Here is a 55411-nt window from a genome sequence, read left to right on the forward strand (position 1 = left end):
CGACCCGTTGCACCTGCTCGACATCTGCGCGACCTCCGACGGCGGTGCGGCCGTCGTCCTCGTGAGTGAGGACTACGCCAAGAAGCACGGTCTCGGCGGCGCCGTTCGGGTGCGGGCGATCTCGACCGTCACGCCGTCGTTCCCGAACATGCACCTCGATCTCCCCGAGTTCTCGACCGACTCGGCGGTGGCCGTCCCCGCGCCGGAGATCGGCTTCAAGGACTCGATTGCCCACGCGGCCTACGAGGAGGCGGGCATCAGCCCCGACGACGTGTCGCTCGCCGAGGTGTACGACCTGTCGACCGCGCTCGAACTCGACTGGTACGAGAACATCGGTCTCTGCCAGCCGGGAGAGGCCGAGAAGCTGCTGCGCGACGGCGACACCGCGCTCGGCGGTCGCGTGCCCGTGAACCCGTCTGGTGGCCTCGGCTGCTTCGGCGAGGCCGTGCCCGCCCAGGCGCTGGCCCAGGTGTGTGAGGTCACGTGGCAGCTCCGTGGCGAGGCGACCGGCAGACAGGTCGAGGGAGCGACCGTGGGCGTGACCGCCAACCAGGGTCTCTTCGGCCACGGCTCGTCGGTCCTCCTCTCGACGTGAGTTCTGGAGTGGCAGGGTGACGGTCGATGACCGTCGCCGGCCTCGCCGCACTCCGCGCCGAACGTGATGCGCTCCTCGTCCACGGAGACGAGTCCGTCTGGAACGACGTGTGTCGTCATCTCGGTGACGTCGTCGACCTCGGCACGCTCGACTCGCTCCAGGTCCCGGTCGCGGGCGACCTCCTGCGCGACTTCGGCCCACTGGGCAAACATCCGTCGCACCTCTGGGCCGATGGTCTCGTCTACGCCAGCGTGGTCCATCGGTGCTTCGACGCTGGCGGCCCGGTGTTCTCCGCGTCGGTTGGTCCCGCCATCGCCTGGTTCGAATCGGCGCTGCCACAGGTCGCTCGCGATGGGCTGCACCGCGTGCTCGATGCACCGGTGGCGTTGGTCCTCGACGCCCCACGAACACTGTGGCGTGTCGGCGACGGCATCGGATTGGGCGAAGCGCCCGAAGGCGTCGCTGCCGCCGCGGCGCGCATCGCCGTCGGACCGGTCGCCTTGTTGCGGTTCGGGTCGGGACGGAGCCGTTGGCAGGACGAGGACGTGCGGATCGAGGGCGACGACCAGCTCGCTCGACGGACGCTCGACGAAGTGAGGATCTGAGATGGCACGTGTCGTTCTGGTGACCGGGGGGACCCGGGGGATCGGGCGGGGGATCGCCCAGCGGTTCGCCGACGGTGGAGACACCGTCGTCGTGTGCGGCCGCCGCGAACCCGAGGACGGTGCTGTCGGCGAGTTCCGATCGTGCGATGTCCGTGACCCCGAGTCGGTCGAGGCGTTGTGCGACGGCGTCGCCGCCGACCACGGGCGTCTCGATGTCGTGGTCAACAACGCCGGTGGTGCCCCGATGATGGACGCCGCCACCGACTCGCCGAACTTCACCCGAAAGGTCGTAGAGCTGAACCTGCTGGCGCCGATCTACGTGAGCCGGTACGCCCATCGCCACCTCGCCGCGGCCGACGACGGCTGCATCGTGAACGTGGCCAGCGTCTCGGCCACCCGCCCGTCGCCGTCGAACTCGGCCTACGGCGCGGCCAAGGCCGGCCTGCTCGGGTGGAACCGTTCGCTCGCCGCCGAGTGGGGTGGCGACGTGCGGGTCAACGCCGTCGTCGTCGGCCTGATCCGGACCGAGCAGGCGCACCTGCACTACGGCGACGACGCCGCCATCGCTCGGGTCGAGAAGACGATCCCCGCCGGTCGGATGGGAACTCCCGTCGACGTGGCCGAAGCGTGCTGGTGGCTCACGTCGCCTGCGTCCGGCTGGATCAGCGGCGCCGAACTCGAGGTCCACGGCGGCGGCGAGCCGCCGGTGTTCATCGGGGCGGTCGAAGGCGACTAGCGGCGGTAGTCCGCTGCGCTCGGCGGCACACCGATGCCGGGGGTCAGGCGCTCGTCGTCGATCGGCGTCCCGAAGTGCGTCGTCATGGGGATGACTCCGGCCCAGACGTCGGGCAGGTCGTAGTCCTCCTCGTCGTCGAGCGGTCCGCCGGAACGGGTCTTGACCGAGGCCTCCTGGAGCGGCACCTTCACCACGAGCGTCTTCGTGACCTCCTCGTCGTGCATGGGGCGGACCTCGGCCGTTCGACCGGGCACGAGCTGCTCGACGATCGCGTCGAGAGCGGCCGCCTTCTCGTCGTCGCCCTTGATCGGCACCGCGGTCCCGAAGACGACGACCGACCGGTAGTTCATCGAGTGGTGGAAGGCGCTGCGCGCCAGGACCAGTCCGTCGACGTGGGTCACCGTCACGCACACCGGCGTTCCCTTGCCGGCGGATCGCAGCCAGGTGGCGGCCGGCGAGCCGTGGATCAGCAGATCATCGCCCCGGCGGGCGTAGGTGGTGGGGATGACGACCGGACCGTGGTCGGTGGCGATGCCGACATGGCACAGCACGCCCTCGTCGAGGATGGCGTTCGCCGTCGCCCGATCGCGGGTGCCCCGGTCGGGGCTGCGGCCGATGGTGGTGCGGTCGGTCTCGGGGAATCTGTCGGACGACGTGGTGCTCACGTCAGGCAAGCCAACGGGAGATGGCCTCCACGATGCACGCGGGTTTCGCGGATCCCTCCAGCTCGACGGTGATCACCATCGTCGTCTGGAGTCCACCGGGGACGTCTTCTGCAGCGTCGAGTCGGACGTTGCCCCGCACCCGCGAACCGACCGGCACCGCGGCAGGGAAGCGGACCTTGTTGACGCCGTAGTTCACGCCGGACGAGATGCCGGTGACCTCGAGCACCTGCGGCAGGAACAGGTTGGTCAGCGAGAGCGTCAGGTAGCCGTGGGCGATCGGGCCGCCGAAGGGGCTCTCCGCCTTCGCCCGTTCGACGTCGACGTGAATCCACTGATGGTCGCCCGTGGCGTCGGCGAACGTGTCGACCCGCTCCTGCGTGATCTCGAGCCAGTCGCTGGTACCGAGGTCGCTGCCCACGGCCGCTCGCAGTTCGTCGAGTCCGTCGATGGTGGTGATCGCCATCGGCCCACGCTAGGAGATCGCCCGGATCGCGGCGGTGGCCGCGACCGCGGCGAGGACGACGACCACGAACGGCGCACGGAGTCGCAGCGCGACGCCGGCCACGATCACGCCGCCGAGGCGAGCGTCGACGACGACCCGTTGACCGTCGGCAATCGTGCTCACGACCACGAGCGCAGCGAGCAGCGCGGCCGGGATGCGGTTGGACAGCGCATCGACCATCGGAGGGAGTCGACGGCCCCCGAGCAGGAGCGGTCCCGCGGACTTGAGGGCGTAGGTGCCCAGCGTCAGCCCGACGAGCACGGTCATGGTGGTGCTCATCGCGGTCGTCCGATGGCGAGCACGCCGAGGGTCGCGGCGAGGATCGGGACGCCCGGTGGGGCGAACGGGATCGTCACGGCGGCGATCAGCGCGCCGGCGGCGGCGATACGTCGGCCGTGCCCACCGGCGGCCCCGATGAGCCTCGGCCACAGCAGCGCGAGGAAGGCCGCCGGCCCGGCGGCGTCGAGTCCGAAGTCGGTGACGAAGTCGTCGCCGATGGAGGCGAGCGCGACGCCGAGCAGCGTGCAGATGTTCCAGAGGACGAACACGGCCAGTCCGCCGGCCAGGAACCCGTACCTCCGCCATCGGAGATCGTCGTGTGCGGTCGCCACGGCGGTCGACTCGTCGATGACGAGTTGGGACATCGCCGCTCGCTTCCACCACGGACCGTCGAGCGCGGGGGCGAGGATCACCCCGAAGGCCAGGGATCGCAGGTTGAGCAGCAGGCCGGCGCCGATGGCCGCAGCTGCGGTGCCGCCGTCGCCGAGCACGTCGACGGCGGCGAACTGTGATGATCCCGCGAAGGTGAGCGTGGAGAATCCGGCAGCATCGAGCCACGAGAGGCCGGCGTCGGCGCAGGCGACGCCGAAGACGATGCCGAACGGGGCGACGGCGAATGCGACCGACAGCGCCTGCCGCAGGATCTGCCCTCGCTCCGGTGCCATCCGTTGACGATATGACCTGACCACTACCGTGGCCCGATGCGATCGCTCCTCGCTCGGCTCATCCTCAAGATCGGTCGGTATCGACTCGTCAACAAGGCCCCGGACGAACCGGTCATGGTCCTGGTTGCCGCGCCGCACACCTCGAACTGGGACTTTCCGCTGATGCTCGCCATGGCGTGGGCCGCTGGCCTGTCACCGAAGTGGTTGGGCAAGAAGCAGATGTTCGCCGGACCGATGGCACCCATCTTCCGAGCCCTCGGTGGCATCGCCGTCGACCGTGACGCCCCTGGCGACCTCGTCGCCGACATGGCAGCCGATGCCCGCTCGACGGCGTCACTGGCACTGGTCGTACCGGCCGAGGGCACACGCTCGAAGGGCGAGTACTGGAAGTCGGGGTTCTATCGGATCGCCCGCGACGCCGAGATCCCCATCGTCCTCTCGTATCTCGACGGTCCGAGCCGCACGGGTGGCTTCGGCCCCTCGATCGACTCGTCGCAGAGCGTCTCGGCCGTGATGGACGAGGTCCGAGCGTTCTACGCCGACAAGGGCGGCGTGAAGCCGGCCAACAAGACCGAGCCGCGTCTCCGCGAGGAAGACGCGGGCTGACCCTTCGTCAGACTGTTCGGCCGAGGAACGCTGCGAGGCGGTCGGCAGCAGTGGCGTCGGCGGGAGCTTCTGCTTCCGGACCGAACGGTGCGCCCTCGGGGCCGCGGAACGCGTCCTGGATCGCCGCCTTCGACTGCTCGAGGAGCGCGGCGGCCAGGGCCGGGTCGAGGTCCGTGGACTGCCCCGTGGCCTTCGCGAGATCCCAACCGTGGACGAAGGTGTCGGTGGACGCCATGCCCATGAACGCGGCGCCGGGCATCGTGCCGAATGGGAGGTCGTACATCTTCTCGAGGGCGCCGTCGGCACCGAAGGCGGCCAGGCACTCGGTCGACGCGGCGTCGAAGTCGGCGACGAAGTCGTCGGACACCTTCTCGTCGGACGGCGCGGCGCCGGTGATGCCGGACGCGAAGAACCGCTGGCCGCCCACGATGTGATCGATGAGCTCGCGGACCGTCCACGAGCTGCACGGGGTCGGACCGTCGAGTTGATCGGCGCCGACGCCGGCGAGCACGGCTCGGGTCGCGGTGACGGCTTGTTCGAGGGGTTGCGTGCTCATGGCGGTTGCTCCTGATCGAGGATGTCTGCTGCGACCGTATCCGCCTCGTCGGCGGGATGCCCCGGGTCTGGCGGTGCAGCTGGTGCAGCGTCGGAGCGACAAGGGAAAAGGGGTGGGCTTCACTCCTCGCCGCTCGGAACCGGTTGTCGCTCTGACACTGCACGAGGTGGGGTCGGTGATCCCCGTGGGGCGTTTCTGTCACCCGTGCTCGGGATGCTGGAACGATGCTCACCGACGACGAACGGATCGACATCGAACTCCGACTCGCACGAATGCTCTCCGGCACCGCGCTCCGCCACCACCTGACCGTGCTGCTCATGGAAGCGGGCGGCGCGGTGCGGACGGTCGCCGATCTCGTCGGAGCGATTCACCGGGAGGGGTTCACGCTCCCGGGCCGGGACCGTCGACGGCGTCTCGCCTCAGCCGAATCCGCTGCTCAGGCCCGCTGGCTCGAGACGCTGACGATCTCGCCGGTCATGTACGTCGACAGGTCGGAGGCGAGGAACACGATCACGTTGGCGACCTCCCACGGTTCGGCGGCACGCCCGTAGGCCTCTCGGGCGGTGAGGTCGTCGAGGAGTTCGTCGGTGGTCACCTTCGCGAGGAACGGGTGCATCGCGATGCTCGGCGCCACGGCGTTCACCCGCACGCCCTGTTCCGCACCTTCGACCGCGGCGCAACGGGTCAGCGCCATGACCCCGGCCTTCGCCGCGGCGTAGTGCGCCTGACCCTTCTGGGCCCGCCAGCCGAGGACCGAGGCGTTGTTGACGATCACACCGCCGCCCGATGCGTACAGGCGGGTCATCGCGGCACGCATGCAGCGCATCGTCCCGGTGAGCGTGACGTCGAGCACGACGTTCCACTGCTCGTCGGTCATGTCGACCAGGTCGACCTCGCCGCCGAGTCCGGCGTTGTTGACGACGGTGTCGAAGCCGCCGAGTGCCTCGGTCGCGGTGTCGAAGAGCGCCTGGACCTGTGCCTCGTCGGTCACGTCGCACACCGCAGTCGGCGGGCGGTCGACACCGAGGTCCTCGGCCAGTCGGTCGGCAGCCTCGCCGAGGCGCCGTTCGTGATGATCGGACAGCAGGACCGATGCGCCCTCGAGCAGGCAGCGACGTGCGGTGGTGTACCCGATTCCCGTCCCGGCGGCCGCGGTGACGACCACGCGGCGACCGGTCAGCAGGCCACGGGGTTCGGGCTCGGCGGGGGGCGTTGCGAAGGGTCCGGACACCTCGGCAACGCTATCTGACACCCCGTCAGATCCCGTGATCCGCCCAGAGCGATACGGTCGGGACATGACCGATCTCCCGCTCCTCGGAAGCCATGTCAGCCCGGACGACCCGCTCGGTGTCGCCGCCTCCGAAGGGGCCGACGTCGTACAGATCTTCCTCGGCAACCCGCAGTCGTGGAAGAAGCCGCAGCCGCGAGAGGACGCCGCCGAACTCAAGGCGTCGGACATCCCGATCTACGTCCACGCTCCGTACCTCATCAACGTCGCATCGCCGAACAACCGGGTCCGGATCCCGAGCCGGAAGATCCTCCAGCAGACCTGCGACGCGGCGACCGAGATCGGTGCCGCCGGTGTGGTGGTGCACGGCGGTCACGTGACCGAGGGTGAGGACGAGACCGAGGGCTTCATCCGCTGGCGCAAGGCCATGGACAGCCTCGAGACCGACATGCCGGTGCTGCTCGAGAACACCGCCGGCGGCGACCACGCCATGTCTCGGCACTTCGACACCATCGGTCGGCTGTGGGACCACATCGGCGACACCGGCATCGGGTTCTGCCTCGACACGTGCCACGCCTGGGCGGCGGGGGAGGAACTGGTCGACTCGGTCGAGCGGATCATCGGCATCACCGGCCGGGTCGATCTCGTGCACTGCAACGACTCGAAGGACGGCCACGGCTCCGGACGTGACCGCCACGAGAACCTCACGCACGGCCAGATCGATCCCGAGGCGATCCTCGCCGTCGTCCGGGCGGCCAACGCTCCGGTGATCTGCGAGACGGCCGAAGAAGGCCGCAAGGACGATCTGGCGTTCCTCCGCACCAACCTGTAGCTCACGCCGGCGCGGCGTCACCTCGGACGAGGGTCTGGTAGAGGTCGGCGTAGAGGCCGGCTTCGCGACGGAGTTCGTCGTGGGTGCCGCTCTCGACGATCCGGCCGTCGTCGACCACGAGGATCTGATCAGCGTCGATGATGGTCGAGAGTCGGTGGGCGACGACGAGCGACGTGCGCCCCTCGAGCGCGTGCGCCAGCGCGGCCTGGACCGCGGCCTCGTTCTCGCTGTCGAGGTGCGACGTGGCCTCGTCCAGGATCACGAGCGCGGGGTCCTTCAACAGCATGCGGGCGATGGAGAGGCGCTGCTTCTCGCCGCCGGAGAGGCGGTAGCCGCGGTCGCCGACCACGGTGTCGTAGCCCTCTGGCAGGGCGGCGATCACGTCGTGGATACGCGCCGCGCCACACACCCGCTCGAGGTCGGCGAGGGTCGCACTGGGGTCGGCGTAGCGCAGGTTCCCCGCGATCGTGTCGTGGAACAGGTGGGGGTCTTGCGAGACGACGCCGATCGCTCGGCGCACCGTCGACTGCGTGAGGTCGCGCAGGTCGTGGCCGTCGATGCGGACGGCGCCGGAGTCGACGTCGTAGAGGCGGGGGACGAGGGACGTGAGCGTCGTCTTGCCCGCGCCCGACGGACCGACGATGGCGACGAGCTGGCCGGGTTCGATCGTGGCCGTCACACCCCGCAGCACCGGACCGGCCGAGGTGTCGTGATCGGGCACGGCGCCGTCGAGCGACGGGAGCGACACCTGGTCGGCGGTGGGATAGGTGAACCAGACGTCGTCGAAGTCGATGCGGCCCTCGACGCCGACGAGGTCGACGGCGCCCGGACGATCCTGGATCGGGTTCTCGATGTCGAGGACCTCGAAGACCCGCTCGAAGCTGACGAAGGCAGTGAGCACGTCGATGCGAGCGTTGGTGAGCGCCGTGAGCGGTTGGTAGATGCGCTGGACGAGCGCGGCGAGTGCCACCAGGTCGCCGGTGCTGAGCGACCCGTCGATCACCAGCGAGCCACCCCACCAGTAGACGACGGCGATGCCGAGTGCCCCGACGAAGCCGAGGGTCGAGAAGAAGATGCGGCCGAGGACCGCCGACTTGATGCCGGCGTCGCGCACGCCTGCGGCGTCGTCGGAGAACTTGTCGGTCTCGCTGTCGTGACGACCGAAGAGCTTGACCAACATGGCACCGGCCACGCCGAAGCGCTCGGTCATGGTCGAGTTCATCCGGGCGTTACGTTCCATCTGCTGACGGCTGATGTCGGCGAGACGGTTGCCGACCTTCTTGGCCGGGATGAGGAATGCAGGTAGGAGTGCGACGGCGAGGATCGTGAGTCGCCATTCGAGGGCGATCATCGCGATCAGCGTGGTCACCAGGACGACGACATTGGAGACGACCGAGCCGAGTGTCCCGGTCAGCGCCCGCTGCGCGCCGATCACGTCGTTGTTGAGGCGAGAGACGAGGGCGCCGGTCTGGGCGCGGGTGAAGAACGCGACCGGGAGTCGTTGGACGTGGTCGAAGAGTCGGACCCGCAGGTCGTAGATCAGTCCTTCGCCGATGACCGACGAGAGCCAGCGTTCGACGAGGCCGAGCACGCTCTCCGCCAGGGCAGCGAGGATCGCCAGGACGGCCAGCATCGTGAGCAGCCCACGGTCACCATCGGCGATTGCGCCGTCGATGATCTGTCCGAAGATCAACGGGGGAGCGAGGCCCAACAACGCGGCGAGCACGATCGCCGTCAGGAAGCCGAAGATCTGTGCCCGGTAGGGGCGAGCGAAGCTCCACACCCGCCGCACGATGTGGCGGTCGACCGTCGCGCCGGTCACGTCCTCGCCATGGCGAGGAAGCATCGAGTGGGGAGGCTGGCGCATGGAGCGAGCCTACGAGTCCTCGACCGACGCGCCTCAAGAGGTCAAGTCCCGGCGGTACCGTGCCGAAGAGCGTCGGAAGAACCGGAACGGAAAGAGACTCATGAGGACGAGGTCGATCGTGGCGGCGTTCGGTGGTGTGGCGATGTTCGTCGCGCTCCTGCCCAACGCTGCGGGTGCACAGGTGGACGGGGCACGGCCAGACCGCGCGCCACGTGCGTCCGAGACGCCGGTCGCACCGCCCTCCGAGCGCGACGGACGCCCGACAGCACCGCCGGCCGATGCGCGACAGTCCGTCCCGGACGACGCGTCGCGCCAGGCAGAGCCCGATCCGGAGAACGTGGTCGTGAAGTTCCGCGACGACGTCGTCCGGCCCAGCTCGGTCGACGGTGAACCCGTTCGCGATGTCCCCGAGTCGGGCTACTCACTCGTCGAGGTGCCCGAGGACAAGAGCGCCGACGAGGTGGCCGCCGAACTCGAGGAACGCTCGGACGTCGAGTTCGCCGAGCCCGACCGACAGGTCACGGCCTTCGAGTCCCCGGGCCAGACCGGCGAGTTCGACCGCATCGGCGTGAAGGACGCGTGGAAGCGAGCCAAGGGCTCCTCCGACGTCGTCGTGGCCGTCGTCGACTCCGGCATCGACCAGGACCACCCGGACTTCACCGGTCGCCTGGTCACCGGATACGACTTCGTCGACCCCGGGACCTACCCGCACGACAGCGACGGTCACGGCACGTCGACGGCAGGAGTCATCGCCGCCCGTCACGGTGCCGGCACCACGATCGACGGCGTCGCCGGCGGCGGGACCAAGATCATGCCGCTGCGTGTCCTCAACGGGGGGAGCGGCCCGCTGAGTTCGGTGGCCGCTGCGATCCGTTACGCCGCCGACCACGGCGCCGACATCGTCAACCTGTCGCTCGGCGCCGAAGGTCGGAGCATCGCGGTCGACAACGCTGTCGCCTATGCCGCGGACCGTGGTCTCCTGGTGATCGCGTCGACGGGCAACGACGAGGCGTTCCTCAGCAACACACCAGCGAACTCGCCGAGGGTGATCGGCGTCTCGGCCACCGACGACAACGGCGACACCGCCGCCTTCACGACGTACGGCCCCGACGTCGACCTCGCCGCTCCCGGCGTCGCCATCAACACCACGGCCAACGGCGGCGGGAGCACCACGGTCAACGGCACGAGCTTCTCGGCACCGATGGTCGCCGGGGTCGCTGCCCTCCTGAAGGATCGTCACCCCGGGTGGAGCGGCGATCGCATCGCCACCGAACTCCTGCTCACGGCGGAGGATCGCGGACCGGTCGGTATCGACGACTTCTACGGCTACGGCATCGTCGACGCAGCCGCCGCCCTCGGTGTCTCCGGGCGGGCACCCTTCGTCGGCGTCGCACCTGCGGCCGTGGATTCCGAGCCCAACGACGTCAGCAGCCGGGCCACGGCGACGACGACGAACAACACCGGGTCGATCACCCCCGAGGGTGACGTCGACTGGTGGAAGTTCGACTCCGCGGGCGGCGAGGACGTCACGATCACCGTCACGCCATCGGGCAGCGCACCCGGCCCCGAGTTCGATCCCGTCGTCCGGATCCACGGTCCCGACGAGGAGTTGGTGATCCACCTCGACGAGTGGATCGGCGACACGCCGGAGTCGACGACGATCACGACGGTGGAGGGCGAGTACAAGCTCTCGATCGAGAACTACTTCGGCACGGTCAGCCCCGGCGGCTACCAGCTGTCGGTCGTCAAGACGCCGTCGGTCGCGAGCCCGACCGAGACGGAGGGTGGCAAGCCGTGGCTCGAGGCGACGACGCCGACGGCGCGTCGCTCGGGCGTGTCGAGGACCGCGAACCTGACAGTCCGGACCGGTCGGACCATGAAGGGCTCGTCGGTCAACGGCAACACCGTCGTGCTCATCGACGGGATCTACGGCGGAGCGGTCCAGGCTTCGGTGACCTTCAACGGGAACGACACGATCACGGTCAACCCGACGGGGTCACTGGATCCGGGTCGCCCGTATGCGCTGATCCTCGCCGGTGTGCAGGATGTCGCGAGCAACTACGCGCCGTGGACGATGATCCCGTTCTCCACGACCGGCTCGTTCGTGCAGCCGAACATCAGTGGCGTGTACGAGCCGATCGTCGGCGACTTCTCGGGTGACGGGGCGAGCGACGTCTTGTTCTACGGGCCGGGTACGGCAGCCGACTTCCTGCAGTTGGGTGACTGGTCCGGGCTGTTCGACCTGGGAGCGTTCCCGATCAACGGGCAGTACGAACCGTTCACGCTCGACCTCGACGGCAACGGCCACGACGACATCATCTTCTACGCCCCGGGTACGACGCAGGACTACATCTGGCTCTTCGACGAGGCCGGGTACTACTCCGTGCCCACGAAGGCCTCGGGGATCTACGAGCCGTTCACGCTCGACCTCAACGGCGACGGGTTCGACGACATCCTCTGGTACGCCCCGGGTCCGGCCCAGGACTACATCTGGTACGGCAAGGCCGGCGGCGGTCACACGAGCGTGCCGACCAAGGCCAGTGGCGACTACGAGCCGTTCGTCGGCGACTTCAACGACGATGGGTTCGACGACATCTTCTGGTACGCACCCGGCACGGCGAACGACTATCGCTGGTACGGCAAGGCGAACGGGTTCACGAGCGTCCCGACGACGGTGAACGGCACCTACCGGCCGATCGCCGGCGACTTCGACGGTGACGGGTACGGCGACGTGCTCTTCTACGCCCCGGGCGCAGCGCCCGACTTCCAGTGGCTGTTCCGAGCCGGCGGATACGACAGCGTCCAGGTCTCGATCAGCGGGACCTACACCCCGCTCGGTGGCGACTTCAACGGCGACCGCTTCGACGACGTGTTCTTCTACGGCGTCGGCACTCGGAGCGACTCACTTCTGCTGGGCGGCACGGACGGTCTGTTCGGCTGACGCCCGGGCTGCGAACATGAACACGATCGGGCCTTGACGCCTGGGTGGCGCGAGTCCAGAATTGGACACGTGTCCACCACAGGTGTCCAAGCAACGTCGCCCCGACGGCACCTGAGCGACAAGCGGGCCCGCACGGTCGAACGGCTCACCGAGGCGGCGGTCGACGAGCTGCGAGAGAACGGATACCAGGGCTTGTCGGTCCGAGCCGTCGCGGCTCGGTCGGGTGTCGCACCGGCCACGGCGTACAACTACTTCTCGTCCAAGGAGCATCTCGTCGCCGAGGTCTTCTGGCGGCGGATCAGTCAGCAGGAGGAGCGGTCGCTCGATCGCCGACGGTCTGCGGCGACGCGCGCTGCCGATGTTCTCTCGGACTTCGCGTTGGTCGTGGCCAACGAGACCGAGCTCGCCGCGGCGTGCACAGTCGCGCTCCTGGCCGACGATCCCGAGGTCCACGAGCTGCGGACCAAGATCGGTCGTCTGCTCCACACCCGACTGGTTGCCGCGCTGGACGGAGCAGCGTCGCCGGCGGCGATCCGCACGCTCGAGTTCGCGGTGTCGGGTGCGCTGATCGAGGTCGGCACCGGCCACCTCGCCTATGACGACGTGCGCTCGCTGCTCGCCGAGTCGGCCGCCCTCATCCTCGGAGGATCTGCATGAGCGTCGCCATCGACCCGCTGGTCTACGACCCCTACGCCTACGAGATCCACGAGGACCCGTATCCGACCTACGCCCGGATGCGTGAGGAAGCGCCCGTCTACCGCAACGACGAGCGTGACTTCTGGGCGCTGTCGCGCCACGAGGACGTCATGGCGGCGTTCCGGGACACCGAGCGATTCTCCAACGCGCACGGCGTGTCGATCGATCCCGCTGCGTCGGGCCCACACGCCCACAAGACCATGTCGTTCCTGGCCATGGACCCGCCCGAACACGGCCGCATGCGCGGGCTCGTGTCGCGGGGCTTCACCCCTCGGCGGGTCATGGAGATGGAGGACGACATCCGGGCGCTGACCATCGGCCACCTCGATGCCTGCCTCGAGAAGGGGTCGTTCGACTTCGTCGCCGACCTGGCGGGCAAGCTCCCGATGGACGTGATCTCCCAGATGCTCGGCGTCCCCGTCGAGGATCGGGCGCGGCTGCGGCGAGCCTCGGACCTCCTGGTCCACCGCGAGGAGGGGGTCACCGACGTGCCGCAGGCTGGCGTCGAGGCCGCGTTCGAGTTGGCCGTCTACTACGCCGGGATGATCGCCGATCGTCGTACGAACCCCCGCGACGACCTCGTCTCGGCACTGTGCGCGGTCGAGACCGAGTCGCCGACGGGCTCTGGGGTCGATCGGCTCACCGACGACGAGATCACCGCCTTCCTCTTCCTCATGGTCGTCGCCGGCAACGAGACGACGACGAAGCTCCTGGCCCATGCCTGGTACTGGGGTTGGGCGAATCCCGACGAGGTCGCCAAGCCGTTCGTCGATCCCGGTCGCATCCCCGACTGGGCGGAGGAGACGTTGCGTTACGACACGTCGAGTCAGATGCTCGCCCGCGTCACCACCACCGACGTCCGGTTGCACGGCGTGACCATCCCCGCAGGCGATCGGGTCCTCCTGCTCGCCGGGTCGGCCAACCGGGATCCCCGTCACTTCCCGGACGCCGACCGATACGACCTCGACCGCGACACCACCGGGATCGCCAGCTTCGGCGTCGGTCGCCACTTCTGCCTCGGCGCGTCGCTGGCACGGCTCGAGGCCCGTGTCGTGCTCGAGGAACTCGTCAAGCGCGTGGCGTCGTACGAGATCGATCCGGACGGTGCCCGCCGGGTCCACTCGGTCAACGTCCGGGGCTTCGAGACCCTGCCCACCACCGTGAAGGTCCGCTGATGCCACGCTTCGCCCCCCACCCCGACCGACGCGTCGCCGTGGTCACCGGTGCCTCCTCCGGGATCGGCGCGGCGACCGCTCGGGCGTTGGCCGCTGCCGGTCATCCGGTCGTGCTCGGCGCCCGTCGCACCGATCGACTCGACGACCTCGCAGCAGCGATCGCCGCCGACGGAGGCGAGGCGGTCGCCATCGCACTCGACCTGACCGACGACGCATCGATCGATGACTTCGCGGCGAAAGCGGCCGACGCGCTCGGCCCGATCGACATCGTCGTGAGCAACGCCGGCGACGTCCATCCGGAGACCGCGCTGGGGATCGACCCCGAGGACTTCGTCCGGGCGGTGCAGATCAACCTCACGGGGGCGCACCGACTGGTGAACCGGCTCGGCCGCCCGATGGTCGAGCGCGGTCATGGCGACATCGTCTTCGTCACGTCGGACGTGGTCGTCCGCCAGCGCACCCACATGTCGGGCTACGTGGCGGCAAAGTCCGGCCTCGAGGGACTCGCCCGTGCCATGCAGATGGAGTTGGAGGGGACCGGCGTGCGAGCGACCATGATCCGCCCCGGCCCGTCGACCACCGAACAGGGGACCACGTGGAGTGAGGAGAAGATCCTCCACGTCATGCCGCACTGGTCGGCGTGGGGTCACCTGCGTCACAACGGCGGTCTTCGCCCGAGCGAGATCGCCGACACCATCGCCTTCGTGGTGTCCGTGCCGAAGGGGACGCACCTGACGCTGGTGGAGATCCAGCCCGAGGCGCCGGTGCACGATGAACGGAGCCACGAATGACCGACACGAAGAAGACACCGCCGTCGGTGTCGGGTGGGGACGAGCCGAACGGCCACCTCGAGGAGCTCCGACGTGACCCGATCGGGTTGATGCAGCGTGTGCGCGACGAGTGCGGCGATGTCGGTGAGTTCCGCATGGCCGACAAGGAGGTCGTCCTCCTCACGGGGGCCGAAGCCAACGAGATCTTCTTCCGGGCCAAGGACGAGGACCTCGACCAGGCGGCGGCCTACCCGTTCATGACGCCGATCTTCGGCGAGGGGGTCGTGTTCGACGCACCGCCCGAACGGCGGCGCGAGATGCTCCACAACCAGGCGCTGCGCGACTCGTTCATGCGGGGGCATGCGGAGACGATCCAGCGCGAGGTCGACGAGATGGTCGCTCGGTGGGACGATGTCGGCGAGATCGACCTGCTCGACTGGTTCGCCGAGCTGACGATCTACACCTCGTCGTCGTGTCTGATCGGTCGGCGGTTCCGCGAGCAACTCGACCACCGCTTCGCCGAGCTCTACCACGATCTCGAACAGGGCACCGACGCCCTGGCCTACGTCGACGCGTATGCCGACATCCCGTCGTTCCGGGCACGCGATGCCGCTCGAGTGGCCTTGGTCGAGCTGGTGCAGGGGATCATGGACCGACGTGCCGCAGGTGGCCCGCCGGCGGATGGCGAGTCCGACCTGCTCGACGTCCTCATGTCGATCAGCGACGACGACGGCGATCCCCGGTTCGACGCCGACATGGTCACCGGCATGTTCATCTCGATGATGTTCGCCGGGCACCACACGGCGTCGGGGACCGCGGCGTGGACACTCATCGAACTGCTTCGTCACCCCGACGAGATGGCGGCCGTGGTCGCGGAGCTCGACGAGCTCTATGCCGACGGCGCCGAGGTGAGTTTCCAGGCGTTGCGCGAGATGCCGCGGCTGGAGGGCGCCATCAAGGAGGCGCTCCGTCTCCACCCGCCGCTCATCCTCCTGTTGCGGGTGTCCAACGTCGACCTCGAGGTCGGTGGCTTCCACATCGCGCCAGGGAAGATGGTGGCGGCCAGCCCCGCGATCTCGAACCGGATCCCCGAGGCGTTCGACGACCCGGATGCGTTCCGCCCCGGCCGCTATCTCGACGACCCGGCCGCCGACGTGGCCAACCCGTGGAACTGGATCCCCTTCGGCGCCGGACGCCACCGGTGCGTCGGCGCCAACTTCGCCATGATGCAGCTCAAGGCGATCTTCAGCGTGCTGCTGAAGGACTGGAGCTTCGAGGCCGCCCAACCGCTCGACAGCTACCGGAACGACCACTCGAAGATGGTCGTCCAACTGGCCCAACCCTGCGCCGCCACCTACACCCGCCGCACCCCCACCGACCTGACCCCCACCCCCACCGACCTGACCCCCACCCCCACCACCGGTTCTGGTGAACGAACGACACCATCAGATGACGCATCCGTTCACCAGAACGAGGGGGAGGGGTGGCGGATCGTGGTGGACCGCGATCTGTGTCAGGGGCACGCCACGTGTCAGGGCGAGGCGCCCGGACTGTTCGAGGTGTCGAAGAAGGGTGACCTGACCATCCTCGACGAACGTCCGCCCGAGGATGCACGCGCCGCCGCCGAAGCCGCCGTGAAGTACTGCCCGACCCACGCCCTCTCCATCGACGAAGGAACAAGCTGATGCCCGCATATCCCCGTGCCGAGCTCGAGCAGATGGTCGAGACCTGGCTCCAGGCGAACCGTGACGCCGAGCGCCTCGGCGACTGGACGACGATGGCCTCCTGCTACACCGAGGACGCGACCTACGGCTGGAACTACGGGCCCAAGGAGCACTTCATGGCCGTGGGCCGAGACGAGATCCGCGACATCGCCCTCGGACAGGAGATGGGCGGCCTCGACGGGTGGCAGTACCCGTACGAAGAGGTCGTCATCGACGACCGCAAGGGGCACGTGATCGGCTTCTGGCGTCAGGTCGCCGACGCCACCCGCGAGGACGGCTCGCACTACGAGGTGGCTGGCATCGGTGGCAGTTGGTTCATCTACGGCGGCAACCAGCAGTGGGCCTGGCAGCGTGACTGGTTCGACTACGGCAACGCGGCGTCGCTGTTCATCGAGATGATCACCGACGGGACCCTCTCCGATGGCATGCAGGCGAGGATGGATCGATCGCTGAAGCCGGGTCAGTTGCCCGGGCACTACCCGATCGGCGATGTGCCCGTGGGGCTGTGGGACCGTCCGTCGTGAGGCTCGGCTTCATCGGTCTGGGCCAGATCGGGGCGCCCATGGCGTCGCGCTGGCTCGACTGGGACGGTGGGCTCACGGTCCACGACGTGGTCGACGCGGCCACGACGTCGTTCGCCGCCAAGGGTGCGTCGGTGGCGGCGTCGCCGGCCGAGCTCGCTCGGACGTGCCAGGTCATCTCGCTCATGGTCCGCGACGACGCGCAGGTGCACGAGGTCGTGTCCGGGATCCTCGAGACGGCCACACCCGGCACCGTCGTGGTCGTGCACTCGACGGTCGAGGCCGACACGCCGGCGGCGATCGCCGAGCGCTGCGAGCCCCACGGCGTGCACGTCCTCGATGCCCCGGTGAGCGGCGGGATGATGGGCGCCCACGACGGCACCCTGGCCCTGATGGTGGGCGGGAGCGACGAAGCGTTGGCCATCGCACGGCCGGCACTCGAACGGCTGGGCACGCTGGTGGCGCACCTCGGCCCCATCGGAGCGGGGACGCGGGCGAAGCTGGCTCGGAACCTGATCACGTTCGCGTCGTTCGCCGCCGTCGGTGAGGCGATGCGGCTCGCCGAGGCCGCTGGCGTGGACCTGGCCGCGCTCGGCGACGTCGTGCGCCATTCCGACCGGGTCACCGGTGGCGCCGGGTCGATCATGCTGCGACCCACGGCCGAGGCGATGGGCGCCGACGACGGACTCCGGCCGATCTTCGAACACACGCGGTCGCTGGGCGAGAAGGACCTGCAGCTGGCGATCGGCCTCGGCACGGCGTTGGGTGTCGACACTTCGATCGCCGCCCTCGCACACGAACAACTGGGCGCTGCACTCGGCGTCCCCCACGGAGCAGGAGCGTCATGAGCACGGACGACGATCGCCGGGAACGCGGCAAGGCCCAGATGAAGGAGGTCTACGGCTGGGACATCGACCAGGTCGAAGGGGCCTTCGTCGAGACGACCGTCGACCATCTCTTCGGTGAGGTCTGGGCCAACGGCACGCTCAGCGTCAAGGAGCGCAGGCTCATGCTCATCGGCATGGCTGTCGCCGGCGGGATGGAGGACGTCGCCGGCCTCCAACTCGATGCCGCGGTGCGGCTCGGCGAGCTCGACGCCGACGACCTGCGGGGCATCGTCGTGTTCGTCGCCCACTACGCGGGCTGGCCTCACGCAGCGAAGCTCAACACCGGGGTCGAGAAGATCATCGCCAGGATGGACCCGGCTGGCGGAGCCGGAGGTTGAGCGTCTGGTCGGGTCGATCGCACGGCGAGCTGGCCGAACTCGTTCGTGAGCTCCTCCTCGCCGGGCACCTGATCGACCGTGCTGGGATGCCGGCCGTCATCGCCCACCTCGGTCGAGACGCCATGCTCGACGTGGCGATCGGCGAGTGGATGGCGGCGAGCCCGATCTACACCAAGCGCATGCAGCGGTTGCTCGGGTACGAGGGCGACACGGTCGAGACGATCCTGAAGGGCATCCAGCTCGACGTCGGCGCGCCGCCGGAGTTCATGGACTTCCGTCTCTCGGTCGACGACGACCACCACGGAGGCTTCCATCTCGACCACTGCGGCGCGCTGATGGACGTCGAGCCGATGGGCGACGAGTACGTGCGCGGGATGTGTCACGACATCGAGGACCCCACCTTCGACGCCACCGCGATCGCAACGAACCCGAGGGCGCGGGTGCGTCCGGTTCATCGCCCGCCGCGGACCCCGGCCGACCGGAGCCCGCACTGCGAGTGGACCGTCGTGATCGACGAGACGAACGATCCGCTGCCGATCCCCCCAGGGTCGATCGCCCTGGCCGAGAGCGAGGCCGCGCTCCTGCCGCTGGCCGAGCCGGACCCCGACCTGCCCGACGACGACGGTTGGAACGACTACACCGGACCGCTCGATCCCGATCTCGTGATGGAGCAGTTCTCGTCGGCCACGCTGGCGGCGATCGCCGACGAGGTCGCGCTCCAGGGCCAACTGCTCGCCCGGGCCTACCTCGTCGAGATGGCCGAGCGCGTCGACGCCGCCGACCTCACGACGATCGGCACCGCCCAAGCGTCGGGCATCGCCGGCCTCACCACCAAGCGACTGGCGGCGGCGATGGGGCAGCCGGCCACGATCGAGGGATTGCGGGAGGTTCTCGCCGTCCACCCGTTGTTCCTCCCACGTGCCTACGTCGACGTGGTGCTCAGCGACGACGAGGGTGGCCTCCGGGTCGACCTGCGGCCGTGTGCATCGCTCGACGAGGACGACGGATTGACCTGGGCGGGGCTGCTCGCGGGTCCCGGTGGCGACGAGATCCTGCACGCCGCAATCGTGTGTCTCGTGCCGACGGCGACCGTGGTCAGATCCGGCGATGGGCTCGCTACGTGGACGATCACCGACGACCCATCGGCCGCCCCCACCCCACAGCCCGACTCGGTGACGCTCACGGAGTTCTCGACCGGCGCCGACTTCGCCTTCGCTCGGCGAGGCTGACGCGATGTCTTCGACGGTCACGTCCCATGCACCGGACACCAGCGACGACACGCCGGCCGAGGCCGCCGTGCGTGCCGAGGTCCGTCCCTGGATGGAGGAACACGCCGGCCGCTTCGGCCCTGGCTCGGGACACCTGCAGCTCGGCGACAGCGACGAGTACATCGCGGCGGCCCGGGCGTGGCAGGCCGAGCTGGACTCCGGCGGTTGGGGTGCGCCGTCGTGGGCGCCTGAGCTCGGCGGCCGTGGCTACGACCCGAGCCAGGTCCGCGTCGTCAAGGAGGAAGAGCTGCGCTTCGCCGTTCCCGCGGGTGCATTCCACGTCGCGTTGAGCATGGTCGGCCCGACGATCATGCAGTTCGGCACGCCGGCCCAGCGGGGTCGGTTCCTCGGGGCCATGCGCCGGGGCGAGCACCTCTGGTGCCAACTCTTCTCCGAGCCCGACGCCGGCTCCGACCTCGCATCGCTGCGGACGAAGGCGGTGCGTGACGGCGACGAGTGGATCGTCGACGGCCAGAAGGTCTGGACCAGCGGAGCTCGCTACGCCGACTGGGGCATCCTCCTCGCACGGACCGACCCCGACTCGAACCGGCACACCGGCATCACCTACTTCCTCGTCGACATGCGCACGCCCGGCATCGAGGTTCGTCCGCTGGTGCAGATCAACCGCGGGGCGCACTTCAACGAGGTCTTCCTGCGCGAGGTGCGCATCCCCGCCGCCAACGTCCTCGGCGAGGTCGGCGAGGGTTGGGCCGTGGCACGAGCGACGCTCGGCGCCGAGCGGATGATGATCGGGTCGATTTCGATGAGCGACAGGCTCCAGCGCATCATCGACCAGGCGCGGTCGTCCGGTCGGCTCGAGTCGCCGGTCACACGGGACCGGTTGGTCGACGCATGGATCCGCTCGACGTTGGTGACGCTCACCGGTGACCGTGTCGCGCATGCCATGCGCCACGGCGGCGAGATCGGCCCGGAGGCCAGCGTGCTCAAGCTGGCGCTGTCGAATCTGATGGAGCAGTTGGGTTCGCTGGCGATCGAGGTCCTCGGCGCCGACGGGATGCTCGAGGGCGTCGGTCCGGAGGGGTACGGCGACCTCCAGGACCAGTTCCTCGGGCAGTGGTCGTCACGCATCGGGGGAGGCACCGAGCAGATCCAGCGCAACCTCATCGGCGAACGGGCCCTCGGCCTCTCACGCGACCCCGGTCGCTGACGGTTTGGCGAAGGCCTTGGATTCGAGGTGTTCCTCGAATCCGGCCACGCCCATCTCGCGCCCGATGCCCGACTGCTTGTAGCCGCCGAAGGGGACGTCGGGGCCGTACCAGACGCCACCGTTGATCGACATCGTCCCGGTCCGGATGCGACGGGCGACGGCGATGGCGTGCTCGTCGGTGCCGGCGTAGACCGCCCCCGACAGCCCGTAGACCGAGTCGTTCGCGATCGCCACCGCGTCGTCGTCGCCGTCGTGGGCGATCGCCACGAGCACCGGACCGAAGACCTCCTCCTGGGCGACGGCCATGTCGTTGGTGACGTCGGCCAACAGCGTGAGCGCGTAGTAGTTGCCGGTCTCGAGACTGTCGGGACGTCCGCCGCCGCACACCACGCGGGCGCCAGCAGCCACCGCGTCCCGCACGTAGCCGTCGACCCGGTCCCACTGGACAGGGCTGATGAGCGGGCCCATCATCGAGCCGCTGTCGTCCGGATCGCCCACCGGAACAGCGGCCATCATGTCGGCGATGGCGGCGACGCCTTCGTCGTATCGGGCCCGGGGGAGCAGCACCCTGGTCGTGAGCGCGCAGCCCTGACCGGCGACGACGCCCGTTCCGAACGCCGCGGCGGCAGCCATCGCCCCCATGTCGTCGACGTCGTCGAGCACGATCGCCGCAGACTTGCCGCCGAGTTCGAGGAAGACCTTGGTGACGTTGGCCGACGCTGCTTCCATCACCCGACGACCGGTGGCGGTCGACCCGGTGAACGAGATCATGTCGACCCGGGCGTCGGTGGTGAGATGCTCGCCGATCGCCTTGTCGGACGACGTGATCACGTTGAAGACCCCCGCCGGGATGTCGGTGTGGTCGGCGACGAGACGCCCGAGCGCCAGACCGGTCCACGGCGTCTCCGGCGCAGGTTTGAGCACCACTGTGCACCCGGCGGCGAGGGCGGGGATCACCTTGGCGAGGTTGATCTGGTTGGGGACGTTCCATGGAGTGATGGCGGCGACGACACCGATCGCCTCCTTCTCGACCCAACGTTCCGCAGGGCCACCGAGGGTGTCGGCGCTGCCGAGTGACTCCGACCACTCGTAGGCCTCGGCCAGGTCGGCGTAGTAGGGCACGAACGCCAGCGGCGTCTGCACCTGCACCGAACCGCAGGCCGAGCGCGTCGCTCCGACCTCGGCGACGGTGATGTCGGTGAGGTGCTCGGTGTGGTCGACCAGCGCCTCGTGGAGTTGCCGCAGACAGCGCACCCGCAACGCCACGTCGGTCGACCAGGTGGTCTCGTCGAATGCCCGTCGCGCCGCGGTGATCGCCGCGTCGACGTCGGCGGGCGACGCATCGGAAGCGACGCCGATGACCGAGCCGTCGGCCGGTGAGACGTTGTCGTAGGTCGCGCCACCCTCGGCGTCGCGCAGGACGCCGTCGATCAGCAGCCGGTGTTCGTGCCAGATGGTCATGTCAGAGCCTCGTGATCTGGCCGCCGTCGACGGCGATGATCTGACCGGTCATCCACCGGGCTTCGTCCGACAGCAGGAACAGGACCGGGCCCACGTGGTCGTCGGGCGTGCCGAGGCGCTTCAGGGCCAGCGAACTCACGAGCGGGTCCTGGAACTCCTTGGGCACCTGCTTGTTCATGGCCGCGGTGTCGGTGGGTCCTGGGGCGATGGCGTTCACGCGGATGTTGCGGAACCCGAGCTCCTGGGCCAGTGACGAGGTGAGGAAGTTGAGCCCCGACTTGGCGAGTCCGTAGAAGCCGCTGATGGCCATCCACGCGGCGGTCGAGGTCTGGTTCACGATGGAACCGCCGCCGCCCTTGCCCATGGGGCGCATCACCGAACGGGTGCAGTGCAGCGCGCCCATGAGGTTCACCCGCATGAAGCGGTCGAGGTAGTCGTAGTCGACCGTCGTGAGGCCTGCGAGCTCCATGTCGCCGAAGATGGCGGCGTTGTTCACGAGGTGGTCGATGCCGCCGAAGGTCTCGACCGTGGCCGCGGCCATGGCGTCGGTGCTCTCCGGATCGCCGACGTCGGTCTTCACGAACACCGCACGGTCGCCGAGCGACTCGGCCACCGCGGCGCCCGCTTCCTCGTTCAGTTCGGCGACGACGACGTTGGCGCCCTCGGCGTGCAGCGCGCGGACGTAGGCCTCGCCGATGCCGCCTCCTGCTCCGGTGACGATGGCGGTGCGGTTCTCGAATCTCACGGTGTCTCCGTCTCTTGCCCGGTACGGGCCTCGGTTCCGATGGGGTCGAGCGAGGCGAACGCGCGCTCGAGGTGGGTGATCTGCCGGGTGGCGGGCCAGGCGTCGGGGTCGGCGATGGCACGCACGGCCACGCCGTCGAGGGCCACGAGGAGATGATCCGCGGCTTCGTCGGCGTCGACGGCGACCAGCCCCGCGAGCCGGGCCGGCAGGTAGCCCGCCCAGTACTCGGCGACCTGGCGGTCGAAGCGGAGCAGTTCGGGGTCGAAGAGTCCTGCGGCCCGGACGCTCATCGAGAACCGCCAGTTCTCGATCGACTCGTCGTCGGTGGGGAGCACCGCGGTCAGGACGTCGACGGGGTGGGCGTCGGGTCCTCCGCGGCCGACGAGCCGGGTGACCATCACCGACGCGGCGTGATCGAGCGCGGCGGTGATCAGCTCGGCACGGTCGAGGAAGTGATGGCTGACGAGACCGGTCGTGGCGCCGAACCGGCGGGCGAGCGCACGCAGCGACAGCGCCTCGACGCCGTGCTCGGCGATGAGGACATAGGCGGCGGCTGCGAGTTCGGCGCGGCGATCCGTGCGTGCCGCCGGGTCTCCGGGGTCTGGGTCGCTGGAGTCCGCGTCGATGGCCCGACCCTAGACCACACAACAGCTGTCATGTCATGCCGATCGCCGGACCTGAAGGTCCGAGTAGACAGGCGGCGTGCCCGCCACCGACGACGTCCTCGATCCGCAGGTCGCCGCCCGCTTCGCCCACCTCCGCGGGGTCTCGGTCGAGCAGTACTTCACCGTCGGCGTGGAGGAACCTCCGGTGCCGGAGATCGCCCCGCTTCCCGGCGTGGTGTGGACCGACATCACGGTCGACGGCGACGTCCCGGTGCCGATCCGGCGCTACGTGCGCCGAGACGCGTCCGACGACGCCAAGCCCTGCCTCGTGTGGTGCCACGGTGGCGGATGGGGCCTCGGCCACCTCGACATGGTCGAGGCACACGTCGTGGCACAGCGAGTCGCCGACGCGCTCGACGCCGTCGTCTACTCGGTCGACTACGGCCTCGCTCCAGCCCACCCGTACCCGGTGCCGCAGGACCAGATCGTCGACGCCTTCGCGCATGCGCTCGGCGACCCCGACGTCGACCCGACCCGTGTCGCCCTCGGTGGAGCATCGGCCGGAGGCCATCTCGCGGCGTGCGCTGCCCACCGCCTCACGGTCGCCGAGGCTCCGATGGCGGCGTTGTTCCTCGCCTACCCGGCCACCGATCCGGTCGACGGGCCGTTCCCGGACGACAAGCCCGACGCGTGTCCGGAACTGCTGTGGTTCGACGGCGGAAAGATCGCCTCGCTGTTCGCCAAGCACGCCGGCGCCGTGCCGCCGACCGGGGCGATCCCGACGCGTCTCGACCCGGCAGGACTTCCGCCCACGCTGGTGACCAGCGTCCCCCTCGACGGACTGGGCCCGCAGGCCGAGGCCTATGTCGCGCACCTGGAGGCCGCAGGCGTCGAGGTCGAGCATCACGAGGTCCGCCACGTGCTCCACGGCTATCTCGACCTCTGCGGGTCGGTCGCCGTCGCTGACGGGGCCCTCGAACGTCATCTGAGGTGGCTCGCCGCAGCGTTGGGTTGATCTACCCCTGTTCGACGATCGAGGGGTGTACTAGGCATTGGGCCCAGTGTTGTTCCATCCGTTCGACTCGCCGCCCCCGGGCGACGACGACGTGCGTCGCCGATTGCTGGGGGGCAAGGGTGCCGGCCTCGCTGCCATGACGGCTGCGGGGCTCCCGGTCCCACCTGGCTTCACCCTCACCACCGACGCGTGCCGTCTGCACCTCGAGTCCGGCTGGGACCAGACCCTCGACGCGGCCGTCCGTGAAGGTGTGGCCGGGTTGGAGGAGCAGATCGGTCGTCGGCTCGGTGACCCGGCGACGCCGTTGCTCGTCAGCGTGCGTTCCGGCGCCGAGGTGTCGATGCCGGGGATGATGGACACCGTCCTCGACGTCGGCATGAATGCGGGGGTGGCAGCGGCACTCGCCGCGGCGACCGGTGACTCCCGGTTCGCGTCCGACACCCGTTGTCGGTCGCTGCGTTCCTTCGCGCAGATCGTCCTCGGCGCCCCGGCCGAGGTGCTGGCCGACCTCCACGACGAGGTCGACCCCGACGTCGTCGCCCGTTCGCTGGCCGCCGCCGGGTTCACGGTGCCCGACGACCCGATCGAGCAGGTCGTGGCATCGGTCCGGTCGGTGTTCGACAGTTGGCGATCGCCACGCGCGCAGCGCTACCGGGAGATCGAGGGGATCGACGAGTCGCTCGGCACGGCCGCCACCGTCCAGGCAATGGTGTTCGGCAACCTCGATGCTCGTTCGGGGACCGGCGTCGCCTTCACCCGCGATCCCGCCACCGGTGCTGCCGGACTCGTCGGCGACTTCCTCCCCGGCGCCCAGGGCGAGGACGTCGTCGCCGGCGACCACGTCACGCTCCCGCTCGCCGAGATGGCGACGTCGTGGCCGGAGCAGCACGCAGAACTCGAACGGATCGCACACCAGCTCGAGCGGTCGATGGCCGACATGGCCGACATCGAGTTCACCGTCGAGCGAGGGGTCGTCTGGATCCTGCAGGTGCGGCGAGGGAAGCGGAGCCCGATCGCGACGTTCCGCTGTGCGATCGACATGGCCGACGACCCGAGGTTCCCGGTCGACCGAGCCGAGGCCGTCGCTCGGTGTCGTGGTCACCTCGTCGACCCACCGACGATCGACGCTGCAGAGAGCGCCCCTGACGAGTCGACCGTCATCGCCTCCGGCATGCCGGCGTCGCCCGGGGTGGCGACCGGCGTGCTGTGCATCGACCCGGACCGAGCGGTGGAGCTGCAGGCCGAGGGCCACGCGGTGATCCTCGTCCGACGGGAGACCTCACCCGCCGACGTCCACGGCATGGCGGCGTCGGCCGGCCTGTTCACGCTGCTCGGCGGATTGGTGAGCCACGCGGCCGTCGTCGCCCGTGACTGGGGGCTGCCGGCGGTCGTCGGCGCATCCGACGCGAACCTCACCGATGCCGGCCTCGAGGGGCCCGGCGGCTTCGCTCCGGTCGGGGCAACCGTCACCGTCGACGGGTCGGTCGGGTCGATCGCGCTCGGTGCAGTGACGGCGGATCGCCGTGAAGCGCCGGAGGTCGCGACCATCCGGGAGTGGGCACGAGCACTCGCCGAGGAAACGGCCGACGGGGCAACGAGCGGCGATGGCGCCGGGACGGCGGACGTCGTCGCGTTCGAGATCCTCCACGCTCTGCGCATCCGGGGCATGGCCGGCACGGACGCGGTGGTCTCGATGACCGGACTCGAACCGGACGACGGTGGAGGATGGTCTCGCCGCGATGGTACGAGCAGGCTCCGCTGCCTTCCTCGAGAAGCGCAGCCTGTGGCGACTCACGGACGCCGGCCGCGACGAACACGCAGCGCGCCTCGCCGAGACGGTCGTCGGGGTCGACGTCGCAGCCCTTCCGTACGAGCGGTTCCTCTCCTCGAACGCCACGTTCAAGGAGTTGTGCACCGACTGGCAGGTCCGAGACGGCGAGCCGAACGACCACACCGACGCTGCCTACGACGACGCGGTCATCGCTCGGCTGGAGTCGCTCGACGCCGAAGCGCAGAGCGTGCTCCGCGAGATCTCGGCCGTGCTCCCGTGGACCGAGCACTACGGGCAGCGGCTGCGTGCGGCGCTGGGGCGCCTTCGTGCCGGCGACACGAAGGCGTTCACCGGGGTGCTGTCCGACAGCTACCACGACATCTGGATGGAACTGCACGAGGACCTGATCATCACGCAGGGCATCGACCGGGCGGCCGAGGGCTCGACCTGACCCACCTGCGGAGCCCGTGCCGGCTCAGCGCAGCGCGTCGACCATCGAGGCGTGGGCCTCGACGAAGGGCATGGTGGTGGCCGGGTCGTCCCAACCGGTGCGGTTGGCGCCGACGACCACGCGCTCGACGCCGAGGTCCCGGTAGCCGCGCAGCGTGGCGAGGTCCGGGTCGCCGAAGGTGAACAGCGTGATCGGCACGTTCCGCCCGGCTTCGGCGGTCCGGTCCCGGAACTGTGCGATCCGCTTGGCGACGTCGCCGAGGGCGACGTCCATGGGCGCCCATCCGTCGCCCCACTCCGCAGCCTGCGCCGTGCCGATGCGACCGCCGGCGCCGCAGTACACGGGGGGATGCGGGCGCTGCACGGGCTTGGGGAACGCGAGCGCGCCGTCGAAGTCGAACCACCGTCCGTGGAACGTCGCTTCGTCGTCGGTCCACAGCGAGCGGAGCGCAGCCACGGCCTCGGCCAGCGCTCGATAGCGCGAGCGCCAGGCGATGTCCGGGCGGTGGTCGGCGAGCTCCTCCTCGTTCCACCCGACGCCGACGCCGAAGACGACGCGCCCGCCGGAGAGGTGGTCGAGCGTGGTGACGGCCTTGGCGAGGGCGAACAGATCGTGTTCGAGCGGGAGCGCGACACCGGTGGCGAGAAGCAGCGTCTCGGTGGTCTGCGCCGCCGCCACGAGGCTGAGGAGCGGATCCATCATCCGTGTGTACTGCTCGGGCATGTCGCCGCCGGCGGGGTACGGCGTGCGGCGTACGGCCGGGATGTGTGAGTGCTCGCCGATCCAGAGCGAGTCGTAGCCGTGGGCTTCGAGCGCGGCGGCGAGCTCACCGGGGGGTGGATCGTCCGGCGTGTTCATGGTCGTGAAGCCGAGTTGCATCGACCCGAAGCGTCGCACATCGTCACGCGGTTCGTGACGATCTGCGTGAGGCGTCATGATGGCGGTCACCTCCACGAAAGCGAGCAGACATGGCCCTCGAAGAGACGACCCTCAACGACCCGCACGACGTCGAGATCTTCTACCGACGATGGATGCCGGACGCCGAACCGCGCGGCATCGTGTTGGTCCTCCACGGCATGTCGGAGCACTCCGGCCGCTACGCCCGGCTGGCCGAGGCGCTCCTCGAGGACGACCTGGCTGTCTACGCGTTGGACCATCGTGGGTTCGGGCGGACCTCGGCGGTCACGGGCATGGGCAAGACCGGGCCCGGCGGCTTCGACGGCGTGCTCGACTCGATCCGTTCGCTCCAGGAGCAGGCCCGCTCCGATCTGGGCGACCTGCCACTGGTGATCTTCGGACACTCGATGGGCTCGATGTTCGCCCAGTCGTACGTCCAGCGGTATCAGGACCACGACGGCCTCATCCTCTCCGGAACCACCGGACCCAACGAGGAACTCGCCGCGATGGTCGACGGCATGAACGCGCTGGTGGAGGCCGGCGCCGGCGATGAACCCCTCGATGCGCTCGGTGCGTTCAACGAACCGTTCGCCCCCGCTCGCACCGACTACGACTGGCTCAGCCGCGACGAGGCCGAGGTCGACGCCTACATCGCCGACCCCATGTGCGGCGACGGCAACCCGGTGACCGCAGCGTTCGTGGCGGGCCTGTTGGCACAGTCGCACGAGGCCGTGCAGCCCGAGGCCGTGGCGAAGATGAACACCGACGTGCCGGTCCTGCTGCTCACCGGTGAGGCCGACCCGGTCTCCAGCGGTGCCACGACGGTGCGCGCGCTCGAGCAGATGTACACCGACGCCGGGCTGACCGTCACGTCGCACTACTACCCCGAGGCGCGGCACGAGATCCTCAACGAGACCAACCGTGACGAGGTCACCGCCGACCTGCGTCGTTGGGTCGCCGAGGTCGTCGGGTCGGCCGAATGAGCGACCTCTACGACGACTTCCCCGGCCTGACCGTCGACCGCCCGTCGGACGGAGTCCTGCGGGTCACGCTCGACGCACCCGGACTCAACGCGGTCAGCCCCGCGGTCCATCGTGAACTCGCCGACATCTGGCTGGCCGTCGACCGTGACCCCGACACCCGCGTCGCGCTCCTACGCGGCGCCGGCAAGGGCTTCTCGGCCGGGGGGTCGTTCGACCTCCTCGACGAGATGATGGACGACTACGCCTCCCGCCTCCGGGTGATGCGCGAGGCGCGCGATCTCGTGTTCAACGTCATCAACTGCTCGAAGCCGATCGTGTCGGCGATCCACGGTCCCGCCGTGGGTGCCGGCCTCGTCGCGGGGATCCTCGCCGACGTGTCGATCGTCGGCAAGACCGCGCGCATCATCGACGGCCACACCCGACTCGGCGTCACCGCCGGCGACCATGCCGCGATCTGCTGGCCGTTGCTGTGCGGCATGGCCAAGGCCAAGTACCTGCTCCTCACCTGCGACACGCTCACTGGCGAGGAGGCCGAGCGGATCGGCCTGGTCTCGATCTGTGTCGAGGACGACGAGGTCCAGGACCGGGCGCTCGCCATGGCCGTGCAGTTGGCCAACGGGGCGCAGCAGGCCATCCGGTGGACGAAGCACACGCTCAACCACTGGTACCGCCAGCAGGCCGCGATCCTCGATGCCAGCCTGGCCTACGAGTTCCTCGGTTTCGGCGGACCGGACCCCGTCGAGGGTCGTGCGTCGCTCATGGAGAAGCGCGAACCCGACTTCACCGGCCCGACCAGCGAGTAGGGGTTACCGGCAGGAACCTCGAGGTCGCCCGCCGAATCGAGGAGGATGCGCACGCGCCTCTTCCTCCTGTTCCTCGCGGTGACCGCGCTCCTCGGTTCGCTCGCGTTGCCGATCGCCCGCGCCGAGGACTCGCCCACGGTCGCCCCGGTTCCCGAGCCCACGGTGACCGGCCCGGTCGCCGACGAGGTCGGGCTGAAGGGCGAGCCGTGGTTCGACCCGCCCTTCGTCCTCGAGGAGGCGCAGCCGTTCCCCTACGTGTCCGAGGAGTTCTTCGTCGAGGGCGTCGCCCGCGACCTGGTGGGCAGCGCCGCAGATGCGCCGTACAAGACGCGGATCCTGGTGGTTCGTCCGCAGAACGCAACCGACTTCTCGGGGACCGTCGTCGTCGAGTGGGACAACGTCACCGCGCAGGCCGCGCTCAACCCGCTCTTCATGTGGGATCACCCGTACCTGCTCCGTGAGGGCCACGCGTTCGTGTCGGTCTCTGCGCAGGCTGCCGGTGTCTGTTGCACGCCGGTGTCCCACGCCGGCTGGGATCCGCCCCGCTACGGCGACCTGAGCCACCCCGGCGACGTCTACAGCTACGACATCTACGCCCAGGCGATCGAGTCGCTTCGACGCAACACGGTCTCGACCGATGGCGTTGCCGGAGGTGTCCCGATCGTCGGGGGGCTCACCGCGGTCCTCGGCAACCCGCTGCAGACACCGATCCCCGGTGGGTATCCCGTGATGGGCGACCTGGCGGTCACCAACGTCCTCGCGACCGGCACCTCGCAGTCCGCGGGCCGGCTCCACACCTACCTCGACCAGATCCAGGGCATCCACGCCGACAACATCGACGGCGTGCTGCTCGACGCGGGTGGGTCTCGGACCTTCACCCGTCCGCCGGTCATCCCCACGATCCACTTCCTGAGCGAGGACGGACTGAACGCCACGGAGCCGAACGTCGGCGGCGCCTCGCTCATGGGCACGGACAACAACTACCGACTGTGGGAGGTGCCTGGCGCATCCCACGCCGACGCCGAGTTCAGCCGCTACATCGAGGACGGGCTCTACGGCACGCACATCCTGGAGACCCCGCCGCTTCCCTGGAAGCAGTGGGACGACCGCCGGTTCTCCTTCCGCTACGGCGACGACGGGCTCAGCCTGCGGGCGGGCTGTCAGCCCCTCGGCTACGGCGACAACACCTATCCCCGTCGCTACGCCGCCCGTGCGGCCATGGACCAACTCGTCCGCTGGACCACGAGCGACGACACGGTCGCCCCGCCGTCGAAGCCCGGCAAGGGGAAGGGTCGGGACAAGAAGCAGCCCCCGGCACCGGTCGAGTTCGAGGCCGTCCAGCCGCCGAGGGTCGAGTTCGACGCCACGGGAACCGAGGTCCGCGACGCCAACCGGCAGGTGGTCGGTGGCGTGCGCCTGCCACAGATCGACGTGCCCATCGCCGACTACCTGGCCACCACGTGCGGCCTCTTCGGTCACACCATCGGGTACGACCCGATCACGTTGTCGACGCTCTACCCGACCACCGACGTGTACGTCGCACAGATGCAGGCGGCCGTCGACCGGGCGCTCGAGGCCGGCTTCATGCTGGAGCCCGAAGCGGATGAGCTCCGTTTCCAGTTGGAGAGTGCCGTCGTCCCGTCGTATCGCGCGCCGAAGCTCCCTGGCGCCACCCAGGAGGGTGCGGCCCACCTGCTCGCCACCCTCGTCGGGGGCTGACGGGTTCGAGGCTCCCCAAAACGAAATCTGCCGGTCAGCGGGCGTGTTGCGAACACCCGATCTGACCAGCAGTTTCGATGGCGGAGGGAGTGGGATTTGAACCCACGGAGACCCGAAAGCCTCAACGGTTTTCGAGACCGTCCCATTCGTCCGCTCTGGCATCCCTCCAGGGGCGCATGACACTAGCGAAGCGGACTCCGACCGTCCCAGAGCGATGCGCTCACCGCGGCGTCATGCGGGCAGGCGCAGGCTCGACTCGTCGTGGCTCCACCGGTCGAGGAGCAACTCGCTGAAACGGCCCTCGATCGCCATCGTGACCTCCGCTCCCCAGACCGCGAGCCCGCCGTCGTCGCGGTGCTCGGCGACGTGTGCGTCGACGAGGCCGACGCGGGCCAGCGGGCCGTGGTGCTCGTCGGCGACGACGTGGACGTCGTAGAACTCGCACGCTTCCTCAGGCGCGCCGATCGAGCGCATCGCCTCGGCGTAACGACGCATCGGCCCCACCGAGGTCATCTCGAAGAGTGCGAGGTGGCCGAGCAGCGCACCGAGCAGACGACGATGCAGCGCGAGGTGGGTGATGAGGTTGACCGTCGCCAGCGTCACCGCGGGGACGTGGGCGACGTAGCGCCCGTACGTGGGGTCGAGGTCGAGGGCGCGCATCGTCTCGGCGAAGAGCTCCGCGTGGGAGCGCCCCGACACGCCGTTGCCGTACTCGTCCATCTGGATCTCGACGAAGGCCGCCTTCGCGCGACCACCGACGCGAGGGAGGGCGAACGTGTGCGGGTCGGCCTCCTTGAGTTGGTAGAGCGATCGGTGGATCGCGAACTCCCGCAGGACGTCGAGCGAGGCGTGCTCGGCCACGTAGGCCGACAGCGACGGCCCGTCGCTCGCTTCGACCAGGTCGGCGATCTGGTCGCCGGCATCGAGTTCGTTGCCGAGCCGCAGGGGAGCGGCGTCGCAGAGGGCGCTCTCGAACCGACCGGCGATGTGGTGCCACCAGCCGACGACGTTCGGGTGCCACTCGGCGTCCGGGTGGGCGCTCGCGACGCCGCGATAGTGCAGTTCGTGCAAGGCGTAGAGCGCCCGTTGGAAATCGAGGTTGGCGAGCGGGTCCATGGTGTCGACCGCCAGGGCCGTCAATTCGACGACGCCGGGTTGACGTCGTGGGTCGTGCAGGACTGCGGCCGTGAACGCGGTGAGCGGTCCGATGGGAGGTGGCATGGACGGTGCGCTGTGATCTCGCTGGTCGCCCCGGACCAGGTCGGGCTCGTGGAGGAAGGTCATCTCGGTCGGTTCCTTGTTCGGTGGTCAGCGCCCGTGGACGCACCTCCGTACCCACCGACCCCGAGCTCCAGCCCTCCGAATCTCGTCGCGGTCGAGCGCGCCGTTCAGCGGCGGGGGGCGAAGAACGACTCGAGAACGGCGCCACACGCCTCGGCGTCGACGCCGGCGACGACGTCGAAGGTGTGCGGGAGCCGTGGGTCGACACCGATGTTGTAGAGCGAACCGAGCGCGCCGGCCTTGGGATCGGCGGCGCCGAACACGACCCGCTCGACCCGCGCCGCCGACAGCGCCCCGGCGCACATCGCACACGGTTCGAGCGTGACGACGACGGTCGCGCCCGGAAGTCGCCACGACCCGACGGTCGCGCACGCGTCGCGCAGCGCGAGGAGTTCGGCGTGAGCGCTTGGGTCGTTGGTCGCCTCACGTCGGTTGTGTGCTCGGGCGACGATCTGGCCGTCGATCACGACGACGGCCCCGACCGGGACCTCGCCGGCGGCCTCGGCCGCCCGTGCTTCATCGAGCGCTGCTGCCATCGCCGGGTGGTAGTCAACGGTCTCGGAGACGGGCACGTAACCGACGGTAGCCCAGGGAGGAACTGGCATTGACGCCGTCGAATCATGCATCAGCACGGGCGGCTCGCCGTTCGCGCTCGCAGAGTTGAGCCGGGCGGAGCTGGGGCCGTCCGGCCGCTCAGCATCTGGGCCGAGCGGCCGGTGTGGCCTCGAGCGGAGGGAGAGGGATTCGAACCCTCGGAAGGTTGCCCTTCACACGCTTTCCAAGCGTGCCGATTCGGCCGCTCTCGCACCCCTCCTCAGGGGTCTGCAAGAATACAGTCTCGCTCCTCCTACACCGAAGGTGGCGGCCGGGTCCTGTGCAATTGCAGCTCGTGAACCGAGTCAGGGCCGGAAGGCAGCAGCTCTCAGCGGAACCTGCGATGTGCCGCAGATCGCCTGGCCGTCACCTTGGGTGTAGGAGCAGCGGACCCGACCAGTCGGGCCGTGACAGGATCTGGCGATGAGCGAGAACCCGCCGCCACCGACGCCTGCCAACTGGTACCCGGACCCGTTCGGTCGCTTCGAGCACCGGTACTGGGACGGCACCGCGTGGACCGAACACGTGTCGGCCCACGGCAAGCAGTCGACCGATGCGCCGACGGGGCAGGGCCACGTCCCGGTCGTCGATCGCCCCGCCGACAAGATCACCCGCGACGTCGGCAAGGTCACGGGCGGCGCCGCACCGTTCGTCGGCGGCGGGTCGTTGTTCACCGAGCCAGTCCTGGTGGTCAACCAGAAGGCCAAGCTCATCGAGATCAACAACGAGTACGCCATCTTCGACCAGAACGGCACCCAGATCGGCGCCGTCCGCCAGGTGGGCCAGTCGATGGCCAAGAAGGTGCTGCGGGTCGTCGGAGACGTCGATCAGTTCCTCACCCACTCCCTCCAGGTGGTCGACGCCGCCGGAACCGTCGTCCTCGGGTTGGTCCGTCCGGCGAAGATCCTCAAGAGTCGGGTGATCGTCAACGACGGCGCCGGCAACGAGATCGGCCAGGTCCGGCAGTTGAACGCCATCGGCAAGATCCGCTTCGGCCTCGAGGTCGGCGGCCAGCAGATCGGGACGATCAACGGCGAGAACTGGCGTGCCTGGAACTTCAGCATCCAGGACGCATCGGGCAACGAGGTCGCTCGGATCACCAAGACGTGGGAGGGCCTGGCCAAGACGATGTTCACGACGGCCGACAACTACGTGGTGCAGATCCACGGTGCGCTCCCCGAGCCGCTGCGGTCGATGGTGGTCGCGTCGTCGCTCGCCGTCGACACCGCGCTCAAGCAGGACAAGCGGGGCTTCAACTAGGAGATCCGGTGCCGGGGTACGGCCGGTAGGGTCGGGCCCGCATGAGCTACCAGTCCCTCTATCGCCGCTACCGGTCGCAGCGTTTCGACGAGGTGCTGGGCCAGGAGCACGTCACCACCGCCCTCAAGAACTCGGTGCGCGAGGGCCGGGTGGCCCACGGCTACCTGTTCTCGGGCCCCCGTGGCACGGGAAAGACGTCGACGGCCCGCATCCTCGCCAAGGTCCTCAACTGCGAGCACCCGGTCGACGGCGAACCCGACACGACCTGCGACAACTGCAAGGCGGTCGAGGAGGGGCGTCAGGTCGACTGGCTCCAGGAACTCGATGCCGCCTCGAACAGTGGCGTCGACGCCATGCGCGACCTGCTGGGCCGGGTCTCGATGGGCACCAGCGGCAACCGCAAGGTGTACATCCTCGACGAGGTCCACATGCTCACGAAGGCGGCGTCGAACGCGCTGCTGAAGACGCTCGAGGAACCGCCCGAACACGTGGTGTTCGTGCTGGCGACCACTGAGCCCGAGAAGGTCCTGCCCACGATCCGGTCGCGGACGCAGCACTTCGACTTCCATCTGCTCTCGGCCGACGTGCTCGCCGGCCACGTCCGCCACGTCATCGCCGATGCCGATCTGGGCCTCGACGAGTCCGCGGTCGAACACGTCGTCCGCGTCGGGGCCGGTTCGGCTCGCGACACGCTGTCGGCCCTCGACCAGGTCGCCGCCACCGGCGGGGTGAGCACGCTCGGTGTTCCCGTCGACGACATCATCGACGCCCTCGGTGCCCGCGACGCCGGCGCAGCGCTCGTCGCGGTCGACGCCTCGGTGCGGTCCGGACGCGATCCGCGGTTGCTGGCCGAGGCCCTCATCGAGTCGCTGCGCGACGCGTTCCTCGTGTCGATGGGAGCGCCCGGCGGGGCGATGACCGACACCGCCGCCGCCCGTGCTGCCGATGTGGCGAGCGCGCTGGGCCCGGCGTCGCTGACCCGAGCGCTCGAGTTGATCGGCACCGCCAGCGTCGACATGCGCCAGGCGCCCGATCCGCGGATCACGCTCGAGGTCGCGCTGGTGCGGTTGACCCGCGCCGATGCCGGCGACGACGTCGGTGCCCTGGTCGCCCGGGTCGAGCACCTCGAGCAGCAGCTGGCCTCCGGTGTCGTGGCCGCTCCGGCGACCACCGCCGACCCTGCGGCCCCGCCGGCGGCAGCGCCCTCCGCACCAACGCCGGCACCAGCACCCGCACCGGCTGCGGGACCGGCTCCTGCCCCGGCCGCAGCCACGGTGGCTCCCTCCGGAGAACGCCCGCGCCGTGGGGCCGATGCCGCCCGGGCCAACCTGAGCCAGCGCGAGGCCACGGCCTCGCCACCGCCTGCCCCGTCATCGGACGCCCCAGCCGGCTCTCGACCCACGCTCGGTTCGGTCCGACGTGCTCGTTCCGAACCCGAGGCGGCAGCTGCCGCGCCCGAGGCCCCCGCCCCGGGCCCGGCCGCCGCTCCCGAACCGGCACCGGCCGCCGAGTCTGCGCCGACCCCCGAACCGACGGCCGCGCCGACCGGCGCCCCGCCGACGACGGCGGAGCTGACCTCGGCGTGGGAGTCGACGGTCCTCGCCGCCCTCAAGCCCCGAGCCCGAGCGCTCTACAAGCCCGGCCACTTCGTCGACGGCGACGGCCGCATGGTCCGTTTCGCCCTGCCGAACCGGGCCCACTGCGATCAGTGCGAGGGGTGCCGCAGCGAGGTCGCCGCCGCGCTGTCCGATCACTTCGGACGCCCGGTGCCGCTCGAGCTCGTGGTCGACGACGCCAAGGCGGCGCCCGCTGCGGCATCGCCGGCACAAGCCGACGTCGTCGACGACGACGTGGACGACGCGGTCGATCTCGACGAACTCACCGATGCTCCCGACGCCAGCGTCGGTGGCGTGGCCCAACTCAAGGACGCCTTCCCCGGCTCCGAACTCCTGGAGGAATCGTGAGCGACGAACAGACACCCGGCGAAGGCCTCGACCTCGGGAGCCTCCTCGGAGGGCTCGGCGGCGAGGGCGGCGGTGGACTCGGTGGCCTCTTCGCACAGGCGCAGGCCGCCATGGAGGCCAGCCAGGCCGCAGCGGACACCGAGCTGATCGGCTCGTCGGGCGGCGGCGTGGTCCGTGTGACCGCGACCGGCACCGGCGAGGTGCTCGCCGTGGCCATCTCGCCCGAGGTCGTCGACCCGACCGACATCGAGACGCTCCAGGACCTGATCGTCGCGGCCATGCGCGACGTCACGAACCAGATCAGCGCGCTGCAGGCCGGGGCGATGGGCGACCTCGATCCGACCTCGATGCTGGGCGGGCTGTCCGGCCTCTTCGGTGGCGACCCCGAGGACGACGAGTAGCCCCCGTGCACTCGGACGCCGTCCAGAACCTCATCGACCAACTCGGTCGCCTGCCCGGCGTCGGGCCCAAGTCGGCTCAACGGGTCGCCTACCACCTGCTCAAGGTGCCCAAGGAGGACGCACTCGCCTTGGCCACCGCGATCTCGACCGCCAAGGACCGCGTGCGGTTCTGCGACGTGTGCCACAACCTGTCCGAGGCCGAGCGCTGCTCCATCTGCGCCGATGCTCGCCGCGACGCCACGGTGATCTGTGTGGTCGAGGAGCCGCGCGACATCATCGCGGTCGAGAAGACCGGCGGGTTCCACGGCCGCTATCACGTGCTCGGCGGGGCCATCAATCCGATGGAGGGCATCGGCCCGGACCAACTCAAGGTCCGCGAGTTGCTCGGCCGGATCGACACCGACGGGGTGGTCGAGGTCATCCTCTGCACCAACCCCAACCTCGAGGGCGACACGACAGCCATGTACCTGGCCCGCCTGCTCACGCCGCTCCAGATCCGGGTGACCCGCATCGCCAGCGGCCTCCCGGTGGGAGGCGACCTCGAGTACGCCGACGAGCTGACGCTCGGACGGGCGCTCGAAGGCCGGCGCGACGTCGACGCCTGAACGGCAGACCGTGACGGTTTCCGTCTCGAAACCGTAATAATCGAGCGCTCTCACTTTCCGGAGCCCTCTGACCCAAAAATGCGTCAACCCGAGCGCTGGTTGCGACGATCGGGGGCGGGCGGGCAAACCGATCAGCGCTTCCAACGCTCAGGTTGACGTTGCAATCACATTACATACGTAACACTGCCGTGACAAGTCATCGTGACGGAGGTCACGCGGTGTCGTGGTCAGTCGACGAGCGCGGGCGCCGGCTCGGCGTCGGCGGATTCCGCCGATCCCGGCACGGCGGGCGAGGTCTTCAACAACGCGTACCCGAGCAACCCGGAGACCAACGATCCGACGAGGATGCCGATCTTGGCCGAGTCGGTGAACGCCGGCTCGCCCTCGAAGGCGAGCCCGGCGACGAAGAGGGCCACGGTGAAGCCGATGCCGGCAGTGACCGCGAGGCCCAGGACGTGTCGGTAGGTGACCCCGGCAGGGAGGGACCCGATGCCGATCTTGTCGGCGATGACGGTCGCTCCGAAGACACCGACCGTCTTGCCCACGAGGAGCCCGAGCGCCACGCCGAGCACGATCTTGTCGGTGGCGATGCCGTCGAGGGCCTCGCTCGTGAGGCGGACGCCGGCGTTGGAGAACGCGAACAGCGGGACGATGAGGAAGGCGACGTAGCCCTGGAGCGCGTGCTCGAGGCGTTCGAGCGGGGACTGCGATTCGGCGACGAGGCGGCTGAGGTCCTCGAGTCGGGCCTGGTTCAGCTCGTACTCCGCCTCGGTCAACAGCCCGTCGTCCATCTCGTCGTCGGCTGCCTCGACGAGGGCGCGGGCGTCGTCACCGAAACGGCGAGGATCGAAGAACGACCAGGCCGGGGTGAGGAGGCCGAGGGTGACGCCGGCGAGGGTCGCGTGGACGCCGGACTCGTGCACGGTGAACCACAGGAACAGGCCGAGGACGACGTAGACAGGCATCGAGCGGATCCGCAGTCGCTTCGACACCAGGAGGGCGGCGATCGTGAGACCCGCGATGGCGAGCCAGCCGAAGCTCAGGTCGTCGGTGTAGAAGACCGCGATCACCACGATGGCGCCGATGTCGTCGGCGATGGCCAGGGTGAGCAAGAACACCTTGGCGGCATTGGGGATGCGCGGACCGACGAGCGCGACCACGGCCACCGCGAACGCGATGTCGGTGGCCATCGGGATGCCCCAGCCGTGCGAGCCGTCGGAGCCGGCGTTGAACAGCAGGTAGATCCCCGCGGGGATGATCATCCCGCCCAGCGCACCGATGGCGGGCAACGCCGCCTTCCTGGGGTCGCGGAGTTCGCCATGGACGAGTTCACGCTTGATCTCGAGTCCGACCACGAAGAAGAAGATCGCCATCAACGCATCGTTGATCCACTCGACGAGGGTGAGATCGATGTGGGCCAGTCCACCGAGGTGGATCGACAGGTCGGTCTCCCACAGCGTCTCCTGTGCGTGCCACCAGGGTGAGTTCGCCCACACGAGCGCAGCCACGGCGGCCACGAGCATGAAGATCGCACCGGAGGCTTCGGTGTCCATGAACCGCTGGAGCGGCCGGACGAACGAGCGAGGGACGAAGCGGTCGGACTGCGACCACGTGTGGCGGATGTCAGACGCGGGAGGCAGGGAGTCGTGCATGTCGGGTCGGGTTCCTGGGGCTCAGGTGGATGGAGACGAACGGTTGAGCGTCATCGAGACGATCGTTCCGTCCGGGGCGGGTTCGAAGGTGACCTCGTCGGTGAGCACGCGGATCAGCGGGATGCCGAGTCCGGACTCGTGCTGGAGACGCTTCGGGTCGTCGACCTCGGGCAGCGCCGTGAGCGCATCCGGGTCGAATCCCGGTCCACGGTCGCGGATGTCGACCTGGAAATGGTCGTCCTCGAGCCGGCAGGAGATGACGACCGGCTCGTCCTCGGCCTCGGGGCGATGGGCCTTGATGGCGTTGCTGCACGCCTCGGTCACGGCGAGTCGGAGATCGTCGAGACGCGACTCGGCGAGGGGCGGATCGAGCGCTGCGGCCGTGGCGACCACCAGCCGTACCACCGCGAGATAATCGAGCCGAGGGGGGATCTCCAGGTGGATCTCGGCCATGGTGCGTGTCAGCCCCGGTCGGCGGCCACGGTGATGGCGTCGTCGACCGACTCGACGATCGTGAACACCTCGTCCAGGCCCGTGACGTCGAACACCTTGAGCAGGCGGGAGTTCGTGCACACCAACCGCACGTCGCCCTCGGCACTGCGGGCCCGACGGACGGCGCCGACGAGAACACCGAGCCCGGTGGAATCGATGAAGTCGACGCCCTCGAGGTCGACCACCAACTCGGTGGTGCCGTTCTCGATCAGCGCGACCAGCTGCTCCCGCAGTCCGGGCGCGGCGGCGACGTCGATCTCACCGGTCGCGGTGAGAACAGTCCAGCCGTGAGTGTCGACGGACGCGTCGGAGTCAGAGATCTCGAGTTCCATGCCAGCGGAACATCGTACAACCCGGACCCTTCGGATCCGGAGTCACGGAACGGCCGTCGGCGAGACGACACCAGTGGAACTACACCCCTGTCATCAGACGGCCACGAGACCTACGCTGGTCCCGTGGCCACCGACCCCGGCGTCGAGCTCGAGGCACTCGTCCGGCGACGGGACGATCGGCTCTCGGCGCGCGACGAGGCACACCTCGCCGATCCACGGCGGCTGGTCCACATGCATCGCATCCCCGCCACCGAGCCCCGGTACGGGACGCTCGCCGAGCCGTTGCCCGAGGCCGTGGCCGATCGGTTTCCCGTCGACCGTCTCTACGCCCATCAGGCAGCGGCGCTCGACCTGGTCCGAGCGGGGACGTCGGTGGCCGTGGCCACCAGCACGTCGTCGGGCAAGTCGCTGATCTACCAGGCGGCGATCGCCGAGGCCGCGTCCCGGCCGGTGCGACCGGGCACGGCGTTGTGCATCTATCCGACCAAGGCGTTGGCCCACGACCAGCACCGGTCGTTCGTCGACCTGGCGCTCCCGGGCGTGATCACGTCGTCGTACGACGGCGACGCCGGTCGCGACGAGCGCGCCGACGCCCGCCGGAACGCGACCGTCCTGCTCACCAACCCCGAGATGCTCCACTGCGGTCTCCTCCCGCACCACGCCGGATGGATGCGGTTCCTGTCGAGGCTCGAGTACGTGGTCATCGACGAGCTGCACCTGTTCCGCGGCATCTTCGGCAGCCACGTCTCCCACGTGATCCGTCGGCTTCGTCGCCTGGCGGCGCACTACGGCGCCGACCCGACGTTCGTGTGCACGTCGGCCACGGTGGGGCGACCGGCGGAGTTGGCGGCGGAGATCACCGGTGTCCCGGTCACTGCCGTGACCGACGACGGCTCGCCCAGCGGCGCCCGATCGGTGGCGGTGTGGAACCCGCCCGTGCTCGACGCCGAGACCGGGATGCGCGCATCGAGCCACACCGAGGCGGCGGGTCTCGTCGCCGACCTGGTGCGCGACGGTCGTCGGACGCTCGGCTTCTGTCCGAGCCGTCGGACCACCGAGCTGGTAGCCGAGCGGACCCGACGCCAGGTGCCGGCCGACTCCCGATCTCGTGTGGCCGCGTACCGGGGCGGTTTCCTGGCCGAGGAGCGTCACGAGATCGAACAGGCGCTCGTCGAGGGGACCGTCGATGCCGTGCTGGCGACGTCCGCCCTCGAACTCGGCGTGGACTTCGACGGCGTCGACGCCTGCGTGCTCGACGGATTCCCCGGCACCGTCGCCTCGATGTGGCAGCGCATCGGTCGGGCAGGTCGGCAGCGCCAGGACTCGCTCGCGGTCCTCGTGTGTGGGTCCGACCAACTGGACCAGTGGGCGGCGGCGCATCCCGCGGAGTTGTTCGACCGCCCTCCCGAGCCGGCGGTCGTCAACCACGCCAACCCCTACGTCGCCGACCCGCACCTGCGCTGCGCTGCATTCGAACTGCCGCTCACCCACGACGACGAGCGCTTCTGGCCTGGTCTGCTCGACGACAGCGTGCGCCGCCTCGTGGCCGACGACGAACTGATCGTGCGTCCGCCGGGCGGCGGCACCGCCGGCGGACGGGGTCGGCGACGCCGGCTCTCGCCCACGTCGCCGGTCGCGGTGTGGGCCGGCAACGGGTGGCCCGTCGACCGGGTCGGCCTCCGCTCGGGGTCTCCTGGCCAGGTCAAGATCGTGCGTCCCGACGGGACACCCGTCGGAACCGTCGACAAGGGTCGGGCCGGCGAGGTCGTCCACGAGGGGGCCGTCTACCTGCACGCCGGACGGCACTACCGGGTCCGAGAACTCGACCTCGACGGCGGCCGTGCGGTGGTCGAACCCGACGACGGCGGCACCTACACCGCAGCGACCACGCGCATGGACCTCCGGATCCGCGGTGAGGACCGGGTCGACACGTCGGGCCCGGTCCGACTCGCGGTCGGCCCGATCGAGGTGACGACTCGCGTGACCGGCTACGTCCGCAAGGACGCGATGTCGGGTGAGGTCGTCGAGCGCAACGGGCTGTCGTTGCCTCCGGCGAGGCTCGAGACGCGTGGCGTGTGGCGCGTGATCCCCGAGGACCTCCTCGCAGGCGCCGGCCTCGTCCCCGAGTCCTGGCCCGGCGTCCTCCACGCAGCCGAGCACGCCGCCATCGGCGTCCTCCCGTTGTTCGCCATCTGCGATCGTTGGGACGTCGGCGGCATCTCGACCGCCAAGCACGTCGACACCGGTGCCCCCACCATCGTGATCTACGACGGCTATCCCGGAGGCGCCGGCATCGCCGAACTCGGCTTCGAAGCGGCGGAACGGCACTGGCAGGTCACCGCCGAGGTGATCGCCGCGTGCCCCTGCAGCACGGGCTGTCCGTCGTGCGTGCAGTCACCCAAGTGCGGCAACGGCAACGAACCGCTCGACAAGGCGGGAGCGTTGGCGATGTTGGCGGCGCTGACCGGCGTCGAGGTGCCCGACATCCGCCGAGCGTCCGCCTAGCACTGCTCGAGAACGGGCCCTAGAACTGCTTGGCCAACCGGTTGAGGTAGGCCACGTGGCCCGCCCAACCGAGGAGCACCATCGCTCCGGCGACCGGGCCAAGGAGGCCGGCGCCCTCGCTCTCGGTCTGGATGATCGACTGGCCGCCGTCGGCGAGCTCGTCCCCGGGCTCGGGCACGTCGCGGTCGCCGTAGTCGAGCGACTCGTCGAACCCGGTGTCGAGCGTGGTCGGCGTGGTGGGGGCGGTCGGCTTGGGGCTGGTCGACTTCGTCCGGCTGACGTGGGGGAGACCCAGCGTGCGCCTCTGCGACGTCGTGGGGTCGATCGTCTCCGGGGCCGTCGTGGTGGTCGTCGTCGGCGGCGGCCCGTCGATCTCGACGTCGGCGACGAGCGTCGTGTCGGCGGTCGAGGGCACCGGCTTGGCGGGACCCTCGGCTCCGGCACGCAACGACTGGACGCGGTAGCGGTAGATCCCCGGCGCCTCGATGGTGTCGACGTACTCGCCGGTCTCGACCTCGTCGTCGTGTTCGATCACGCCGCTGACGGTCTCGAACGCGGACTCGCCGGCCGGGCCGGCCCGCTGGACGCGGTAGCCGACGAAGTCGGGATACGTCTCGTCCGGCTTCTCGAGCATGGTCCACGCGACCTCGACCGTGGCCGGATCATCGGCGGTGGCGCCGGTGGCGGGGTCGGGTGCAGCGTCGCCGTCGGCGACCTGAGCGCCCATCTCGGTGACCGCGGTCGGCGGGACCGCGACGCGGATCGTGCCCTCCAGGTCGAAGGTGTCGGACGGGGCCGCAGTTCCGGTCGCCACGATGTCGAACGTGCCGTTGCACGTCCACGCGAAGTGCTCGGCGGCGAGCGAGAACGTCATCGTCGACGTCCGGTTCGCGAACGTCTCGCTCTTCTGCACCGACGCATTGATCGTCGGACTCGGGATGCACTCGGGGGCGTGCAGTTCTTCCTCGCCCTCGCGGAAGGCGAAGCTCAACCGGGCGTCCTGGATTCGTCGATCGAACGCCTCCCCGCTGCCGCGCGTGCGTACGAGGACGCCGCCGATCGGAAAGTTCTCTGCTGCGTGGGCGGTCAGCGTCTGCTCGCTGAACTTCGATCCTGCCCAGTCCTGGGGTGCCGCCAGCGCCGGGGCGCCGACGATGGCGCCGACCGCAACGGTGGCGCCGAGCGCGGCGAGGAGGCGGCGGACGGGGCGACGATCACGCATCGAAGGTCTCCGCGCTGACCATCGTCGCCTTGAGGATCAGGCGCTCACGGGCCGAACCCTTGGGGTGGCACGTGGTCAGCGTCAGGCTCGCGGAGTCGGGGGTGTTGTCGACGACCTCGGTCTGGTTGGGCATCACGATGAACGGGTCGATGTCGACCTCGTAGGTGCACTCGCCGACCGGGGTCTCGAGCGTCACTCGATCGCCGGGCTGGAGCTGGTCGAGATCGTGGAACGGGCGGCCGTAGGTGGTCCGGTGGCCGGCGATGGCGACGTTGCCGACCTCACACGGGAGCGGGGTGGCCGGGTAGTGACCGGCGCCGGCTCGCAGCGCGCTCGCCGTCGTTCCCTCCACCACCACGGTGTCGACCCCGATGCGGGGGATCTTGATCCGGGTCAGGCTGTCGCCTTCGGCGACGGAACGGTTCAGGTAGGCGTCTCGCAGTTCGGGCGACGCCAGCTGGCGGTCGAGCTGGCCCTGGAGACGACCCTGATAGAGGTTCGTGTAGAAGGGGTAGCCGATCACGCCGGCAGCACCGAGCAACAGCGCGAACGACAGGGTCGACAGCGCGACCCGGGCGGCCTTCTTGTTCTTCAGGCCGACGACGAGACGTTCGACCAGGTTCTCCGGCTGTCGTGCCGGACCCGCAGCGGGCACGGCCACGGCGACGGGCGGCGTGGGCTGGGCCACACGGGCATCAGCCCGCTGGATCCGGACGGTCAGGGCGACGACTCCGGCACCGATGACCAGATTGAGGAGGATCGCGGCGATTGTGACCATGACGCGGCAAGCCTAGCGACGCCCTTCCCGGCCGTAGGGGTCGGGAAGAGACGTCACGTCGGCGTGCGAAGGGTCAGACGGCCTGGCTGCGACGGAGCAGCGCGAACCCGGCGAGCGCCAGGCCGGCGGCGCCGGCGAGGGCGAAGCCGTTGGTCCCGGTGCCGCCCGTGCGGGGCAGCGAGGGGGCCGTGGTGACGGTCGTCTCGGGGACCTCGATGGGAGCGACGGTGGCGCCGGCGACGCTGGCGCAGTCGGCCAGATCGAGTTGCACGCCGCCGGAGAGGCCGGGGAGCAGGTCGAGGCTGACGGCGCTCGCCGTGGCGAAGGTCCGGCCGTCTTCGGTGGTGCCGGTCGCGCCGTCGGCGGCGACGATGGTCGAGGTGCCGAGCGGGTCGGGCAGGGGGATCTCGATGGTCTGGCCGATCTCGACCGGGATGTCGAGGTCGAGCGCAGGCACGACGACCCGAACCAGCGCCGGGGAGGCGGTGCCCACCGGGTCGCCGCCGGTCGTGCTGGCGGCCACGGAGGTGGCGGCCTCGCCGACGATGACCGAGATCACCGGGGGAGCGTCGATCTCGCCGATCGCGGCGATGTCGAGCACGTTGATCGTTGCACCGTTGGCGGCACACGTGGTGGTGACGGCGTCGCCACTCCGGACGGTGTCGACCTGGGTGGCGCCGATGTCGATGGTGGCGAGCGGGGCGAGGTCGAGGGCGCCGACCACGTCGTCGAGCAGACCATCGACGTCGAGGGGGTCGGGCACGGCGCCCGTCAGGGGCGTGAGAGCCTCGAGGAGGCTGCCGGCGCCGCCCTGGATCTGCTCGACGACCTCGCCGAGGCCGAGCGGGTCGATCAGCAGACCCGAGACCGGGTCGAGTTCGATGGTGCCGACCCGAGCGCTGGACGCCGATGCCGGGTTGCCGTCGGTGATGGCGGCGAGGCTCGCGCTGCAGGCGAGGTTGATGCCCACGCCGGGGATGTCGGGGAGGGCGTCGCTCTCGCACACCTCGTCGGGCGAGCCGTCGGTCGAACCGTCGGTCGTGGCCTCGGCGGTGGTGGCGCCGACGTCGGCCAGGACGCTGGCGAGGCCGGTGCCGGCGGCGGCAGCCGACGGGGCGTCGGTGACCTCGCTGTGGACGGAGCCGACGGTCAGACCGTTCTCGGCCAACTGCAGGTTGAGCGCCTGGGCGTCCGATTCCGCACTGTACGAAACGGCCTGAGCGCTCGCGGTGGGGGCCAGGAGCACCAACGCCGCTGAAGCGGCCAGGGCCACGGATCCACTAACTCGCCGAATGTTCATCGATTCCTCCGACTCAGGCGCGGGGTTGCGCCGTCCGACCCAGATCAGGGCCGCCTGTGACCTCGCATCTTTCGCCACATCGGATCGGCAGTCCTACCGGAACCTCGTCGCGAATTCCAGACTCTATCTCTGACCCTGTGGTTCGATTCGCATGGCGAGCGACCCTTGGAGATCGGGGTCGGGGAGCAGGACTCCCACGAGCGGGAGCGTGGTCCGGGCGTGATAGCGGACGGTGACGTGCACGCGGTCACCGATGCGATCGGCGTCGACCCGGAGGCGGGCGGGATCGAGGCCCGTGGTCGCGGCGAGAGCGGCGTCGCGAGCCGCCCCGGCATGGGCTTCGACCGCGGCCGCCCGCGCCGCTTCGCGCGTGGCGTGGACGACCAGGAGTTGGTCTCGGGCGACCAGTGCGAGCTGCAACACCAACAGGACCCCGAGGAGGATCACGGGGAAGCCGAGCGCGAGTTCGACCGTGGCCTGACCACCCTCGCGGTGGCCAGGCCGGGTCGGACGTCGGCCCGAGCGGGTCGACGGGCGGGTCACACCTTGCCGATCACCGTGTCGAGGACGGCGTTGAAGAGCTTGCCGATCCGTGTCGACTTGCCGGCCCAGGCGACGAACACGAGCGCGACGGTGGCGGCGCCGAGCAGGACGAGCGCGTACTCGGCCGTGGACTGGCCGGCTTGGCGTCGGAGTCGACCGCGGCGTCGGTGGTCGCTGAGCGCATCGCTGACGAAGGACAAGACCGCGACCTGGGCCGCGAGGACGGTGGCGTACATGGAGAGGGCTCCGTTCGGTACGTGGAGGAGACCGAGGTCTCGAGTCGTTCCCCGTCGAGGGAGCGAAGGGTGCCGGCGACGATGGGCGCCACCGTGAGCAGACCGAACGCCGGCAGCGTGCAGAACACGAGCGGGAACAGCAGGAGCACGGGCAGCCGTCGGGCCCGTGTCTCGGCCGCTCGTCGGCGGGTTGCCCGGGCGTCGTCGCTCAGGCGCTGGAGCGTCGTCGAGATCGGCGTGCCGTTCCGGACGTGGTCGAGGAGCGCCCGCACCAACGGTCGCCCCGGATCGCCCCACTGCTGCTGGAGGTCGGTGAGCGCCTCGGCCACCGGGACGCCACGGTCGATGGCGAGCGTCGCTGTCCCGAGGCCACGTCGGGTCGCCTCCGGTGCCCACCCGACGAGGACGGGCAGGGCCGTGGGAACGGTGTGGCCAGCCGAGACCAGGAGCACCAACAGGTCGATCAGATCCGGGAGGTCGTCGGTCAGCGACGTCGTGGTGTCGGTTCGGGCCCGGCGAACTCGTCGCCACCGCCGGAAGAGCAGGGCCGCACCGGTCGTGCTCCCGACGAGGAACGGGTCGACGAGCAGCATCGCCGCGGCGACGACCGCCGCGGTGCCGACCCGGGCGTCGGCAGCGGTCCGTGGCGGGCGCCCGCACGAGGTGCGCAGGAATCGGCCCAGGGCGACCAGCGGGCGACGTCGGGAGCGGCGACGTTCGAGACCGAGTCGACCGGCCACGTCGCTGGAGCGACGGTGGCCGGCGACGACGACGGCGGTTGCGCCGGCGAGGGCGAGGACGAGCGGGATCACGACGCCCGCACCACCAGGCGGTGCATCCACAACGCCCCCGCGAGGTCGAGTACCCCACCGACCGCGAGACACGCCCAGCCGGCGGGCGTGGCCAGCAGGAACCGTGCGGACGTGGGGTCGACGCTGACGAGGAGGAAGGTGAACCCCAGTGGAGCGAACGTGAGGACGGCTGCCGACAACCGTGCCTGCACCGACAGCGCCGCCACCTCGGCGGTGGCCGCGGCTCGTTCCCGGAGACTCGCTGCCGCCGACTCGATGGCGTCGGCGCCCGCCCCGCCGACCGTCGCGGCCATCGAGAGGGCGGCGCCGGCGAGCGCGGTCTCCCGCCCCCCGCCACGGGCCCACTCACCCACGACACCGGCGAGCGGCATGCCGTCGCGGGAGCGGCGAGCCATGGTCTCGAACTCCGGGCCGATGCGGCCACCGATCTTCGCGGCGTCGCCGACAGCAGTCGCCAGGGCCGCTCCGCCGCGTAGTGAGGAGGCGACCATGTCGAACGCGATCGGGAGTTGCCCGTTCCGCAGTCGGTCGCCGCGTCCCCGCGCCGCGAGGAGGGCGACCGGCGCTCCGACGGCCAGCGTCGCGAAGGCCACCAGACCTCCCAGCGTCACGACGGTGGCGGCGAGGCTCAGCGCCATGGTGGCGATCCAGAGATGGAGGCAGAACGCCGGATCGGCCTCGACCCCGGCGTCGACGAGCAGGCGGCCGACGAATGGGGGAGCACCTCGGCGCGGAGGTCGGTGGTCCAGTCGAGAGCGGACACGCCCCCCGTCCAGCCAGACACGACCGTCGCGCAGGGCACCGGCCGTCAGGACGGCGACGCACGCGGCGAGGAGCGGCGTGAGCGTGGTCACCATCGATCGTCCACCAACGCATCGCCGGTCACCAACGGGACGCTGCGGGGGTGCGCAGCCGGGTCGTCGGCGACGCGGTGGACAGCGTCGATGCGCCGGTCGCCGTCCGATCCTCGTACGACGTGGACCAGGAGATCGATGGCACCGACGAGTTGGTCGCGCACGGCGACGAGCGGGAGGTCGACCCCAGCGGTCAGCACCATCGTCTCCAGGCGTCGGAGCGCATGGTCGGGGCCGTTGGCGTGGCAGGTCGACAGGGACCCGTCGTGGCCCGTGTTCATGGCCTGGATCATGTCGAGGGCCTCGCCGCCACGGACCTCTCCGACGATGAGTCGGTCGGGTCGCATCCGGAGGGCGTTGCGGACCAGTTCCCGGATCGTGACCGCGTCGAGTCCGTCGGCCGAGGCGGGACGGCTCTCGAGTCGGACCACGTGCCGACCAGGGATGCGGAGTTCGGCTGCGTCCTCGACGGTGACGACGCGCTCGCCGTCGGTCAGGTGCTGGCACAGCGCGTTGAGCAGCGTCGTCTTGCCGGCGCCCGTGCCTCCGGACACGACGATCGAACGCCGTTCGCGGACCGCGGCGACGAGATGGCGGGCGACGTCCTCGCCGGCGAAGTCGGTGAGCGGCAACGTGCGGGCTGCGAACCGGCGGACGGTGACATAGGGCCCGTCCACCGCCAACGGGGGCATGGCGATGTGGACACGAGACCCGTCGGCGAGTCGGGCATCGACCAGCGGACTCCGGCGATCCGCGCGCAGCCCGAGCGGCGTCACCACGCGCTCGACCAGCTGGTGGACCGCGGCGGCGTCGAGCGCGACGTCGGTGGCATGGACGACCCCTCGCGTCTCGACCCACACCGGCCCGGGCCCGTTCACCATGACGTCGGTGACCGCCTCGTCGGCGAGTACGTCGTCGAGCAGTCCGAGTCCGTGCATGCGCGCCTGGACCCGCCGGGTGACCGCGGCCACGGTTGCCTCGTCGACGAGGGGTGCGTGGGCGCGGACAACGGCACCGATCGCGCCACGACCCGAGCCGACGTCGCCGTCGATCACCTCGCGGTGGACGCGATCGTCGAGGCACGTCTCGTCGCTCGCCCCCTCGTTCACGACGCCAACCGTCCGCGAGCGGGTCCGAACGCTCGTACGAGGGCACGTGGCATGCGGCTGGCGAGCAGGCCGGAGTCGACGGCCCGGGCGACCCCGGGGTCGATCGAGACCCGCGTCCGCACCGGGGCCCCGATCGCCTCGGCCATGTCGTCGGGCCCGAGCGCCCGCTGTGGTTCGCGGACGAGCGCGATCTCGGTCGGTGCCAGGTCGACCGAGGCGAAGCGTCGGACGGCGAGATAGCAGGCTCGGGTGACGAGGATGCTCCGCTCGGCCCGTCGGGCGACGGCCCGGGCAGCGGCGCCGGGCCGTGAACCGCAGTCGACGATCACCGTGTGGGGCGAGCGCGCCAACACCTCGGCGAGGACGACGGCGCGGTCGGCATCGAGCGGTCCGTCGCCCCGGCCGATCAGTTGGAGGTTGGGGCCGACCGGACGAGCGATGCGGTCGAGGGCATCGGCCGGTACGGAGGCTCCGGCCGCGAGCCACTCGGCGACCCCGGCGTCGGGCTCGGGGGTCCCGAGCGCGCCGGGGAGGTCGCCGTCGAGGTCGACGAGGAGCGTGGGGCTGCCGGCGGCAGCGCGTAGTGCGTGGGCTGCTGACAGCACGGTGGCGCCGCTGCCACCCTTGGCCGCCCAGTAGGCGATGAGCACGGAGGATCCCCTTCGATGACCAGGCCGTCACTGCGGCGGGTCCGACGGGGGAAGTCGGCGTCCTCGAGGCGGCGTGGCGATGGAATGCACCGGAACCGCAGGAGAACAATCGAGAACGTAACAAAGCGGCGGAGCGGAGGCAACGGGTTGCAGCCGTATCCTTCGGTCCTATGGTCGATTCGGTGGAAGCCGCGTTCTTCGATCTCGACAAGACGGTCATCGCCCGCCCGTCGATGGTCGCCTTCGGTGGGCCCCTCCGTCGCGAGGGGTTGGTGTCGCGCCGGCTTCTCCTGCGCGCGCTGTGGGCGCAGCTGATCTATCTCACGCTCGGAGCCGACGAAGGGCGTCTCGAGAAGGTTCGTGACGCCGCTCTCCGCGTTTCCAAGGGGTGGGAGCAGCGCAAGATCTCCGCCCTGGTGCGCGAGACCCTGGCCGAGGTCGTCGACCCGATCGTCTACGACGAGGCGCTCGATCTCATCCGCATGCACCAGGACGCCGGCCGCAAGGTCTTCATCGTCTCGGCCTCACCCGAGGAGATCGTCGCTCCGCTCGCCCAGTACCTCGGTGCCGACGAGGCCATCGCCACCCGGGCCGTGCTCGACGACGACGGTCGCTACACCGGTGAGGTCGAGCTGTACTGCTACGGCCCCGAGAAGGCCCGCATCCTCTTGGAGGTCGCGGAGCGCGACGGCATCGACCTCTCGGCGTCGTACGCCTACTCCGACTCGGGGACCGACGTGCCCATGCTGGCTGCGGTCGGTCACGGCGTGGCGGTCAACCCCGACCGTGACCTGGTCCGGGCGGCGAAGGAGCACGGCTGGGAGGTCGTCCACTTCTCCAATCGGGTGCCGTTGCGCGACCGGGTCGACATGCCGTCGGCCACGGCGCTCGGCGTGGGCTCACTCGTGGTGGCCGGTGGCGCCGCTGCCGCTGGCGCCGGCTACTGGTACTGGCGGGAACAGAACAAGGTCACACCGCCGGCGTCCTGGTTCGACCAGGCGCGTCGGACGCTCGCCGACCGCCTCTGAGTTCGGCGCCGGCCGGCGTCTCAGACGTGGCGAGCCTTCTTGGCGGCCACGACGGTCAGGGTGATCAGTGCGATGACGAGGATGCGCTTCTTCATGGCGCCGAAGCGTACGCCTCGCCCGGGTCTGGCCGGCGAGGGCGACCGCTAGGGTCGGTGCTCCCCCGGGAGGTGTCCGAGTACCTGGTGGGCTCCGCCGCCTTCAAAGCGGTTGGCACGGGCGATCCCCGTGCGGCGGGTTCGATTCCCGTCCACCTCCGCCAAGTCGTCTCATGGGAGTGTTCTCGCTTCGCTGCGAGCACTCCCACGTGTGCACGGAGCCGTGTTGCGTCGTCAGGTCGACCGATCGCTGGCGCTCACTCCGGAGCGCGTTGCGGTTGTTGCTTCGCTGCGAGCACTCCCACGTGCACGGAGCCGTGTTGCGTCGTCGGGTCGACCGATCGCTGGCGCTCACTCCGGAGCGCGTTGCGGTTGTTGCTTCGCTGCGAGCACTCCCGCGTGTGCATGGGCCTCAGACGGCGAGGAGGTCTCTGGCTTCGCACTCGAGGCTGGGGTGACGCAGTTTGCTGATCGCCTTGGCCTCGATCTGACGCACCCGCTCACGGGTGAGGTGGAAGTGGTCGCCCACGGCCTCGAGCGTGCGGGGCTCGCCGCGGTCGAGGCCGAAGCGAAGCCGCAGCACCTCGCGTTCACGCTCGTCGAGGTGCACGAGCATGGTCTCGATCTCGCCGGGGAGCAGCGTCGCCGCGACGGCGTCGAACGGGAGGGGCGTGGTCGTGTCGACGACGACGTCGCCGCGTTCCATCTCGCCCTCCTCGCCCAACGGCTCCGACAGCGACAGCGGTTCGGTGCCGTTGCGGATGGCGTCGAGCACCTTCTGCTCCGGCAGGTCGAGATCGATCGAGAGCTCGCGCAGCGTGGCCGGTCGCCCGAGCTGGGCCTCGAGTCGCCCGCGGGTCTTCTGCACCTGGGCGACGACGTCGCCGGCGTGGACGGGCAGACGGATCGTGCGGCCGGTGTTGGCGATGCCGCGGGTGATCGCCTGGCGGATCCACCAGGTGGCGTAGGTCGAGAACTTGAACCCCTTGCGCCAGTCGAACTTCTCGACGGCGTGGATCAGGCCGAGATTGCCCTCCTGGACCAGGTCGAGGAGGGGGAGTCCGCTGGCCTGGTAACGCTTGGCGATCGACACGACGAGCCGGAGGTTGGCGAGGACGAACTGTCGATGGGCGGTCTCGCCTCGTCGAGCCGTCCGGCGCAGCGTGGCCCGCTCACGCGGATCGGCGACCACGGTGGAGGTGAGCCGCTCGGTGGCCTCGATGCCGGCCTCGATGCGCTGCGACAGACGGACCTCGTCCTCCTTGGTCAGGAGGGGGTATCGGCCGATGTCGCGCAGGTAGAGGCGGACCAGGTCCTCGTCCTCTCGGCTGCCACGATCGTCAGACACCTGACGAACCTCCTGCTCGGCCACCTCGCACCCGTACGATGACGGCTGCTTGTCTCCACGATACGCAGGAGGTCAAGGGGTCCAGATGGGCCGAATGGGGCGGAAACGACCCGTATGCGAAAGGGGAGCACGGATGGCTGACGAGGTCGAGACCACGATCGTGACCATGGTGTTCGACACCACCGATCCCGACCATCTGCTCCAGGTGCTGGCCAAGTACGTCGTGCTCACCCGTGGGCATCCCGGCTGTCGGAACGTCGATCTCACCCGCTCGTTCACCAAGGCCGACCGCTATGTGATCATCCAGAAGTGGGAGTCGCCCGAGGCGCAGGCAGCGCACTTCGACTCCGCCGACATGGTGGAGATGGCCCAGGCCTGCGGCGGCGTGCTGGCGTCACCTCCGTCGATCGACCTCCTCGAGGGCATCTCGGCCCACGACCTCGCCTGACCTCGACCCCTCCCGACCCGACTCCGTCGAAACCCCAATCGTTCTGGGTGCGCGATCGGGATCTCTCACGTCCCGATCGCGCACCCAGAAGCGATGAGGGGTGGGGCCGGTGATAGGGGTGGGGCGGGGTGGATCGGCCGCTCGGGCCGGTACCGTCGGCGGGGTGCCCCGGTACACCCCGCCTTCTGATCACGAACACGGGCCGTCGCGACGGCGTCGACCGCTGTCGGTACGGATCGGTGTGTGGGTACTGCTCGTCGGCGTGATCGCGCTCGTCTTCGCCGACGTCTTCGCTGCCTTGATCTAGGTCGGGTCAGCGGTTCCCGCGGTTGTGCGAGACCGGCCGGAACGACCGCTGCTTCGACTTCCCGACCTTGCCCAGCAGTTCGGCCTGTTGGGGTCCGGCGGGCAGTTCGGGGCCCGGTCGTTCGGTCTTGGCTTTCTTCTCCGGCGGCTTCGTGCCCTTGGCCGTCGTCCGGCCGGATGACTTCTTCTTGCGTGTAGACATCGCGTCTCCTCTCGTGCACCTCGGCCACGGTGGCCGGCAGGTCGGATGGGTACGTCGAGCTACTTCTTCATGTGCGCAACCGTACGACGCTGGATCGACGGGCGCAGCCGCTTTTCAGCGATCGGCGGATCGGCCGTACAGGACGTGCCGTTCGACGGGGTCGCCCGGGATGTTCGGATGGTCGAACTCGAGTCGTTCGGTGAGGCCGATCTTCTCCATGACGCGGCGTGAGCGGTCGTTGCCGACGTAGGTGAACGAGACCACGTCGTCGAGGCCGATCTCGTCGAACGCATGGCGCAGGACCGCGTTCGCTGCCTCGGTCGCGTACCCCTGGCCCCAGGAGTCGGCGGCCAGCCGCCAGCCGATCTCGACACAGGGGACGAAGTCGGCGTCGAACACGGGGACCATGAGTCCGGTGAACCCGATGAATGCTCCGGTGGCTCGCACCTCGACGGCCCAGAGTCCCCAGCCGCGTTCGGCGATGATCGCCGCGTGCCGGTCGACGAAGGCATCGGACTCGGCCCGCGACAGCGTCGCAGGGAAGTGCTCCATCACGACCGGATCGGCGTTGAGCTCGGCGAACGGATCGCGATCGGAATCGGTCCACTGGCGCAGCACCAGTCGTTCGGTCTCGATCACCGGGTCATGCAGGTCTGCGGTCGAGCTTCCCCGGGTTGGCGGCGGCGGCCTCGTCGCTCAGCGCGGTGAGCTGCGCCCAGGTCAGGTCGGTCCCGTCCCAGAGCAGGTCGAAGACGCGGTCGGCCACGTCGGTGAACCCGTGCCGGTTCCGGAAGTCGTAGATCCACCGTTGACGGTTGGCGGCGTACCCGAGGCGGACCAGACGACCCACGGTGTAGATGTCCCAGGCGGTCCGGTGCTCCTGCGACAGATCGCCGTCGTCGGCCGGGTCGCCGAAGTCGTCGCTGCGACGATCGGCGGCGCGCATCAGGTGCCGTCCGAGCATGTCGGTGGCGTTGGCCAGGCTGAACTGGCGGAACTTCTTGGCGTCCTCGAGCGCTCCCGACTCGGCCCAGATGTGCACGGGGTCGATCGACTCGAGGCGGCTCCGGCCGAGCGGGACGGTCTCGTCGACCTCGATCTCGATGTCGACGTCGCTGAGCCCGACCTTCGCGGCGAGTTCGTCGACGAGGTTCGTGATGACGCCGGCGTCGTACTCGACCATGGTGAAGGTCGAGGGGGTGACGGTGGTGGTCAATCTCAGACTCCCGACTGGGCGTTTGCTTCCCGAGCGAGCCTGCCGCGCTCTTCGACCTCGGCACGGGCCTCGCGGGACAGCTCGGCGATCTCTTCCATCTCGGCGTCGTCGAAGCCGGCGAGCTCGCGGAAGCGACGGGCGAGCTGGACCGGATTGTCGTCCTCCTCGCCGCGGAAGCCACCGAAGGAGAACAGCTTGTCGACGACCTTCTGGAACTCGAGCGCCTTCTTCTGACGCTCCTTGTCGTTCACCGTCATCTTCCGGAGCCAGTCGGAACCCATCTTCACGTGGGTCACCTCGTCGGCGAGCATCCAGTCCTCACAGAACTCGAGCACCGGGTCGCCGGCCAGGTCGCCGAACTCGCGCATGGTGTTGAACACGTCGATGGCGAGACCCTCGAGCGCCCGGTTGACGCCGGTGAGGCGCAGCACGGGGTCGGGGTTGCACGCGGCCTGGAAGAGGAAGGCGTTCTCGGAGAACTCGCCGATCTCGGTGCCCATCCAGTCGGAGAGCTTGACGCTGATCTCGCAGTGGCGGGCTTCGTCCCAGCACTGGCGGGCCATGTCGAGCTTCAACTCGAAGGGCACGTCGTCCTCGCCCTTGCCGACCTCGAAGTCGTAGCAGGTGCGTCCGGCGCCCTCGAGCGCCTGGATCTCGCCCACGAAGATGCCGTGCATCAGCGCACGAGCCGAGTCGCTGGCGTCGGCGCGGTCGGGGGTGAGTCGGCCGGGACGGCCGCGTCCACGCTTGGGGTCCTCGGTGGGTGTCGCGTTCCGTGGATCGGCGATGCGATCCATCATGTCGGCGCGCTCGAAACGGTCGTCGCGGCCGAGTTCCTCCGGTGAGATGAGCTTCTTCATGTCGTTCCCCTCAGTTTCCGTTGGCCGCGACGTGCACGGACGTGTCGTAGGCGTCGCCGATGGTGCCGGGGCCACAGATGCCCCCGCTGGCGACGAGCAACTTCTCGAGCTTCATCTGGTGGGCGTTGGCCCGCTCGACCTCTTCTGGTGTCTCGATGAGCGAGGTCAGCATGAGCGTGCCGTCGGTGAAGTCGGCGACCTCGTCGGCGATGGCGAACTGCAGCGACCGGATGGTCGGGGCGTC

At 69.8% G+C, this 55411-nt stretch carries 58 protein-coding genes, 3 tRNA genes, 1 other RNA gene and 3 pseudogenes (2 of these 65 running past the window's edge); 32 read left to right on the top strand and 33 right to left on the bottom strand.

Annotated features, from left to right (window positions below):
* The 3 genes in view from AB8619_RS00285 to AB8619_RS00295 are tightly spaced (at most 26 nt apart) and all read left to right on the top strand, a layout consistent with a single transcriptional unit that may run on beyond the window.
* Window positions 1–595, top strand: the 3' end of a protein-coding gene (locus AB8619_RS00285; RefSeq protein ID WP_436794481.1) for a lipid-transfer protein. The gene continues 602 nt to the left of window position 1, outside the view; 595 of the gene's 1197 nt are visible here — the last part of the coding sequence; the start codon falls outside the window, past its left edge; its stop codon occupies window positions 593–595.
* 26 nt (window positions 596–621) lie between these two features.
* Window positions 622–1200: a hypothetical protein gene (locus AB8619_RS00290; protein WP_436794482.1), complete on the top strand. Its 579-nt coding sequence runs from the start codon at window positions 622–624 to the stop codon at window positions 1198–1200.
* Window position 1201: 1 nt separating this feature from the next.
* Entirely contained in the window at window positions 1202–1936 is a 735-nt protein-coding gene (locus tag AB8619_RS00295; protein WP_436794483.1) for an SDR family oxidoreductase, read from the top strand.
* Here AB8619_RS00295 and AB8619_RS00300 read toward each other — a convergent pair.
* The 4 genes from AB8619_RS00300 to AB8619_RS00315 are packed head-to-tail and all read right to left on the bottom strand — an operon-like array spanning window position 1933 to window position 4047.
* Entirely contained in the window at window positions 1933–2601 is a 669-nt protein-coding gene (locus AB8619_RS00300) for a pyridoxamine 5'-phosphate oxidase family protein (RefSeq protein ID WP_436794484.1), read from the bottom strand. The genes AB8619_RS00295 and AB8619_RS00300 overlap by 4 nt on opposite strands.
* 1 nt (window position 2602) lies before the next feature.
* Window positions 2603–3064: a MaoC family dehydratase gene (locus AB8619_RS00305; RefSeq protein ID WP_436794485.1), complete on the bottom strand. Its 462-nt coding sequence runs from the start codon at window positions 3062–3064 to the stop codon at window positions 2603–2605.
* A 9-nt stretch (window positions 3065–3073) separates the two neighbouring features.
* A complete protein-coding gene (locus tag AB8619_RS00310; RefSeq protein WP_436794486.1) occupies window positions 3074–3382 on the bottom strand; it encodes an AzlD domain-containing protein in 309 nt (102 codons plus the stop codon).
* On the bottom strand, window positions 3379–4047 hold the full coding sequence (locus AB8619_RS00315) for an AzlC family ABC transporter permease (RefSeq protein ID WP_436794487.1): 669 nt from the start codon (window positions 4045–4047) through the stop codon (window positions 3379–3381). Before AB8619_RS00315 ends, AB8619_RS00310 begins: the two co-directional genes overlap by 4 nt.
* A 36-nt stretch (window positions 4048–4083) precedes the next feature.
* Between AB8619_RS00315 and AB8619_RS00320 the strand changes: the two genes are divergently transcribed.
* Entirely contained in the window at window positions 4084–4653 is a 570-nt protein-coding gene (locus tag AB8619_RS00320) for a 1-acyl-sn-glycerol-3-phosphate acyltransferase (protein WP_436794488.1), read from the top strand.
* 7 nt (window positions 4654–4660) lie between these two features.
* Here the strand turns inward: AB8619_RS00320 and AB8619_RS00325 are convergent, their stop codons facing one another.
* Window positions 4661–5209, bottom strand: coding sequence for a TIGR03086 family metal-binding protein (locus AB8619_RS00325; RefSeq protein WP_436794489.1), 549 nt, complete (start codon window positions 5207–5209; stop codon window positions 4661–4663).
* Window positions 5210–5645: 436 nt separating this feature from the next.
* The gene (locus AB8619_RS00330; protein WP_436794490.1) at window positions 5646–6506 is read right to left on the bottom strand and encodes an SDR family oxidoreductase; all 861 of its coding nucleotides are present in this window, start codon (window positions 6504–6506) and stop codon (window positions 5646–5648) included.
* Between AB8619_RS00330 and AB8619_RS00335 the strand changes: the two genes are divergently transcribed.
* The gene (locus tag AB8619_RS00335) at window positions 6505–7269 is read left to right on the top strand and encodes a deoxyribonuclease IV (RefSeq protein WP_436794491.1); all 765 of its coding nucleotides are present in this window, start codon (window positions 6505–6507) and stop codon (window positions 7267–7269) included. The two genes, AB8619_RS00330 and AB8619_RS00335, sit on opposite strands and share 2 nt — an antisense overlap.
* Window position 7270: 1 nt before the next feature.
* Here AB8619_RS00335 and AB8619_RS00340 read toward each other — a convergent pair whose 3' ends face one another.
* Window positions 7271–9136: an ABC transporter ATP-binding protein gene (locus AB8619_RS00340; RefSeq protein ID WP_436794492.1), complete on the bottom strand. Its 1866-nt coding sequence runs from the start codon at window positions 9134–9136 to the stop codon at window positions 7271–7273.
* A 100-nt stretch (window positions 9137–9236) separates the two neighbouring features.
* Here AB8619_RS00340 and AB8619_RS00345 point away from each other — a divergent pair, with 100 nt between their 5' ends.
* The 11 genes and pseudogenes from AB8619_RS00345 (at window position 9237) to AB8619_RS00395 (ending at window position 20624) form a co-directional block, all read left to right on the top strand.
* The gene (locus AB8619_RS00345; protein ID WP_436794493.1) at window positions 9237–12077 is read left to right on the top strand and encodes a S8 family serine peptidase; all 2841 of its coding nucleotides are present in this window, start codon (window positions 9237–9239) and stop codon (window positions 12075–12077) included.
* Window positions 12078–12146: 69 nt separating this feature from the next.
* Complete coding sequence (locus tag AB8619_RS00350) at window positions 12147–12734, top strand: TetR/AcrR family transcriptional regulator (protein ID WP_436794494.1); 588 nt, start codon at window positions 12147–12149, stop codon at window positions 12732–12734.
* On the top strand, window positions 12731–13948 hold the full coding sequence (locus AB8619_RS00355) for a cytochrome P450 (RefSeq protein ID WP_436794495.1): 1218 nt from the start codon (window positions 12731–12733) through the stop codon (window positions 13946–13948). Before AB8619_RS00350 ends, AB8619_RS00355 begins: the two co-directional genes overlap by 4 nt.
* Window positions 13948–14739 (top strand): SDR family oxidoreductase, encoded by a 792-nt coding sequence (locus AB8619_RS00360; RefSeq protein WP_436794496.1) that lies wholly within the window; start codon window positions 13948–13950, stop codon window positions 14737–14739. Before AB8619_RS00355 ends, AB8619_RS00360 begins: the two co-directional genes overlap by 1 nt.
* Window positions 14736–16088 (top strand): annotated as a pseudogene (locus tag AB8619_RS00365) (cytochrome P450); the annotation flags it as partial. The gene AB8619_RS00360 and the pseudogene AB8619_RS00365, both read left to right, overlap by 4 nt.
* A gap of 30 nt (window positions 16089–16118) precedes the next feature.
* Entirely contained in the window at window positions 16119–16403 is a 285-nt protein-coding gene (locus AB8619_RS00370) for a ferredoxin (protein WP_436796419.1), read from the top strand.
* Window positions 16403–16966 (top strand): nuclear transport factor 2 family protein, encoded by a 564-nt coding sequence (locus AB8619_RS00375; protein WP_436794497.1) that lies wholly within the window; start codon window positions 16403–16405, stop codon window positions 16964–16966. The genes AB8619_RS00370 and AB8619_RS00375 overlap by 1 nt, the downstream gene beginning before the upstream one ends.
* A complete protein-coding gene (locus tag AB8619_RS00380) occupies window positions 16963–17811 on the top strand; it encodes an NAD(P)-dependent oxidoreductase (RefSeq protein WP_436794498.1) in 849 nt (282 codons plus the stop codon). The genes AB8619_RS00375 and AB8619_RS00380 overlap by 4 nt, the downstream gene beginning before the upstream one ends.
* Entirely contained in the window at window positions 17808–18188 is a 381-nt protein-coding gene (locus AB8619_RS00385) for a carboxymuconolactone decarboxylase family protein (RefSeq protein WP_436794499.1), read from the top strand. Before AB8619_RS00380 ends, AB8619_RS00385 begins: the two co-directional genes overlap by 4 nt.
* Window positions 18185–19417 (top strand): hypothetical protein, encoded by a 1233-nt coding sequence (locus AB8619_RS00390; RefSeq protein ID WP_436794500.1) that lies wholly within the window; start codon window positions 18185–18187, stop codon window positions 19415–19417. The genes AB8619_RS00385 and AB8619_RS00390 overlap by 4 nt, the downstream gene beginning before the upstream one ends.
* A 4-nt stretch (window positions 19418–19421) precedes the next feature.
* Window positions 19422–20624 carry an acyl-CoA dehydrogenase family protein gene (locus tag AB8619_RS00395; RefSeq protein ID WP_436794501.1) on the top strand — a complete coding sequence of 401 codons (1203 nt, stop codon included), beginning with the start codon at window positions 19422–19424 and terminating at the stop codon, window positions 20622–20624.
* Here the strand turns inward: AB8619_RS00395 and AB8619_RS00400 are convergent.
* From AB8619_RS00400 to AB8619_RS00415, 4 genes and pseudogenes are all read right to left on the bottom strand, one after another.
* Window positions 20604–22085 carry an aldehyde dehydrogenase family protein gene (locus AB8619_RS00400; RefSeq protein WP_436794502.1) on the bottom strand — a complete coding sequence of 494 codons (1482 nt, stop codon included), beginning with the start codon at window positions 22083–22085 and terminating at the stop codon, window positions 20604–20606. The genes AB8619_RS00395 and AB8619_RS00400 overlap by 21 nt on opposite strands.
* 1 nt (window position 22086) lies before the next feature.
* The gene (locus AB8619_RS00405) at window positions 22087–22830 is read right to left on the bottom strand and encodes an SDR family oxidoreductase (RefSeq protein ID WP_436794503.1); all 744 of its coding nucleotides are present in this window, start codon (window positions 22828–22830) and stop codon (window positions 22087–22089) included.
* The gene (locus tag AB8619_RS00410; protein WP_436796420.1) at window positions 22827–23228 is read right to left on the bottom strand and encodes a TetR family transcriptional regulator C-terminal domain-containing protein; all 402 of its coding nucleotides are present in this window, start codon (window positions 23226–23228) and stop codon (window positions 22827–22829) included. Before AB8619_RS00410 ends, AB8619_RS00405 begins: the two co-directional genes overlap by 4 nt.
* 36 nt (window positions 23229–23264) lie before the next feature.
* A pseudogene (locus AB8619_RS00415) lies at window positions 23265–23456 on the bottom strand (TetR family transcriptional regulator); the annotation flags it as partial.
* A gap of 76 nt (window positions 23457–23532) precedes the next feature.
* Here AB8619_RS00415 and AB8619_RS00420 point away from each other — a divergent pair.
* From AB8619_RS00420 to AB8619_RS00430, 3 genes and pseudogenes are all read left to right on the top strand, one after another.
* Complete coding sequence (locus tag AB8619_RS00420) at window positions 23533–24450, top strand: alpha/beta hydrolase (RefSeq protein ID WP_436794504.1); 918 nt, start codon at window positions 23533–23535, stop codon at window positions 24448–24450.
* Between the two features lie 136 nt (window positions 24451–24586).
* A pseudogene (locus AB8619_RS00425) lies at window positions 24587–25987 on the top strand (PEP/pyruvate-binding domain-containing protein); the annotation flags it as partial.
* 202 nt (window positions 25988–26189) lie between these two features.
* Window positions 26190–26672, top strand: coding sequence for a MarR family transcriptional regulator (locus AB8619_RS00430; protein WP_436796423.1), 483 nt, complete (start codon window positions 26190–26192; stop codon window positions 26670–26672).
* A gap of 24 nt (window positions 26673–26696) precedes the next feature.
* Here the strand turns inward: AB8619_RS00430 and AB8619_RS00435 are convergent, their stop codons facing one another.
* Window positions 26697–27551: a TIGR03619 family F420-dependent LLM class oxidoreductase gene (locus tag AB8619_RS00435; RefSeq protein WP_436796421.1), complete on the bottom strand. Its 855-nt coding sequence runs from the start codon at window positions 27549–27551 to the stop codon at window positions 26697–26699.
* Window positions 27552–27640: 89 nt separating this feature from the next.
* On the opposite strand from AB8619_RS00435, the gene AB8619_RS00440 reads away from it, so the two are divergent.
* From AB8619_RS00440 to AB8619_RS00450, 3 genes are read left to right on the top strand one after another with little or no spacing between them, the layout of a single operon-like run.
* Window positions 27641–28552, top strand: coding sequence for an alpha/beta fold hydrolase (locus tag AB8619_RS00440; RefSeq protein ID WP_436794505.1), 912 nt, complete (start codon window positions 27641–27643; stop codon window positions 28550–28552).
* On the top strand, window positions 28549–29355 hold the full coding sequence (locus tag AB8619_RS00445) for an enoyl-CoA hydratase/isomerase family protein (protein WP_436794506.1): 807 nt from the start codon (window positions 28549–28551) through the stop codon (window positions 29353–29355). The genes AB8619_RS00440 and AB8619_RS00445 overlap by 4 nt, the downstream gene beginning before the upstream one ends.
* Window positions 29356–29400: 45 nt before the next feature.
* Entirely contained in the window at window positions 29401–31074 is a 1674-nt protein-coding gene (locus AB8619_RS00450; protein ID WP_436794507.1) for an alpha/beta hydrolase domain-containing protein, read from the top strand.
* Window positions 31075–31152: 78 nt separating this feature from the next.
* Here AB8619_RS00450 and AB8619_RS00455 read toward each other — a convergent pair.
* From AB8619_RS00455 to AB8619_RS00470, 4 genes are all read right to left on the bottom strand, one after another.
* Window positions 31153–31242 (bottom strand) — tRNA-Ser (locus AB8619_RS00455).
* A 63-nt stretch (window positions 31243–31305) separates the two neighbouring features.
* Window positions 31306–32358, bottom strand: a complete 1053-nt coding sequence (locus AB8619_RS00460) for an iron-containing redox enzyme family protein (protein ID WP_436794508.1) — start codon at window positions 32356–32358, stop codon at window positions 31306–31308.
* Window positions 32359–32462: 104 nt separating this feature from the next.
* Complete coding sequence (locus AB8619_RS00465) at window positions 32463–32927, bottom strand: nucleoside deaminase (protein WP_436794509.1); 465 nt, start codon at window positions 32925–32927, stop codon at window positions 32463–32465.
* A gap of 157 nt (window positions 32928–33084) precedes the next feature.
* A tRNA-Ser gene (locus AB8619_RS00470) sits at window positions 33085–33169 on the bottom strand.
* A gap of 49 nt (window positions 33170–33218) precedes the next feature.
* Here AB8619_RS00470 and ffs point away from each other — a divergent pair.
* The 5 genes from ffs (at window position 33219) to recR (ending at window position 37179) form a co-directional block, all read left to right on the top strand.
* Window positions 33219–33317, top strand: an RNA gene (gene ffs / locus AB8619_RS00475) — signal recognition particle sRNA small type.
* Window positions 33318–33372: 55 nt separating this feature from the next.
* Window positions 33373–34209 carry a phospholipid scramblase-related protein gene (locus tag AB8619_RS00480; RefSeq protein WP_436794510.1) on the top strand — a complete coding sequence of 279 codons (837 nt, stop codon included), beginning with the start codon at window positions 33373–33375 and terminating at the stop codon, window positions 34207–34209.
* A gap of 41 nt (window positions 34210–34250) precedes the next feature.
* Complete coding sequence (gene dnaX / locus AB8619_RS00485) at window positions 34251–36173, top strand: DNA polymerase III subunit gamma/tau (RefSeq protein WP_436794511.1); 1923 nt, start codon at window positions 34251–34253, stop codon at window positions 36171–36173.
* Entirely contained in the window at window positions 36170–36574 is a 405-nt protein-coding gene (locus AB8619_RS00490) for a YbaB/EbfC family nucleoid-associated protein (RefSeq protein WP_436794512.1), read from the top strand. The genes dnaX and AB8619_RS00490 overlap by 4 nt, the downstream gene beginning before the upstream one ends.
* A gap of 5 nt (window positions 36575–36579) precedes the next feature.
* Window positions 36580–37179, top strand: coding sequence for a recombination mediator RecR (gene recR / locus AB8619_RS00495; protein ID WP_436794513.1), 600 nt, complete (start codon window positions 36580–36582; stop codon window positions 37177–37179).
* A 227-nt stretch (window positions 37180–37406) separates the two neighbouring features.
* On the opposite strand, the gene nhaA is transcribed toward recR, so the two are convergent.
* Genes nhaA through AB8619_RS00510 form a run of 3 tightly spaced genes read right to left on the bottom strand, consistent with a single transcriptional unit; the run spans window position 37407 to window position 39655 of the window.
* Window positions 37407–38831, bottom strand: a complete 1425-nt coding sequence (nhaA, locus tag AB8619_RS00500; protein ID WP_436794514.1) for a Na+/H+ antiporter NhaA — start codon at window positions 38829–38831, stop codon at window positions 37407–37409.
* A gap of 21 nt (window positions 38832–38852) precedes the next feature.
* The gene (locus AB8619_RS00505; RefSeq protein ID WP_436794515.1) at window positions 38853–39284 is read right to left on the bottom strand and encodes an ATP-binding protein; all 432 of its coding nucleotides are present in this window, start codon (window positions 39282–39284) and stop codon (window positions 38853–38855) included.
* A gap of 8 nt (window positions 39285–39292) precedes the next feature.
* Window positions 39293–39655, bottom strand: a complete 363-nt coding sequence (locus AB8619_RS00510) for an STAS domain-containing protein (protein ID WP_436794516.1) — start codon at window positions 39653–39655, stop codon at window positions 39293–39295.
* Window positions 39656–39778: 123 nt separating this feature from the next.
* Here AB8619_RS00510 and AB8619_RS00515 point away from each other — a divergent pair, with 123 nt between their 5' ends.
* Complete coding sequence (locus tag AB8619_RS00515) at window positions 39779–42160, top strand: DEAD/DEAH box helicase (protein ID WP_436794517.1); 2382 nt, start codon at window positions 39779–39781, stop codon at window positions 42158–42160.
* A gap of 19 nt (window positions 42161–42179) precedes the next feature.
* Here AB8619_RS00515 and AB8619_RS00520 read toward each other — a convergent pair whose 3' ends face one another.
* The 8 genes from AB8619_RS00520 to AB8619_RS00555 all read right to left on the bottom strand — a co-directional run bounded on the left by AB8619_RS00520 (window position 42180) and on the right by AB8619_RS00555 (window position 49664).
* A complete protein-coding gene (locus AB8619_RS00520) occupies window positions 42180–43382 on the bottom strand; it encodes a hypothetical protein (RefSeq protein ID WP_436794518.1) in 1203 nt (400 codons plus the stop codon).
* On the bottom strand, window positions 43375–44160 hold the full coding sequence (locus AB8619_RS00525) for a class E sortase (RefSeq protein ID WP_436794519.1): 786 nt from the start codon (window positions 44158–44160) through the stop codon (window positions 43375–43377). Before AB8619_RS00525 ends, AB8619_RS00520 begins: the two co-directional genes overlap by 8 nt.
* 73 nt (window positions 44161–44233) lie before the next feature.
* Window positions 44234–45433: an LPXTG cell wall anchor domain-containing protein gene (locus tag AB8619_RS00530; protein ID WP_436794520.1), complete on the bottom strand. Its 1200-nt coding sequence runs from the start codon at window positions 45431–45433 to the stop codon at window positions 44234–44236.
* Window positions 45434–45583: 150 nt separating this feature from the next.
* Window positions 45584–46003, bottom strand: coding sequence for a TadE/TadG family type IV pilus assembly protein (locus tag AB8619_RS00535; RefSeq protein ID WP_436794521.1), 420 nt, complete (start codon window positions 46001–46003; stop codon window positions 45584–45586).
* 10 nt (window positions 46004–46013) lie between these two features.
* Window positions 46014–47051: a type II secretion system F family protein gene (locus AB8619_RS00540; RefSeq protein WP_436794522.1), complete on the bottom strand. Its 1038-nt coding sequence runs from the start codon at window positions 47049–47051 to the stop codon at window positions 46014–46016.
* Window positions 47048–47905 (bottom strand): type II secretion system F family protein, encoded by an 858-nt coding sequence (locus AB8619_RS00545; protein WP_436794523.1) that lies wholly within the window; start codon window positions 47903–47905, stop codon window positions 47048–47050. Before AB8619_RS00545 ends, AB8619_RS00540 begins: the two co-directional genes overlap by 4 nt.
* A complete protein-coding gene (locus AB8619_RS00550) occupies window positions 47902–49014 on the bottom strand; it encodes a CpaF family protein (protein ID WP_436794524.1) in 1113 nt (370 codons plus the stop codon). The genes AB8619_RS00545 and AB8619_RS00550 overlap by 4 nt, the downstream gene beginning before the upstream one ends.
* Entirely contained in the window at window positions 49011–49664 is a 654-nt protein-coding gene (locus tag AB8619_RS00555) for a hypothetical protein (protein ID WP_436794525.1), read from the bottom strand. The genes AB8619_RS00550 and AB8619_RS00555 overlap by 4 nt, the downstream gene beginning before the upstream one ends.
* Window positions 49665–49834: 170 nt before the next feature.
* On the opposite strand from AB8619_RS00555, the gene AB8619_RS00560 reads away from it, so the two are divergent.
* Together AB8619_RS00560 and AB8619_RS00565 are read left to right on the top strand one after the other, a co-directional pair.
* Window positions 49835–50692 (top strand): HAD family hydrolase, encoded by an 858-nt coding sequence (locus tag AB8619_RS00560; protein WP_436794526.1) that lies wholly within the window; start codon window positions 49835–49837, stop codon window positions 50690–50692.
* 163 nt (window positions 50693–50855) lie between these two features.
* Window positions 50856–50951: transfer RNA gene (locus tag AB8619_RS00565), tRNA-Sec, on the top strand.
* A gap of 248 nt (window positions 50952–51199) precedes the next feature.
* On the opposite strand, the gene AB8619_RS00570 is transcribed toward AB8619_RS00565, so the two are convergent.
* Window positions 51200–52135, bottom strand: coding sequence for a sigma-70 family RNA polymerase sigma factor (locus AB8619_RS00570; RefSeq protein ID WP_436794527.1), 936 nt, complete (start codon window positions 52133–52135; stop codon window positions 51200–51202).
* 133 nt (window positions 52136–52268) lie between these two features.
* Here AB8619_RS00570 and AB8619_RS00575 point away from each other — a divergent pair, with 133 nt between their 5' ends.
* Together AB8619_RS00575 and AB8619_RS00580 are read left to right on the top strand one after the other, a co-directional pair.
* Window positions 52269–52583 (top strand): putative quinol monooxygenase, encoded by a 315-nt coding sequence (locus tag AB8619_RS00575; RefSeq protein WP_436794528.1) that lies wholly within the window; start codon window positions 52269–52271, stop codon window positions 52581–52583.
* Window positions 52584–52746: 163 nt separating this feature from the next.
* Window positions 52747–52890 (top strand): hypothetical protein, encoded by a 144-nt coding sequence (locus tag AB8619_RS00580; protein WP_436794529.1) that lies wholly within the window; start codon window positions 52747–52749, stop codon window positions 52888–52890.
* Window positions 52891–52896: 6 nt separating this feature from the next.
* On the opposite strand, the gene AB8619_RS00585 is transcribed toward AB8619_RS00580, so the two are convergent.
* The 5 genes from AB8619_RS00585 to AB8619_RS00605 all read right to left on the bottom strand — a co-directional run.
* Window positions 52897–53091 (bottom strand): hypothetical protein, encoded by a 195-nt coding sequence (locus AB8619_RS00585; RefSeq protein ID WP_436794530.1) that lies wholly within the window; start codon window positions 53089–53091, stop codon window positions 52897–52899.
* Between the two features lie 114 nt (window positions 53092–53205).
* On the bottom strand, window positions 53206–53727 hold the full coding sequence (locus AB8619_RS00590) for a GNAT family N-acetyltransferase (protein WP_436796325.1): 522 nt from the start codon (window positions 53725–53727) through the stop codon (window positions 53206–53208).
* 7 nt (window positions 53728–53734) lie between these two features.
* Window positions 53735–54307: a hypothetical protein gene (locus AB8619_RS00595; RefSeq protein ID WP_436794531.1), complete on the bottom strand. Its 573-nt coding sequence runs from the start codon at window positions 54305–54307 to the stop codon at window positions 53735–53737.
* Window positions 54308–54309: 2 nt separating this feature from the next.
* Window positions 54310–55167: a DUF455 family protein gene (locus tag AB8619_RS00600; RefSeq protein ID WP_436794532.1), complete on the bottom strand. Its 858-nt coding sequence runs from the start codon at window positions 55165–55167 to the stop codon at window positions 54310–54312.
* A gap of 10 nt (window positions 55168–55177) precedes the next feature.
* On the bottom strand, window positions 55178–55411 hold the 3' portion of the coding sequence (locus AB8619_RS00605) for a hypothetical protein (protein ID WP_436794533.1). Its footprint extends 435 nt past the window's final position; the window shows 234 of its 669 coding nt (coding positions 436–669); its start codon lies beyond the right edge, outside the window; it ends in the stop codon at window positions 55178–55180.

The sequence above is a fragment of the Actinospongiicola halichondriae genome, from assembly GCF_049103745.1.
Taxonomy (GTDB): domain Bacteria; phylum Actinomycetota; class Acidimicrobiia; order Acidimicrobiales; family Salinilacustritrichaceae; genus Salinilacustrithrix; species Salinilacustrithrix halichondriae.

Bases quoted from the DNA above. Each gene is read 5' to 3' on its own strand.
- AB8619_RS00330 (WP_436794490.1), bottom strand. From the start codon at position 6,506: ATGTCCCGACCGTATCGCTCTGGGCGGATCACGGGATCTGACGGGGTG.
- AB8619_RS00295 (WP_436794483.1), top strand. From the start codon at position 1,202: ATGGCACGTGTCGTTCTGGTGACCGGGGGGACCCGGGGGATCGGGCGG.
- AB8619_RS00385 (WP_436794499.1), top strand. From the start codon at position 17,808: ATGAGCACGGACGACGATCGCCGGGAACGCGGCAAGGCCCAGATGAAG.
- AB8619_RS00400 (WP_436794502.1), bottom strand. From the start codon at position 22,085: ATGACCATCTGGCACGAACACCGGCTGCTGATCGACGGCGTCCTGCGC.
- AB8619_RS00290 (WP_436794482.1), top strand. From the start codon at position 622: ATGACCGTCGCCGGCCTCGCCGCACTCCGCGCCGAACGTGATGCGCTC.
- AB8619_RS00335 (WP_436794491.1), top strand. From the start codon at position 6,505: ATGACCGATCTCCCGCTCCTCGGAAGCCATGTCAGCCCGGACGACCCG.
- AB8619_RS00395 (WP_436794501.1), top strand. From the start codon at position 19,422: ATGTCTTCGACGGTCACGTCCCATGCACCGGACACCAGCGACGACACG.
- AB8619_RS00480 (WP_436794510.1), top strand. From the start codon at position 33,373: ATGAGCGAGAACCCGCCGCCACCGACGCCTGCCAACTGGTACCCGGAC.
- AB8619_RS00360 (WP_436794496.1), top strand. From the start codon at position 13,948: ATGCCACGCTTCGCCCCCCACCCCGACCGACGCGTCGCCGTGGTCACC.
- AB8619_RS00460 (WP_436794508.1), bottom strand. From the start codon at position 32,358: ATGACCTTCCTCCACGAGCCCGACCTGGTCCGGGGCGACCAGCGAGAT.
- AB8619_RS00355 (WP_436794495.1), top strand. From the start codon at position 12,731: ATGAGCGTCGCCATCGACCCGCTGGTCTACGACCCCTACGCCTACGAG.
- AB8619_RS00520 (WP_436794518.1), bottom strand. From the start codon at position 43,382: ATGCGTGATCGTCGCCCCGTCCGCCGCCTCCTCGCCGCGCTCGGCGCC.
- AB8619_RS00600 (WP_436794532.1), bottom strand. From the start codon at position 55,167: ATGAAGAAGCTCATCTCACCGGAGGAACTCGGCCGCGACGACCGTTTC.
- AB8619_RS00345 (WP_436794493.1), top strand. From the start codon at position 9,237: ATGAGGACGAGGTCGATCGTGGCGGCGTTCGGTGGTGTGGCGATGTTC.
- AB8619_RS00320 (WP_436794488.1), top strand. From the start codon at position 4,084: ATGCGATCGCTCCTCGCTCGGCTCATCCTCAAGATCGGTCGGTATCGA.
- AB8619_RS00310 (WP_436794486.1), bottom strand. From the start codon at position 3,382: ATGAGCACCACCATGACCGTGCTCGTCGGGCTGACGCTGGGCACCTAC.
- dnaX (WP_436794511.1), top strand. From the start codon at position 34,251: ATGAGCTACCAGTCCCTCTATCGCCGCTACCGGTCGCAGCGTTTCGAC.
- AB8619_RS00575 (WP_436794528.1), top strand. From the start codon at position 52,269: ATGGCTGACGAGGTCGAGACCACGATCGTGACCATGGTGTTCGACACC.
- AB8619_RS00340 (WP_436794492.1), bottom strand. From the start codon at position 9,136: ATGCGCCAGCCTCCCCACTCGATGCTTCCTCGCCATGGCGAGGACGTG.
- AB8619_RS00375 (WP_436794497.1), top strand. From the start codon at position 16,403: ATGCCCGCATATCCCCGTGCCGAGCTCGAGCAGATGGTCGAGACCTGG.
- AB8619_RS00445 (WP_436794506.1), top strand. From the start codon at position 28,549: ATGAGCGACCTCTACGACGACTTCCCCGGCCTGACCGTCGACCGCCCG.
- AB8619_RS00305 (WP_436794485.1), bottom strand. From the start codon at position 3,064: ATGGCGATCACCACCATCGACGGACTCGACGAACTGCGAGCGGCCGTG.
- AB8619_RS00315 (WP_436794487.1), bottom strand. From the start codon at position 4,047: ATGGCACCGGAGCGAGGGCAGATCCTGCGGCAGGCGCTGTCGGTCGCA.
- nhaA (WP_436794514.1), bottom strand. From the start codon at position 38,831: ATGCACGACTCCCTGCCTCCCGCGTCTGACATCCGCCACACGTGGTCG.
- AB8619_RS00435 (WP_436796421.1), bottom strand. From the start codon at position 27,551: ATGCAACTCGGCTTCACGACCATGAACACGCCGGACGATCCACCCCCC.
- AB8619_RS00525 (WP_436794519.1), bottom strand. From the start codon at position 44,160: ATGGTCACAATCGCCGCGATCCTCCTCAATCTGGTCATCGGTGCCGGA.
- AB8619_RS00410 (WP_436796420.1), bottom strand. From the start codon at position 23,228: ATGGTCACCCGGCTCGTCGGCCGCGGAGGACCCGACGCCCACCCCGTC.
- AB8619_RS00325 (WP_436794489.1), bottom strand. From the start codon at position 5,209: ATGAGCACGCAACCCCTCGAACAAGCCGTCACCGCGACCCGAGCCGTG.
- AB8619_RS00505 (WP_436794515.1), bottom strand. From the start codon at position 39,284: ATGGCCGAGATCCACCTGGAGATCCCCCCTCGGCTCGATTATCTCGCG.
- AB8619_RS00510 (WP_436794516.1), bottom strand. From the start codon at position 39,655: ATGGAACTCGAGATCTCTGACTCCGACGCGTCCGTCGACACTCACGGC.
- AB8619_RS00440 (WP_436794505.1), top strand. From the start codon at position 27,641: ATGGCCCTCGAAGAGACGACCCTCAACGACCCGCACGACGTCGAGATC.
- AB8619_RS00450 (WP_436794507.1), top strand. From the start codon at position 29,401: ATGCGCACGCGCCTCTTCCTCCTGTTCCTCGCGGTGACCGCGCTCCTC.
- AB8619_RS00560 (WP_436794526.1), top strand. From the start codon at position 49,835: ATGGTCGATTCGGTGGAAGCCGCGTTCTTCGATCTCGACAAGACGGTC.
- AB8619_RS00585 (WP_436794530.1), bottom strand. From the start codon at position 53,091: ATGTCTACACGCAAGAAGAAGTCATCCGGCCGGACGACGGCCAAGGGC.
- AB8619_RS00430 (WP_436796423.1), top strand. From the start codon at position 26,190: ATGGTACGAGCAGGCTCCGCTGCCTTCCTCGAGAAGCGCAGCCTGTGG.